This window comes from Paenibacillus physcomitrellae (genome assembly GCF_002240225.1).
In the GTDB taxonomy this organism is placed as follows: Bacteria; Bacillota; Bacilli; order Paenibacillales; family Paenibacillaceae; genus Fontibacillus; species Fontibacillus physcomitrellae.
In genome coordinates this window covers 1,845,486-1,903,156 of sequence record NZ_CP022584.1, presented here as the reverse complement: position 1 = coordinate 1,903,156, position 57,671 = coordinate 1,845,486, and the positions used below count along the sequence as shown (strand labels likewise).

Annotated in this window: 48 protein-coding genes and 2 pseudogenes (2 of these 50 cut by a window edge); 38 read left to right on the top strand and 12 right to left on the bottom strand. The window is 50.4% G+C overall.

The features are described from left to right. Positions 1 to 2, top strand: a 2-nt sliver of a protein-coding gene (locus CBE73_RS08590) for a HelD family protein (RefSeq protein ID WP_094093887.1). The gene continues 2,191 nt to the left of window position 1, outside the view; a 2-nt sliver of its 2,193-nt coding sequence is all that appears in the window; the start codon falls outside the window, past its left edge; its stop codon straddles the left edge of the window (only 2 of its three bases are visible, at positions 1 to 2). A gap of 254 nt (positions 3 to 256) precedes the next feature. Here the strand turns inward: CBE73_RS08590 and CBE73_RS08585 are convergent, their stop codons facing one another. Further along, entirely contained in the window at positions 257 to 568 is a 312-nt protein-coding gene (locus CBE73_RS08585) for a CD3324 family protein (protein WP_068697133.1), read from the bottom strand. A gap of 571 nt (positions 569 to 1,139) precedes the next feature. On the opposite strand from CBE73_RS08585, the gene CBE73_RS08580 reads away from it, so the two are divergent. From CBE73_RS08580 to CBE73_RS08560, 5 genes are all read left to right on the top strand, one after another. After that, positions 1,140 to 2,456: a replication-associated recombination protein A gene (locus CBE73_RS08580; RefSeq protein WP_094093886.1), complete on the top strand. Its 1,317-nt coding sequence runs from the start codon at positions 1,140 to 1,142 to the stop codon at positions 2,454 to 2,456. Positions 2,457 to 2,471: 15 nt separating this feature from the next. After that, the gene (locus CBE73_RS08575; protein ID WP_083180303.1) at positions 2,472 to 2,792 is read left to right on the top strand and encodes a GNAT family N-acetyltransferase; all 321 of its coding nucleotides are present in this window, start codon (positions 2,472 to 2,474) and stop codon (positions 2,790 to 2,792) included. Positions 2,793 to 3,401: 609 nt separating this feature from the next. Then, positions 3,402 to 4,325: an ABC transporter permease gene (locus CBE73_RS08570; protein WP_229752688.1), complete on the top strand. Its 924-nt coding sequence runs from the start codon at positions 3,402 to 3,404 to the stop codon at positions 4,323 to 4,325. Between the two features lie 15 nt (positions 4,326 to 4,340). Beyond that, positions 4,341 to 5,249, top strand: a complete 909-nt coding sequence (locus CBE73_RS08565) for a carbohydrate ABC transporter permease (protein WP_068700661.1) — start codon at positions 4,341 to 4,343, stop codon at positions 5,247 to 5,249. 56 nt (positions 5,250 to 5,305) lie between these two features. Beyond that, complete coding sequence (locus CBE73_RS08560; protein WP_094093884.1) at positions 5,306 to 7,030, top strand: extracellular solute-binding protein; 1,725 nt, start codon at positions 5,306 to 5,308, stop codon at positions 7,028 to 7,030. A gap of 149 nt (positions 7,031 to 7,179) precedes the next feature. On the opposite strand, the gene CBE73_RS08555 is transcribed toward CBE73_RS08560, so the two are convergent. Next, entirely contained in the window at positions 7,180 to 8,292 is a 1,113-nt protein-coding gene (locus tag CBE73_RS08555; RefSeq protein WP_094093883.1) for a GntR family transcriptional regulator, read from the bottom strand. Positions 8,293 to 8,570: 278 nt separating this feature from the next. On the opposite strand from CBE73_RS08555, the gene CBE73_RS08550 reads away from it, so the two are divergent. Then, the gene (locus tag CBE73_RS08550; protein WP_094093882.1) at positions 8,571 to 11,681 is read left to right on the top strand and encodes an alpha-mannosidase; all 3,111 of its coding nucleotides are present in this window, start codon (positions 8,571 to 8,573) and stop codon (positions 11,679 to 11,681) included. A gap of 112 nt (positions 11,682 to 11,793) precedes the next feature. Continuing rightward, the gene (locus tag CBE73_RS08545; protein WP_094093881.1) at positions 11,794 to 14,448 is read left to right on the top strand and encodes a glycoside hydrolase family 3 C-terminal domain-containing protein; all 2,655 of its coding nucleotides are present in this window, start codon (positions 11,794 to 11,796) and stop codon (positions 14,446 to 14,448) included. 310 nt (positions 14,449 to 14,758) lie between these two features. On the opposite strand, the gene mnmA is transcribed toward CBE73_RS08545, so the two are convergent. After that, the gene (mnmA, locus tag CBE73_RS08540) at positions 14,759 to 15,898 is read right to left on the bottom strand and encodes a tRNA 2-thiouridine(34) synthase MnmA (protein WP_157739462.1); all 1,140 of its coding nucleotides are present in this window, start codon (positions 15,896 to 15,898) and stop codon (positions 14,759 to 14,761) included. 261 nt (positions 15,899 to 16,159) lie between these two features. On the opposite strand from mnmA, the gene cymR reads away from it, so the two are divergent. The 5 genes and pseudogenes from cymR (at position 16,160) to CBE73_RS08515 (ending at position 19,008) form a co-directional block, all read left to right on the top strand. After that, the gene (cymR, locus tag CBE73_RS08535) at positions 16,160 to 16,579 is read left to right on the top strand and encodes a cysteine metabolism transcriptional regulator CymR (protein WP_094093880.1); all 420 of its coding nucleotides are present in this window, start codon (positions 16,160 to 16,162) and stop codon (positions 16,577 to 16,579) included. 233 nt (positions 16,580 to 16,812) lie between these two features. Then, a pseudogene (locus CBE73_RS08530) lies at positions 16,813 to 17,187 on the top strand (restriction endonuclease); the annotation flags it as partial. 55 nt (positions 17,188 to 17,242) lie between these two features. Continuing rightward, positions 17,243 to 17,455 carry a hypothetical protein gene (locus tag CBE73_RS08525; RefSeq protein ID WP_094093878.1) on the top strand — a complete coding sequence of 71 codons (213 nt, stop codon included), beginning with the start codon at positions 17,243 to 17,245 and terminating at the stop codon, positions 17,453 to 17,455. A gap of 321 nt (positions 17,456 to 17,776) precedes the next feature. Next, the gene (locus CBE73_RS08520; RefSeq protein ID WP_094093877.1) at positions 17,777 to 18,046 is read left to right on the top strand and encodes a hypothetical protein; all 270 of its coding nucleotides are present in this window, start codon (positions 17,777 to 17,779) and stop codon (positions 18,044 to 18,046) included. Positions 18,047 to 18,480: 434 nt separating this feature from the next. Then, complete coding sequence (locus tag CBE73_RS08515) at positions 18,481 to 19,008, top strand: hypothetical protein (protein WP_229752687.1); 528 nt, start codon at positions 18,481 to 18,483, stop codon at positions 19,006 to 19,008. 72 nt (positions 19,009 to 19,080) lie between these two features. Here the strand turns inward: CBE73_RS08515 and CBE73_RS08510 are convergent, their stop codons facing one another. The 4 genes from CBE73_RS08510 to CBE73_RS08500 form a co-directional block, all read right to left on the bottom strand. After that, positions 19,081 to 19,314, bottom strand: coding sequence for a hypothetical protein (locus CBE73_RS08510; RefSeq protein WP_094093875.1), 234 nt, complete (start codon positions 19,312 to 19,314; stop codon positions 19,081 to 19,083). A gap of 261 nt (positions 19,315 to 19,575) precedes the next feature. Continuing rightward, entirely contained in the window at positions 19,576 to 19,686 is a 111-nt protein-coding gene (locus CBE73_RS22260; RefSeq protein ID WP_217349727.1) for a YjcZ family sporulation protein, read from the bottom strand. 111 nt (positions 19,687 to 19,797) lie between these two features. Continuing rightward, positions 19,798 to 20,616 (bottom strand): cupin domain-containing protein, encoded by an 819-nt coding sequence (locus CBE73_RS08505; protein ID WP_094093874.1) that lies wholly within the window; start codon positions 20,614 to 20,616, stop codon positions 19,798 to 19,800. Positions 20,617 to 20,842: 226 nt separating this feature from the next. Then, on the bottom strand, positions 20,843 to 22,132 hold the full coding sequence (locus CBE73_RS08500) for a glycoside hydrolase family 125 protein (protein ID WP_094093873.1): 1,290 nt from the start codon (positions 22,130 to 22,132) through the stop codon (positions 20,843 to 20,845). A gap of 433 nt (positions 22,133 to 22,565) precedes the next feature. Between CBE73_RS08500 and CBE73_RS08495 the strand changes: the two genes are divergently transcribed. The 4 genes from CBE73_RS08495 to CBE73_RS08480 all read left to right on the top strand — a co-directional run bounded on the left by CBE73_RS08495 (position 22,566) and on the right by CBE73_RS08480 (position 27,208). Continuing rightward, positions 22,566 to 23,480 (top strand): ABC transporter permease, encoded by a 915-nt coding sequence (locus CBE73_RS08495; protein WP_373286378.1) that lies wholly within the window; start codon positions 22,566 to 22,568, stop codon positions 23,478 to 23,480. Between the two features lie 61 nt (positions 23,481 to 23,541). After that, the gene (locus CBE73_RS08490; RefSeq protein ID WP_094096207.1) at positions 23,542 to 24,459 is read left to right on the top strand and encodes a carbohydrate ABC transporter permease; all 918 of its coding nucleotides are present in this window, start codon (positions 23,542 to 23,544) and stop codon (positions 24,457 to 24,459) included. Between the two features lie 98 nt (positions 24,460 to 24,557). Beyond that, complete coding sequence (locus tag CBE73_RS08485; protein ID WP_094093871.1) at positions 24,558 to 26,168, top strand: extracellular solute-binding protein; 1,611 nt, start codon at positions 24,558 to 24,560, stop codon at positions 26,166 to 26,168. 20 nt (positions 26,169 to 26,188) lie between these two features. Next, a complete protein-coding gene (locus tag CBE73_RS08480; protein WP_094093870.1) occupies positions 26,189 to 27,208 on the top strand; it encodes a glycoside hydrolase family 130 protein in 1,020 nt (339 codons plus the stop codon). Between the two features lie 173 nt (positions 27,209 to 27,381). On the opposite strand, the gene CBE73_RS08475 is transcribed toward CBE73_RS08480, so the two are convergent. Further along, a complete protein-coding gene (locus CBE73_RS08475) occupies positions 27,382 to 29,691 on the bottom strand; it encodes a helix-turn-helix domain-containing protein (protein WP_308420946.1) in 2,310 nt (769 codons plus the stop codon). A gap of 380 nt (positions 29,692 to 30,071) precedes the next feature. Here CBE73_RS08475 and CBE73_RS08470 point away from each other — a divergent pair, with 380 nt between their 5' ends. The 15 genes from CBE73_RS08470 to CBE73_RS08400 all read left to right on the top strand — a co-directional run bounded on the left by CBE73_RS08470 (position 30,072) and on the right by CBE73_RS08400 (position 47,436). Continuing rightward, on the top strand, positions 30,072 to 31,229 hold the full coding sequence (locus CBE73_RS08470) for a cysteine desulfurase family protein (protein ID WP_094093869.1): 1,158 nt from the start codon (positions 30,072 to 30,074) through the stop codon (positions 31,227 to 31,229). Positions 31,230 to 31,291: 62 nt separating this feature from the next. Further along, positions 31,292 to 31,795, top strand: coding sequence for a PRC-barrel domain-containing protein (locus CBE73_RS08465; protein WP_094093868.1), 504 nt, complete (start codon positions 31,292 to 31,294; stop codon positions 31,793 to 31,795). A gap of 30 nt (positions 31,796 to 31,825) precedes the next feature. Continuing rightward, positions 31,826 to 32,035, top strand: coding sequence for a hypothetical protein (locus CBE73_RS08460; RefSeq protein WP_174704805.1), 210 nt, complete (start codon positions 31,826 to 31,828; stop codon positions 32,033 to 32,035). A gap of 226 nt (positions 32,036 to 32,261) precedes the next feature. Beyond that, positions 32,262 to 33,329 carry an AI-2E family transporter gene (locus CBE73_RS08455; protein WP_094093867.1) on the top strand — a complete coding sequence of 356 codons (1,068 nt, stop codon included), beginning with the start codon at positions 32,262 to 32,264 and terminating at the stop codon, positions 33,327 to 33,329. A gap of 412 nt (positions 33,330 to 33,741) precedes the next feature. Then, the gene (alaS, locus tag CBE73_RS08450; protein WP_094093866.1) at positions 33,742 to 36,369 is read left to right on the top strand and encodes an alanine--tRNA ligase; all 2,628 of its coding nucleotides are present in this window, start codon (positions 33,742 to 33,744) and stop codon (positions 36,367 to 36,369) included. A gap of 177 nt (positions 36,370 to 36,546) precedes the next feature. Further along, the gene (locus tag CBE73_RS08445) at positions 36,547 to 36,807 is read left to right on the top strand and encodes an IreB family regulatory phosphoprotein (protein ID WP_094093865.1); all 261 of its coding nucleotides are present in this window, start codon (positions 36,547 to 36,549) and stop codon (positions 36,805 to 36,807) included. A gap of 41 nt (positions 36,808 to 36,848) precedes the next feature. Further along, on the top strand, positions 36,849 to 37,265 hold the full coding sequence (gene ruvX, locus CBE73_RS08440) for a Holliday junction resolvase RuvX (protein WP_094093864.1): 417 nt from the start codon (positions 36,849 to 36,851) through the stop codon (positions 37,263 to 37,265). Between the two features lie 11 nt (positions 37,266 to 37,276). Continuing rightward, positions 37,277 to 37,582, top strand: coding sequence for a DUF1292 domain-containing protein (locus tag CBE73_RS08435; protein WP_068700653.1), 306 nt, complete (start codon positions 37,277 to 37,279; stop codon positions 37,580 to 37,582). Then, positions 37,582 to 37,884: a DUF1292 domain-containing protein gene (locus tag CBE73_RS08430; protein ID WP_094093863.1), complete on the top strand. Its 303-nt coding sequence runs from the start codon at positions 37,582 to 37,584 to the stop codon at positions 37,882 to 37,884. Before CBE73_RS08435 ends, CBE73_RS08430 begins: the two co-directional genes overlap by 1 nt. 140 nt (positions 37,885 to 38,024) lie before the next feature. After that, positions 38,025 to 39,071 carry an endolytic transglycosylase MltG gene (gene mltG / locus CBE73_RS08425; RefSeq protein ID WP_094096205.1) on the top strand — a complete coding sequence of 349 codons (1,047 nt, stop codon included), beginning with the start codon at positions 38,025 to 38,027 and terminating at the stop codon, positions 39,069 to 39,071. 19 nt (positions 39,072 to 39,090) lie between these two features. After that, the gene (locus tag CBE73_RS08420; protein ID WP_094093862.1) at positions 39,091 to 40,023 is read left to right on the top strand and encodes a peptidase U32 family protein; all 933 of its coding nucleotides are present in this window, start codon (positions 39,091 to 39,093) and stop codon (positions 40,021 to 40,023) included. 44 nt (positions 40,024 to 40,067) lie between these two features. After that, on the top strand, positions 40,068 to 41,426 hold the full coding sequence (locus tag CBE73_RS08415; RefSeq protein WP_229752695.1) for a peptidase U32 family protein: 1,359 nt from the start codon (positions 40,068 to 40,070) through the stop codon (positions 41,424 to 41,426). 190 nt (positions 41,427 to 41,616) lie between these two features. Then, the gene (locus CBE73_RS08410) at positions 41,617 to 43,758 is read left to right on the top strand and encodes a methyl-accepting chemotaxis protein (RefSeq protein ID WP_244905536.1); all 2,142 of its coding nucleotides are present in this window, start codon (positions 41,617 to 41,619) and stop codon (positions 43,756 to 43,758) included. A 154-nt stretch (positions 43,759 to 43,912) separates the two neighbouring features. Continuing rightward, positions 43,913 to 45,835 (top strand): peptidoglycan D,D-transpeptidase FtsI family protein, encoded by a 1,923-nt coding sequence (locus CBE73_RS08405; protein WP_094093860.1) that lies wholly within the window; start codon positions 43,913 to 43,915, stop codon positions 45,833 to 45,835. 125 nt (positions 45,836 to 45,960) lie between these two features. After that, positions 45,961 to 47,436: a polysaccharide deacetylase family protein gene (locus CBE73_RS08400; protein WP_094093859.1), complete on the top strand. Its 1,476-nt coding sequence runs from the start codon at positions 45,961 to 45,963 to the stop codon at positions 47,434 to 47,436. 154 nt (positions 47,437 to 47,590) lie between these two features. Here CBE73_RS08400 and ilvD read toward each other — a convergent pair whose 3' ends face one another. After that, a complete protein-coding gene (gene ilvD, locus CBE73_RS08395; RefSeq protein WP_174704685.1) occupies positions 47,591 to 49,276 on the bottom strand; it encodes a dihydroxy-acid dehydratase in 1,686 nt (561 codons plus the stop codon). A gap of 258 nt (positions 49,277 to 49,534) precedes the next feature. Here ilvD and CBE73_RS08390 point away from each other — a divergent pair, with 258 nt between their 5' ends. After that, positions 49,535 to 50,155 carry a hypothetical protein gene (locus CBE73_RS08390; protein WP_157739460.1) on the top strand — a complete coding sequence of 207 codons (621 nt, stop codon included), beginning with the start codon at positions 49,535 to 49,537 and terminating at the stop codon, positions 50,153 to 50,155. A 90-nt stretch (positions 50,156 to 50,245) separates the two neighbouring features. Here the strand turns inward: CBE73_RS08390 and CBE73_RS08385 are convergent. Together CBE73_RS08385 and CBE73_RS08380 are read right to left on the bottom strand one after the other, a co-directional pair. Continuing rightward, a pseudogene (locus CBE73_RS08385) lies at positions 50,246 to 50,500 on the bottom strand (KGG domain-containing protein); the annotation flags it as partial. 83 nt (positions 50,501 to 50,583) lie between these two features. Further along, complete coding sequence (locus CBE73_RS08380) at positions 50,584 to 51,636, bottom strand: acyltransferase family protein (RefSeq protein WP_094093856.1); 1,053 nt, start codon at positions 51,634 to 51,636, stop codon at positions 50,584 to 50,586. Between the two features lie 220 nt (positions 51,637 to 51,856). On the opposite strand from CBE73_RS08380, the gene CBE73_RS08375 reads away from it, so the two are divergent. The 3 genes from CBE73_RS08375 to mgrA are packed head-to-tail and all read left to right on the top strand — an operon-like array spanning position 51,857 to position 54,482. Continuing rightward, on the top strand, positions 51,857 to 52,663 hold the full coding sequence (locus tag CBE73_RS08375; RefSeq protein WP_094093855.1) for an HAD family hydrolase: 807 nt from the start codon (positions 51,857 to 51,859) through the stop codon (positions 52,661 to 52,663). Further along, on the top strand, positions 52,656 to 53,414 hold the full coding sequence (locus tag CBE73_RS08370; protein ID WP_094093854.1) for an NAD-dependent protein deacylase: 759 nt from the start codon (positions 52,656 to 52,658) through the stop codon (positions 53,412 to 53,414). The genes CBE73_RS08375 and CBE73_RS08370 overlap by 8 nt, the downstream gene beginning before the upstream one ends. A 60-nt stretch (positions 53,415 to 53,474) precedes the next feature. Beyond that, positions 53,475 to 54,482: an L-glyceraldehyde 3-phosphate reductase gene (gene mgrA, locus CBE73_RS08365; RefSeq protein ID WP_094093853.1), complete on the top strand. Its 1,008-nt coding sequence runs from the start codon at positions 53,475 to 53,477 to the stop codon at positions 54,480 to 54,482. 183 nt (positions 54,483 to 54,665) lie between these two features. Here the strand turns inward: mgrA and CBE73_RS08360 are convergent, their stop codons facing one another. Beyond that, positions 54,666 to 55,499, bottom strand: coding sequence for an AraC family transcriptional regulator (locus tag CBE73_RS08360; protein ID WP_094093852.1), 834 nt, complete (start codon positions 55,497 to 55,499; stop codon positions 54,666 to 54,668). 245 nt (positions 55,500 to 55,744) lie between these two features. Here CBE73_RS08360 and CBE73_RS08355 point away from each other — a divergent pair, with 245 nt between their 5' ends. Further along, complete coding sequence (locus tag CBE73_RS08355) at positions 55,745 to 56,923, top strand: galactokinase (protein ID WP_094093851.1); 1,179 nt, start codon at positions 55,745 to 55,747, stop codon at positions 56,921 to 56,923. Between the two features lies 1 nt (position 56,924). Further along, positions 56,925 to 57,671, top strand: the 5' portion of a protein-coding gene (galE, locus tag CBE73_RS08350; protein ID WP_094093850.1) for a UDP-glucose 4-epimerase GalE. 243 nt of this gene lie beyond the right edge of the window; the window shows 747 of its 990 coding nt (coding positions 1-747); it begins with the start codon at positions 56,925 to 56,927; its stop codon lies off the right edge, out of view.

Here is a 57,671-nt window from a genome sequence, read left to right as displayed (position 1 = left end):
AGAATAAAATCTCAAAATAAAAGTTTAAAATAAAAGCCTAAAATAAAAAGCTTAACCGGACGAGATTCGAGAGGTCCGCATACTTGCATAAAAAAACTTAAGCCCTTGCGCTTCCCGTCGTGGAAAGGCAAGGGCTTAAGTATATTCGTGCGCCGCACAGGGGCCTGCTTCTCTTCGGAACCCGATTACGAAAGAGGGGGGCAGAGCTTGCGGCGCTCTATTTTTGATGAATAAAAAATTTGTCATGTGCATTGGATTATTTATGCGCGCCTACTGCGGCTGTGGCCGCCGCCCGTTGGGCTGAGCGCATTTTGGTAAGGATCTTACGGATGCTGTCGATCGACAGATGGTAGGACTCGGCGAGCTCCTCCACGTCGTTCCCCGCACAATACGAACGGTAAATTTCCTCGTTCCGACGCGCAATCAGTTTGCGCGAGCCGCTGATTTCACCCCAGAGGGCGCGTTTCTTGTCACATTTCGGAATGTAGACAAGTTCGCCTTGTATGTAATCCTGAAGTTCTTTCAGCAGCCTAGGGGGAAGCACATCCTTCCCATTTTTGTAGTTCACGTTTCATTTCCTCCTTAAAACATTGTACGGCGGTTGCAACGATTGTCTTGTTAAAAGTGGTCATGTTTACGCTTCCTCCTTTCGGTAATTTTGGAATTGGTGAAACCTTTAATGATGGATTTATTATAAATGAAATTGTATGCGGATGGTAAAGAACTTTTTTGGAAGTAATAAGGGAGGCCTTTGGGGCCTCCCGGAATAGCGGCTTCCGCTGTTAGGCGGAAACCACCTCATATGCTGTATTCAAATCGATCAACTCCTTTCCCAGCGATTTGCCCGGCCGGACACTTATTATTAACTCATATCCCCGGAGGAAAGGAAAGTGAAAGAATGTTTATAAACATTTATTGCGAAAATGGCTGCCGGGTGACTTGGAGAAAGACCGAAGGTGCTACTAAAACCGGGCTTTAGGGGAAGCGGAAGCGGAATTTGCGGACATGTATATGTTATCTCCGGAGATTTCTTTCACCCTGCGGTATGATAGAATAAGAAGGAGTATTTAGCGCGCTTTTCCATTAAAAGTTAAGGAACTCTTATTTTATAAATGCAACTTAAGGAAGTGACGGATGACATGGATTTGTTTTCTTATAGCGAGCAGCCGGAAGCCGGGATGGGTCTGTTAGCCGACCGGATGCGGCCGACAACGCTTGATGAATATATAGGACAGGAACATATTATCGGCAAAGGCAAGCTGCTGCGCCGGGCGATCGAAGCGGATCAGGTGTCCTCGATCCTGCTCTACGGGCCGCCGGGCTGCGGCAAAACGACGCTGGCGCACATCATTTCCCGGCATACGCAGGGAGAATTCGTGCGCCTGAACGCGGTGGACGCTTCCGTCAAGGACGTCCGCGAGGTGATTGAACGGGCGCAGGACGCCAAAGCGCTGTACGGCACGAAAACGATTTTGTTCCTGGACGAGGTGCATCGTTTTAACAGCGCCCGACAGGATGCTTTGCTGCCCGCCGTGGAGCGGGGCACGATTATCTTTATCGGCGCGACGACGGAGAACCCGTTCCACTATGTGAACGGGGCCTTGCTGAGCCGCTCGACGCTGTTCCAGCTGGAGGCCTTGACCAAGGAGCACTCGCTCGCCGCGATGCGGCGGGCGCTGGTGGACGAGGAGAAAGGCCTCGGCTTTATGCAGCTGCGCGTGGACGAGGAAGCGCTGCTGCATATCGCGTCCATGGCGAACGGCGATATCCGCCGCGCCTTGAACGCGCTGGAGCTGGCGGCGCTTACGACGCCGCCGGAGCAAGACGGCACCGTCCACATTACGCTGGACGTGGCCGAGGAATCGATCCGCCGCCCTATCGTCAAGGCGGATGAGTCTACGCAGTACGACGTGCTGTCTGCGTTCCACAAGAGCATCCGCGGCTCCAGCGACGCCGCGTTGTTCTGGTTTCTCTACGCCGTAGAGAAACTAGGCATGGACCCGATGGTGTTCCTGCGGCGGCTGATTGCCGCCGCCAGCGAGGACATCGGGCTTGCGAACCCGCAGGCCATGGTACAGGCGGTCAGCGCGCTCGACGCTTACCGGACCAATGGATGGCCTGAAGCCCGGCTGAACATCGCACAGGCGATTTTGTTCGCGGTGGAAAGCCCGAAATCGAATGCCGTGGTGATGGCGATTTCGCGGGCGATGGATGCGATGGACGAGCTGAAGTCGGCGGAAGTTCCGCTGCACCTGCGGGATGCCCATTACAAAGGCGCGGTGAAGCTGGGCCATGTCGGCTACCAGTACCCGCACAATTTTCCGGGGCATTATGTGAAGCAGCAGTATCTGCCGGACAAGCTGGACGGGATGAATTTCTACCAGGCTACCGAGCAGGGCAGCGAAGCGAAGATCAAACATAATCAAGAGCTGCGCCGCAGACAGGATGGGCAGTAACCGGGAAAGTAATCAATCTGGGCTGATGGCAGCCTGGTCGGGTTTTTGGGCGCATTTGGTTCGGAACCGAGGAGGATCCGCCACACGCTTTATCTGGTGGTCGGAATTTTACAGTCTTACAGCGGTCAGGGGATTGGGACCCGTCTTTTTGCAGAGATGGAGAAGTGGGCGGCCGATCACGATATTCACAGGCTGGAGCTGACGGTGATGGCCCATAACGAGCGGGCGCTGGCCTTATACCGGAAGGCAGGTTTTGAGGTCGAGGGTACCAAAAAAGATTCTATTTATGTCGATGGGCAATATGTGGACGAATTCTATATGGCGAAGCTCATTTAAACAAGCATGAATCATGGGTGAAGTGTAGGGTTCCAGGATTATGTTATCACCGCATCCCAATTCTTTCGGCTTTTACATCAAAAAGAGGTGTCCCTGAAGTAGTCCTTGGAACACCCTCCATAACCAAATAGGATATTATTCGTAAGAACCAAGGAGCCAAGCGATCTATTTTCACTTAGCTCTTTGTTTTTTTTTGCGTTCAGGGCAGCCCTATTGCGTAAATTGTAGGCAAGGGAAAGTCAAGAGTATGATATATATAAACAAGCTGAAAATGGAGCGGGATATACGTGATTATTATATCATAATAATACAAAATCAGGCGGACAAAATAAAAAAAATATAAAATATTGATTATAGTTAAAATTTGAGTTCTTTGCTATTGACAAACAACTCAATAAATCTATACTTTAATATAACAAATGAGATCGCAAAAGTAACATGTTTGGAGTGGGGTTGGAACCCCCAATTTTTTTTAAAATAAATGAAAACGCTGTCAAACTTTGCGATTTGGTGAGGGTGATTTTTTTAAAACAAATATATACCTTTATCTGTTTGTCATGCAGCACACTGTCATTAGGTATTTTTGAATAAATAAATGGGGGTATGCAAATGGTTGGTTTTAAAAGGCTGCTGAATCAACAGGGTTTTAGACTGTTTCTTATGTCTTCGCCGCTGTTGATCCTGGTATTTGTATTTTCCTACATGCCGCTTTATGGATGGATCTACAGCTTTTATGATTACAAAGCGGGCAGGGATTTGTTTTCCACTGATTTTGTCGGTCTTAAAAATTTCAAAATGATGTTTACAGACCATTACGCGGTAACCAATATTTTACGTGTCATGAAAAACACGCTCGGAATGAGCTTTCTGGGCATTGTGACCTCTGTGTTTCCTATGATCTTCGCCATACTCCTATCAGAGATAAGAAATCTGCGATTCAGAAAAACCATTCAGACATTGGTAACCATCCCAAATTTCATCAGCTGGGTTCTGGTTTATTCCATTGCTTATGCCATGTTTTCTACCAATGACGGCCTTCTAAACCGAATACTGATCAATAACGGAATCCGGGATGAAGGCATCAATTTTCTGGCATCCGGCAATCATGTATGGCTTACCATGCTGGGTTACGGAATATGGAAGGGCCTGGGCTGGGGCGCAATTATATATATTGCCGCATTGACCAATATTGACGCTGAACAGTATGAAGCGGCCAGAATTGACGGGGCGGGCCGGTTAAAAATGACTTGGCATATCACGATTCCAGGCTTGCTGCCCACCTTTTTTGTTCTTTTATTGCTGTCGATCGGCAACCTGCTGAATAACGGGATGGAGCAATATTTTGTGTTCCAAAATGCCATGAATAAAGACTCCATCGAGGTTTTGGATCTTTATGTCTACAATCAGGGAATGGTGGGATACGATTATTCTTTCGCTACCGCAGTTGGCATGCTGAAATCGGTAGTCAGCGTCATGCTGCTGTTCTTTGCAAACTTCCTGTCGAAGATCACCAGAGGGGAATCCGTCATGTAATTCTAAATGAAAGGAATGAAGGATTTGAAGTACAAATTAACAACGGGTGATTATGTTTTCAATTCTATCAATTATGTAGTCTTAACGTTATTTACTCTTACTTGTGTGATCCCGTTTTATTATCTGTTCATCAATACAATCAGCGATAATACGCTGGTGACAAAAGGTCTTATTGTCTGGCTGCCCCAAGGGATTCATTTTGCAAACTACATTCAGATCCTCAAAATCGACGGGCTGTTCAATTCCGTCCTGGTTTCAGTCGGAAGAACGGTTTTGGGAACGGTGCTGACTTTGGTAGGCACGACGTTTCTGGGCTATGCCTTTAGCAGGCCCGAATTCTGGAAAAGAAAGATATGGTACCGTTTTGTCCTGATTACCATGTATTTTAATGCAGGAATTATACCGTGGTATATCAATATGAAGAACCTGGGGCTTTTAAATAACTTTTTAGCCTATATCATCCCGTCTATTGTAGCTCCGTTTTCCCTGATTTTGTTCAAAACCTATGTAGAGAGCATTCCCTCGTCCTTGGAGGAATCGGCGGATATGGACGGAGCGGGATATATGACCAAATATGCACGGCTGATCATGCCGTTATCCAAGCCGATTGTCGCCACCCTGGCTGTATTTTCTGCAGTGGGCCAGTGGAATTCATTTACGGATACGCTGTTTTTAATGACGGATCCGAAATATTACTCCTTGCAGTATATGCTGTATCAGTATTTGAATGAGTCCAATGCGCTGGCAGATTCGCTGAGACAAGCGGCGGCAGCGGGTTCACAGGTAAATCTGGCCACGGTTTTAACGCCGACAGGCGTCAAAATGACGATATCGATGGTGGTCGTGATCCCTATTTTATGTGTCTACCCATTTTTACAAAGGTATTTTGTAAACGGTATCATGCTCGGAGCTGTTAAAGGATAACAACATATGTAATTCCCTATTTGGGAAATACAAATAAAATTTCAGGGGGTACTTAGATGATGCGGAGAAAAGTTTTGGCCTTTTTGCTTGCGGGTGTGATGCTGACCACCTTGGCGGCTTGCAGCGGCAATGCACCTAACAATGCCAATAGCTCGGGTTCGCCTAATGCTGGCACTGCAAGTACAAACAGTTCCAAAGACAATGTTGAGCTTACCGTATTAAGCTTGCCGGGCAATGAATCGGGCGTAGCGACGGGCTGGTGGGCGGAGGAGGTTAAGAAGGCTACAGGCGTAACGCTGAACTTTTTGCCTACCGGTGATCAGGGCGAACAGAAGCTGCAGGCGATGATGGCGAGCGGAAGCCTTCCGGATATCGTTGTATTCAAGGATTATAAGCAGGTGCAGAATGCAGTGGATGCTAATATGCTCGCCGCATACGATGACTATAAGGAGCTTGTCCCGAATCTTTATGCCAATGCGGCAACTTCATTGAAATATTACGCGGATAACTTGAGCGGAGGAAAAGGAAAATCTTACGGCGTTGGCACAAAGATCAAGACCGATCCTGAAACCAAAGGAGATAGCGGCCCGTTTATCCGGTACGATTTGTATAAAAAAGTTGGCGCTCCGCCAGTCAATACGCTGGATGACCTGCTGGCCGTGTTGAAGAAGATGCAGGATGCGGAACCCACGAATGCCGACGGACAGAAAGTTTACGGCTTGTCCATCTGGAAGGACTGGGACCAGTCTTATATGACCATGGGGATGTTCGCAGCGCCTTATATGGGCAGTAAAATTCCCGATGAAAAATCCCTGGTAGAAATTCATAACGTGGGTGGAGAGTCTAAGGTTGAATCCATCCTGAGTGACGACAGCGCTTATATGAACTTCTTGCATTTCCTCTATCAAGCCAATCAAATGGGGCTGCTGGACCCTGATTCCATTACGCAGCGTTTTGACGATGCCGTTGCAAAAACAACTGCAGGCCGAGTATTGTTTGCTCTTGATGGTTGGGGCACCAGCGATTTCTCTACTGTGGAAAGACAAAATCAAGGCATCGGGTTTATGCCGCTTCCGCTTGGTTACACAAGAACGCGTACGGCTTTGCAGCCGGTAGGTGTTCCGTGGACGATGTCTGTGAGTGCGTCTTCCAAGAATATTGAAAAAGCCATGGAATTTGTCAACTGGAATTATTCATTCGATGCTGCACGCACGACGGAAAATGGTCCAAAGGGCGTTACTTGGGATACCGATGCCAACGGCAAACCTGCTTTGACACAAAAATATTTTGATATCCAGCAGCATCCTGACGATGTGTTTGCTGACGGCAAAACCTATGCGAAGGGGGCTTCACCGCTGAATGCGCTTGCCTTTTGGGGCTCCAGCATTAACCCGGAAGACGGCGCTGCGGTAGGGAATGTATTTTGGGATAAATCGCCTTATGCCCCTGCCGATACCAAGCTCAGACTCGAGTGGCAAGCCGACTATGGAGCTTATGATATGAACAGCTATCTTACTAAGAACGCAGACAAAACACAAACGGAGACAGTAGCAACCTATCCTACCCTGAGCGACGATATGGTGGTTCTTTCCTCCAGAATCGGGGATGTTGTCAAGACCAACTCCTGGAAGATGGTGCTTGCCAAAAACGATGCCGAATATAATGAGCTCAAGGATAAAATGATCTCCGATGCGGATAAAATAGGGATCAATGATTTTGTGAAATGGTATACGGATGAGTACAAGAAGGCGGAGGACTTAGCAGCGGAGTATTCAGAATAAGCACGTTATTCTTGTAAATGAAAAGGAGAGCCTGACCGCTAAAGCGATCGCCGGGGGCATGGAAGAACTTCCACACCTCGGCTTTCAAAAATAGCGGCCAGGCTTCTTTCTGTTCGCAACGATTGACAGTACTTCCCTCCCGGTCTCCCTTAGGCGTTCGTCGGCCCGGTGGATGCCCTTGGCACGAGGCGCACGGGCACCGTCTTGGATACGGGCTTCGGATCGCCACTCAAAATGAGATCGGCGATCTCCTCGCCGATGGCGGCAAAATTTTGGTCGACCGTCGTAATTTGTGCACTGCCGGTTACTGCCCATTCGATGTTATCAAACCCCGTGATGTTCATTTGCGCAGGAACCTGGATAGACAGACTCCGGCAGCACATGTAGACATTGAAGGCCACCTCGTCGTTTTCGCATTCGATTGCGGTAACCCCTGATTTGTAAAGACCGTTGACGACATGCTTGAGCATATGGTAGTCGGAACTCAGGCCGATTTTCAGAAACTCGGGATTCACTTCAAGACCCCGGTCTTTCATGCACTGCGAGAAGCCTTTGAAGCGGTCGGACAAACTGGGCACTTCACTGACCGGTATCCCTGACAGATAAGCGATGTTGCGATGACCGTAGTCGATCAGATGGCTGGTCAGCTGATAGCCTCCCCCGAAATTATCGCAGACTACGCTGCTCAAGTAGCTGATATCGTGCGGTTTATCCAGAATGATGACGCTTGTTCCGTCATCCGTAAATTTTTTTAAAATATCGAGATACATTTCTTTCCCCTTCGGATACCAAATGAGGGTTTCGACATGCTGCGAATACAAGTGAAGCAGCAAGCTTCTCATCTTTTGGTCATCCGGCTCGCAGATGTGGACGGCGAGATGATAGTCATGGTTCTCGAGCCGTTTGGTCGCCGCTTCGACGATGCGGAAGATGCCTCCCTGGAACTGGGCAAATGGAAGAATCAGAGGCACGGTTTTACCCCCTGTCCGAACTTCTGCGGAAGGGGTTCCGCTTGGGGAGGGGGATTCTCCAGGCTCCGGACGGCGTACAAAACTGCCTACTCCGCGTTTACGGTAAAGCACACCTTCATTCTCCAAATCGTCAATCGCCCGTTTGGAGGTAATGCGGCTGACACCGTATTGCTCTGACAGACTTTTCTCCGTGCAGATCGGCTCGTCATAGGAAAACTGTTGATTTTCGATCCGGGAGAGAATTTCATCTTTTATGATTTGATATAATAATTTGTTCGTTTGTTTTGGCATGTTTATCTCCGATATTGTATTTTTTATTGTATTTTTGCTGGTGTAGCTACTCTTTGAAATATCCTAAGTATAACATTTTGTCAAACATGTGCCTACTGTTGATCTTACGCGTATAAGTTTATGCCGGGAATTGGAGGGATAGATATCGAATATGAACCCGCAAAGCTTTTTAAATAAATTGAATTGTATTTTGGCTGGTAAAATGAAATAATATGATATATCAAATAGAAAATATTCTAGGCCTTATTACTATTCTTAAGCAGGAGGGTGAAAGGATTATGCTGAATGAAAAGCAGATCGACCGCATGCTGCGCAAATTAACGCGGTTTGAAACGACGCTGGAGCCATTGATCTTTGAAACGATTGACCAGGTGGCCATGCGCAAATTCCACACCGATCGGCAGTGGCACCATATTCCGGACGACAGCAGGTTCGAGGAATGCTTGCCCGGGGACCATTATCAAGGTGAAGGAACCTATTGCTGGTTTAAAGGAACCTACACCGTTCCTTCGCGATATGCAGGGAAGGCGCTCTACATCAAACCGGAAATCGGGGGTTATGAGGCGCTGCTGTGGGTGAACAACAAACCCTTCGGCACCTTTGCCAGCAAAATTGTCGTAACGGGACATGGCAACCACTATTGCGATCTGCTCAAGCAAAATGCGGCTGCGGGCGAGGTAATCGATATCGCTATCGAATATTACGCCGGGCATTATGTTAAGGGCTGTATGCCTTTCGAAGAACTCGGAATGCGCAGTTTTGACTATGAATACGGCGGCGTCCAAATCTGTCTGATGAACGAGGAGATCGCGGAGTTCTATTTTGATTTGAAAACGCTTAACCAGCTCGTCGCCGAATTGGACGCCAACAGTTTCCGGCGGGCCGAGGTCGTGAACGCGTTAACGGAAGTACATAAGGTGCTGTACTATTCGTATGAGGCGGTCGAACCGGAGGACTTTTTCGCCGCGCTGCGGAAAGCGGGTCCTTATCTCAAGAAGGCGCTCAAGGCTACGAACTCTGCGTCCGCACCGTTCGCCGGCTTGATCGGCCACTCGCATATGGATACGGCTTGGCTGTGGCATCGGGATGAAACGATTAAGAAATGTGCCCGCACTTATTCCAACCAGATCAGCCTCATGCAGCGTTATCCCGAATACAAGTTTATTCAAAGCTCCTCTTACCATACCGAAATGATCCGCAAGCATTACCCTGCCCTGTTCGAAGATATTTCCCAAATGGTGAAGGAAGGAAGATATGAGCCAAACGGCGCGGTGTGGGTGGAATGCGACTGCAATCTGACCTCGGGGGAATCGATGATCCGCCAGTTTCTGTGGGGACAGCGCTATACCCGGCAGCACTTCAATTACACCTCCAATGCATTCTGGCTTCCCGATACCTTTGGATACAGTGCGGCTATTCCGCAGATCATGAAAGGCTGCGGCGTCGATTATTTTCTGACGACCAAACTGGGCTGGAACGACACCACGGACTTTCCGTATGAAACTTTTTACTGGAAAGGCATCGACGGAACGAAGGTGCTCACCCATTTCAACAAAACGCATCTATGGCCTGATGCAGCCAGCCTGATCGACTACGTCGTGGACGGCAAACACAGCCGCGACCCGATCCGCGAGAAAACCGTGAACAACATGAGGCTAATTTCATACGGGTTTGGCGACGGCGGCGGCGGTCCGCAGTTTGAAATGATTGAAATGGCCCGCCGGGTTCAGGATTTGGAAGGCGTACCCCGCTCTGCCCACATCACGGCCGGAGAATTCATGAGACAGCTCGAGCAGTCGGTCGTGAATCCGTCCACCCATACCGGTGAGCTGTACTTGCAGCTGCATCGCGGAACGCTGACGAACCAGCACAACATCAAACGCAATAACCGCAAGGCCGAGTTCCTGCTGCGCGATCTCGAGTACGTTACGGTCCGCGAAGCGGTTCAGTCCGGCCGTATCGTCTCTGACGAAGGCATTCGCCCGCTGATGGAAACGCTGCTCGTGAACCAGTTTCATGACACACTGCCCGGTACTTCCATTCCGAAGGCGCATGACCAGGCCCTTACGGAAATGACCGAACTGCTGCAAACGGGAAGTAAGCTGCTGTACGAACGAATCACCGTGAGTCCGGAAGCCCAAACGATGTCCATCATCAATACGCTGTCTTTTGACCGCACGGACACGGTCTATCTGCCTGTCGACGGGGATTGGCGGGTCGAAGGCAGCTACGGGCAGCAGATAGTCGAAGACCTCGAGGGCAACCGTATGCTTGCGGTATCCGGCTTGACCGTACCAGCGCTGTCGGCGGTTTCTCTCAAGCTGGTTCCAGGCGAGCCGGCCGGTGTTTCTCCGTTCGCATATGCTGTTGATACGCTGCAAACGCCGTTCGCCCGCGTAACTTTTGATGAAGATGGTTATATCGCCTCGTTCGTGGATCAAAGAAACGGCCGGGAGCTGCGCGGCGACGGGCAACCGCTCAATACGTTCCTGATGGCTGAAGACGTCCCTCAGGCTTGGGATAACTGGGATATCGACGCCGACATCGAGCTGAAGCTGGCACCTTCCGCCAAGCTGCTGTCCCGCCAGATCGTCGCTAACGGAGCAGCCGAATTCCGGATTCGCAGCCAGTACCGGCTGTCGGCGCGCTCGACTTTGCGGCAGGATATGATTTTCTTTGCGTCGAGCCCGGAAGTACGGTTCGAGACCGTTATGGATTGGCAGGACGAACACCGTTTGCTCAAAACGGCGTTCAGCACGTCCATTCTGACTGATTTTGTCCGCCAGGAGGTGCAGTTCGGATATCTGCGCCGCCCTACAACGCGGAACACAAGTGAAGAGAAAGCCATGTTTGAGGTGGTCAATCACAAATACAGCGATCTGTCGGAGAATCGTTACGGAGTCGCCCTACTCAACGATTGCAAATACGGAATTTCCGTACAGGACGGCGAAATGCGGCTGACCCTGCATAAAGGCGGTATGCGTCCTGATTTCCGCGGAGACAAAGGCGTGCACGCCTGCACTTATTCGTTCTATCCGCATGACGAGGGTTTCGGCGCGGCTTCAGTCATCCACCCGGCTTATGAGCTGAACGTCCGGCCGATTGTCGTCAAGGGTAAAGTCGATGGAAACCAATTTGCGAGTGTCGACGCCGACAATGTGCTGATCGAAGCGATAAAACCATGCGAGGACGCTGAGCGTGCGTTCATCCTTCGTTTATACGAAGCGGAAGGAACCTACACGCGTACAAAGCTGACCCTTGGCGGTCAGGCCAAAGCAAAGGAAATAACCAACATGCTGGAAGAAACCGTAGAGCCGTTGAACGGAAAAAGTGAGTCCGAACTGGTCTTCCGGCCGTTCGAAATCAAAACGGTAAAAGTTACTTACTAAATAAAAAATGCAGCCCCAGCCGTCCGCTTTGTCCGATTACCGGGTCGCAGGCGGCATGGGGTACTTACTATTACTATTATAATATTCGATCATAGAGAGGACGGATCGTACCATGAAATCACAGGAATATGCGTACCGCAACGCGAATTTACCGGTTAAAGAACGCGTGGAGAATCTTTTATCCCTTATGACGCTGGAGGAAAAGGTTGCCCAGATGGATATGATCCGCGGGGTGGAGCTTGCCACCAAAGTACATGAGGCACACTTTTGCGCCGTGGCGGAGGATTCCGATTTCCACTGGGACCGGGTGGAGGCCGGGATTGGGCAAAACGGAATGGGCTTCGTTCACGACGTTTATTCCTCTCCCCGCGTGCTGAACAAGCTGCAAAAATATTTCGTCGATAAAACACGTCTGGGCATCCCTTGCTTGTTCACCGGAGAGGCGCTGCACGGTATCAACTATCCGGGGGCCACTGTGTTTCCAATGCCGATCAACATGGGAGCGACGTTTCATCCCGAGCTTGTCCGGGAGATCGGCCATGCGATCGCTGCCGAAACCCGCAGCCTCGGCATCGCCGAAATTTTGGCGCCCAACCTGGACTTGGCGCGGGAGCCCCGTTGGGGGCGGGTGGAGGAGACCTTTGGGGAGGATACCTTTTTGTCAGCATCGATGGCTTACGCCATCATAACGGGCGAGCAAGGCGATGATATTTCCGCTCCGGACGCGGTCGTCAGCGAGCCGAAGCATTACTGCGTACACGGCATTCCCGAAGGAGGCACAAACTGTTCATCTGCCCGCGTTGGTGTACGCGAGATTGAGACCAGCCATCTTCCGGTATTCGAGGCAGGCATCAAGAAGGCCGGCGCTTACAACGCCATGGCTTCCTACAACAACATCGACGGGGAGGCGGTAATCTCCTCCGGGCATTATTTGCGTGAGGTATTAAAGGAGCGTTACGGCCTGAAGGGTTATGTGCGCGCCGACTTCGGAGCGATCAACCGGCTCAAGACGCAGCATTTCATGACTGCAGACAGCAAGGACAGCATCGAGATGGCGGTGAATGCCGGACTGGACGTGCAGGGCTTCGATTTTCCGAATTCCTATTGGCAGGATACGCTGGTTCAGCTCGTCACTGAAGGCAGGGTTTCGCAAAGCACAATCGACGAAGCCGTAGGACGTATTCTCCGGGTGAAGTTTGAACTGGGCCTGTTTGAACATCCCTTTACGGACGAGAACCGCTACCGGGAGGTCATCCGCTGCGATGAGCATAAAGAGTTGTCTTATCGGGCCGCCCGAGAGTCGATTGTCCTGCTCAAAAATGAAGCAGACATTCTTCCCCTTCCGAGAAATGGCGGCAGCATCGCCTTGATCGGCCCAAGTTCGGGACACCAGCGGATCGGCAGCTATTCCTCGGTTCCTTACGGCTATGAGGTGCATTCCGTTTATCAAGAGATCGTTAAGGCCGTTCCGGGGGTGACGGTCCGGCAGAGCGACGGCTGCGGCATCACCGAATACGACATCGACCTTATTCCCGACTCTTGGTACACGGACGGAGTAACGCTGACTTATTACAACAACGGCCGTTTTGCCGGTGAGCCGGTGGGGCAGGACCGGGCGAATCGAATCAACTTTAACTGGATTTTGGCCAAACCGCATCGCGATCTCGATTTTGTAGGCTACTCGGTGCGCATGACCGCCAAATTGAAGGTGGACACCCATGATTTCGGAGACGCCGAGCGCTTTACCGGCCGGCTGGTGTTTACCTCGGGCGACAGCGTTCGGGTGAAAATAGATGGTGTGACGGTGATCGAGAGCTTCGGGGCCCATAAAATGAGAATTCCCGAATGCGAGTTTACTTTCGAGAACGGAGCCGAGCATGAGCTGGAAGTTGAATTCGTCTGCGATGTGAACGGCAATCAGCTGAGCCTTTGTCTGGACAGCAGAACCGGGCGCATGGAGGAAGCTGTCAGGCTGGCCGAGGAATGCGACACGATCGTGATTGTCTGCGGCGACGACAAGATGACCAGCGGCGAAGGGATGGACCGGACTGACCTGCGTCTCTACGGCAAGCAGCGCGAGCTGATCGAGCGGGTTTGCGCGCTCGGGAAACCGACGATCCTCGTGCTGGAGAACGGCAAGCCGGTGGATCTCAGCTACGAGAACGAGCATTGCGACGCCATCCTCGCGGCCTGGTTCGGCGGGGAGTTCGGAGCCAAAGCGATCGTGGATACGTTATTCGGGTTCGTCAGCCCATCCGGGAAGCTGCCGATTTCCTTCCCCCGCAGCGTGGGGCACACCCCCTGTTACTACACGCTGCTTCCGGGCGGCAGCGGGGAATACCTGGAGGGCACGCGCAGAGCGTTATTCCCGTTCGGGCATGGGCTCAGCTACGCCTCGTTCGCCTATTCGGAATTAAAGATTGCGGCGCTCGATTCGCCTTACGGCTTCCGCATATCGTTTAGCGTTACGAATACCGGCGCCGCTTTGGCCGATGAGGTGGCCCAACTGTACATCCGCGACGTAACCAGTTCCATCGTTACGCCGATGAAGCAGCTGCAAGGCTTTCAAAGATTATCCCTCACGGCGGGAGAAACGGCGATGGTAGAAATCGACCTAGGCTTCGACAGCTTCAAATTGCTTAATAAACAATGGGAATGGGTCGTCGAGGAAGGCGAATTCGAAATTATGGTTGGAAGCTCCAGCGAGGATATCCGCTTAAAGCAGAGTCTTGTTATCGACGGAAAAGGGAGAGAACGGCCTGAATAAATCAGTTGATCTGAATGGTTGCTCGGCGATCGAGCGGTTAGTGTGATGTGCCTTACGGCCCGGGTATAACCTTCTTCGCCGTGAAGCTTTTGCTTTTTTTGCTTTGCCTGTTGGTAACTAGGGTTGATCCATGCTACATGAATGTACAAAGAAACCGTCTCTTTTTGGCTAATGGTTGGATGGTACCTCCATTTTCCCAAGGAACGGTTTCTTTTTGTTTAATGAAACAGAAAGGAGGCTGTCCCTCAGTCATCTCGATGACTTTTGGGACAGCCTCCTTCTGTATAGGTCAGTTTTGTTTCAATGCAGATTATCGGGCAGCTTTTAGAGCAGCCGTTTCATAAGGAACCTTATCCGCGGTTTCAATAATGCCGCCGCCGAGGCAAACCTCGCCGCCGTAGAAGACGACCGCTTGTCCCGGCGTAATGGCTTTTTGCTGCTCATCAAAAGCGACATGAACGGTATCATCCTCGCGGAAGGTGATCGTGACGCCTTGATCCGGCTGGCGATAGCGGAATTTCGCCGTGCAGTGCAGGGAGCTTCCCGCTGCCGGGCGGTCACCGGCAATCCAATTCAGCCCGCTGGCAACCAGGCCTGTGGAATACATGCTTGGATGTTTGTCGCCTTGGACGACGTACAGGATGTTGCGTTCCAGGTCTTTTTCCGCTACGAACCACGGTTGTCCGTTACCGGAACCGCCGATGCCGAGCCCTTGACGTTGGCCAAGCGTGTAATACATCAGCCCGTCGTGGCGGCCTTTCACTTCGCCGGTTTCAATGTCCACCATATCGCCGGATTTGGCCGGCAGGTAGTGGCTCAGGAACTCGCGGAAGTTGCGTTCGCCGATAAAGCAGACGCCGGTGCTGTCCTTTTTCTTCGCGGTGTACAGTCCTGCTTCTTCGGCAATGCGGCGTACTTCCGGTTTCGGCAGGTGGCCGATCGGGAACATAGCTCTCGACAGCTGCTCCTGGCTCAGCGCATTCAGGAAATACGTTTGATCCTTATTGCTGTCCACGCCGCGCAGCAGCTTGAACTTGCCGTCTTCTTCCACAACGCGGGCGTAGTGGCCGGTAGCCACGTAATCCGCGCCCAAATCGAGCGCTTTGTTCAGGAATTCGCCGAATTTGATTTCGCGGTTGCACATCACGTCCGGATTCGGCGTGCGCCCCCGCTTATATTCATCGAGGAAATAGGAAAATACTTTATCGAAGTACTCCTTCTCGAAATTGACGGTGTAGTAAGGAATGCCGATTTGTTCGCAGACGCGCCGTACGTCTTCGGCGTCCTGCTCAGCCGTGCAGTAACCGAGTTCGTCGGTGTCATCCCAGTTTTTCATGAAGATGCCGATCGGCTCGTAGCCTTGCTGTTTGAGCAAAAGTGCGGTGACGGAAGAATCGACGCCTCCCGACATGCCTACGATTACTTTTGGTTTTCCAGATTGTTCTGGCATAGACTTATCAACTCCTCTGGACTTGAAGGGTCCGAATATTGATGATTGCTCTCAGTGGCAAGCTTGGAAGTTTCCTAAACCCCTGTTCGTATGTTACGATAGTTTAAGTTGGGAATTTAGGGTGCAAAAATGCAAATGCAAACTTGCTTGTTTTAGACTTCCCGCATGAGAGGCGTTATTTTGGAACTTGTTACACTTAGTATAACAAATCCAAAGTTTTATTATATAAAAAATGCGTACAAATTGAAAGAGGTGCCCGGTTTGAAAATTTCAACAAAAGGACGTTACGGTCTGACTATTATGATGGAGCTTGCGGCCAAATACGGGGAAGGCCCAACTTCTTTAAAGAGCATTGCCGAAAAAAATCAGCTTTCCGAACATTATCTGGAGCAGCTGATCGCTCCGCTGCGGAATGCCGGTTTGGTAAAAAGCGTACGCGGCGCTTACGGCGGTTATATTCTCGCTAAAGAAGCGACCGAAATCACGGCTGGAGATATTATCCGTGTCCTGGAGGGACCGATCTCTCCGGTGGATTTCACCGAAGAAGATGACCCCGCCAAACGCGACTTGTGGCTGCGCATCCGCGACAGTATCGCCGACGTGCTGGATTCCACCACGCTGGATAGTCTGGTGAATTATGAGGATCATGAGACGAATAGTAATTTCATGTTTTATATTTAATTGAATTTGAGCTATTGCTGCAAATCAACCTTGATACTAAAAAGGGAAAGAGGCTCCTTCGGGAGCCTTTATAGTTTCAGAAAATCACACAAAAATAACATTCTCTGCTAGAAGTGAAATTTTAATATATTAGCAAATTGCTGAGTAAATTTTTTATTAGCGTCCGGCTTCATCTTTTCTGTTACATGAATTCTGCGCTTGCAGCACCTTTTTTTGTTCAAGGGGGAGAATTAATGACAGCAATTTTGGCTGTTCTTATAGGTGTAATCATCTTTATAAGAGTAGTCATCATTAAGTTGCCGAGCAAGCAGCGTACATATTCTAGAAATGTAGAAATTGATCGACTTAAGATTACAATCAAGGACATTGATCGTATGGAAGACGGCAGCGGCTTTGAAGAATACCTGTACAGATTATTCCTTGCTCTTGGATACAAGGATGCTTATAAAACCTTAGGCAGCCGGGATTTTGGTTCCGACCTTGTCTTTACGGATCGTGAAGGATATAGAACCGTGGTTCAAGCAAAGAGGTATTCTTTAAGTAACCCTGTTGGACTAGGAGCCGTCCAAGAGGTTTATGGATCAATGAGGTATTATAGAGCCAAGAAGGACTAAAAATCTGAGAAGAAAGTCAAAGATGTCAAATAGTTCAGGAGGTGAACCAGTGGATCAGAATACCGATCAATATATTCAGTACATAAACGGGATATCTGGGAATATTGGAAGGATAGCAGATAGTATAACTATTAAAATAGGGGATACTATGAGGAGCATTCAAGAATTGAATGGGACATTACAAATTACTAATATTCTTCTTGGTATTTTAGCTGTAATCTCGATAGCTAATTTTGTTTTAAAGCTTAAAAGACGACAATAACAAAGCCCGCTTGACCTTAATCGGTCGGCGGGTCTTTTTATTTTCCCATTTAACAAAATATAAAGTTAAACTTCACATGAAAAAATAATATTAATGCCTAGATAAGATACAAGGAGTAGTTGATGCTTGTTTCTTTATACCTAAGTTTATAAAATGGTATATTTACTCTGACCGAGCCTGCTCAAGTTAAATAATAACAACTAATTTATATGGGAATTAGTGGATGATAAATCTGCGTGGTACAGTACTAACTATTGTGCAGAATTATACACCTCTTTAAAATCTTCATGATAGCTAGATGTACAGAAGGAGTGAGTTTAAATGATTGATGTGAAGAAAATTGTTGAACGCATACAATTAAGAAGAACAATATTGGAACAACTGTATGAAATCTTTTATTCCGGTGGTCCAGAAGCATTTTCTGGAAAAACTGAAGCTTTGGTCGGAACAAAAGAAGAACTATATACCGATAACGAAAGACATAAAGCATTTCACTATTTATTGGGTAAGAAATACATTAATATTTCTTCATCAGGAGGAACACTAGAACGATTAGCTGTTTTCATTACTTCTGATGGAATTGTTATGTAGAGTCCTTGCATTTAAATGATGATAAGTAGTTGTCGGGAGAAAGAAAGGGCACCTTGGTATAATTCCCAGGCGCTCTTTTTATTATCTGCTAGCCGAAACGATCTGATTAACAGCAACATGCCCTAATTCCTCCGATTTATAATGACTCATTTTTAGGCAAAAACCGTCACTCCCTACATGGAAAAATGATTTTATAATAAATAGAAAAATATTGGCAATGTTCGAGTGTTCAAAAGTGGTACTCCAGCATCATCAATAATCGAACCACCGGCATGATGAGCTTCAGCCGTCCTTTAAGTGGGGCGGTTTCCTTAATCCCAACAACCAATATTATTCACAGACCAAGTTAAATAGAGCAATAAAGTCATAACTGTCACTCTAGGCACCAGCCCCGCATACCATACTGTATCTGTTAGCGGGAGGGAATTGTTCACGTGTATAATAATGCTTATCATTCGGTTTTAGATCAAATTCTGGCGGCGTGGCCAGAGGAGCAAAAGAATACGGTTCATCTGTTCATCCGCAAATACGGCATGCCTCAAGATTTCAGCTGGACTAAAATTACTTGGTATAACAATGGCCCGTGGAAACGTACGGTTGTTCATCTTCAAACCGTGCCTCATAATACTCCGACACCGCATCTGGATTACTTGGAGCAGACCATTGATTACAAGGTTCCTGTCCAGTTTTACGATGATTTAGCGTGGTTTGACGGCAGCTTGTATCCCGATCGGACGGCTGGTGAAGCTACAGCTAAATGTGATCTGGAAGCGGCTAATTTTATGGCTTTAAACTTGATGCACGACATGGTGACAGGCAGAAGAACGGCCGAAGATGCACGCCAGGCGGCTGTGGAGATCGAAAAAGGGTTCCGGCTAAAAGGTCAATATTCTCCTTATGCCACAGGCTTTTTATTCCCAAGACAGTCTCAAACAGCCGATCCGGATGTCAGTGCTTTCTAAGCGTCCCATCTCAAACTTGCATATGTACTTGTATAAGTTTCGGAAAGAATAGCCTCTCTGATTGCCGGAGGACTATTCTTTTTTTTGGCCGGTGGCAGCTCTCTTTTGCTTCATGATCCACATGACCTCTCCGATACATCCCCCGAGAAACAAATAAACAGGCACTGTAGAAGTCAGCTCAACCAGGAGATCGGTCGGGGCTAGATGAATTTTGCCTTCTAGTACACGAATGGAAACAAACAGGGTGGAGGTCAACCCGCCCCAAAGGAGCATGCCATTCAGCAGTATGTATTTGGTTTTACTCAAAGGGATGAACCTCCCTCTTATTAATTGGATTGGAATTTATATCCATAATAACACAGAACTCAAAGCCCAGGGCGTAAGAAAGAGAATTGTTATCCCTGGGAGAGTCGAAGGGATAGCCAGATGAGAAGACTTGCCTGGTCTTGAGCATACAAAACTATAAAGCGGAGCCGGGAAGCAGTTGAAATGCCAAAAAGCCCCCCGCGTTAGCGGAGGCTTTTTGGCTTAATAGTCGACGATCGGCCGATTGAATCCTTTAGCAGGTTACACCAGGAAAGAACGGCTGATGATTACCAAAAGGATAAACAGAACAAGGATAGCGCCAGTTGATGTGAAAGCGCCGTAGCCGGCACCCACTCCACCTACTTCACTCATGGTTTCAACCTCCTTTGGTTTGACTATGCTGTATCTTATGCTGCGGGAGTTTGAGGTGGACTAGACAGCTTTCCTATTCCGCCATTGTCTTGGACAAACAGCCCGGCAGGATTAACGCTCCCAAATGCTGTAGTATCTCGGCTGCTGGGACTGCGTTTGTGTTTGCGTTTGCGTCTGTGTTTGCGTCTGGGCTGGCGCCGTATAGGCTTCATTATAAGGATACTGCTGGCCATTCCATTGTCCGGCGCCTGCGTCGTACTGCTGTCCATAAGTTTGACCATATGTCTGGTTGTTGTACGAAGCCTGCTGGTCTTGGCGGGCTGTAGGCTGATTGTAGTATCCGGGCACCATGCCGTGTCCGATACCGATACTGGCATTAATGCCCGATGGTTTGCCGTTTACGCAGTTGTTTGGAGGGCCGATCACCACGGAATCGGTAATAGGAGCTAAAGTTTCTTTAACCATCGCTTCGTTCAGGCAGTAAGTGTGGGCAAACACGTTAGCCGGCGTCAGGCGGAGCAAATCCGAGCCGAGGATAACTTCCGGGGTCGGCGCGTCGAAGATAGCAAGCAGATGCGTGTTATCCTCCGAGGCGATTTCATAGTGCCACCAGCCTTGAGGCACGTTGGCAACCTGACCGGGTGTAATGGGCAGATTAATGAGCTTTTTTGTAAAAGGATTGATCACCGAAACAACGGCAGCCCCCGAAATGCAATAGACCAGCTCTGAGGCGTTTTGATGCGTATGCGGTTCAACTACATTGGATTTGCTGAGGTAGATATCAAGCAGAGAGGTATTGCCAAGCGTATTAAGCTGTTGGACACCAAGGGCGTTGATCAGGTTATGGTTGTCCTTGGTGAAGAAATTGTTATTCTTCAAATCGTAAGTAAACTGCACGGAAGGTGAGGTGAAATCCATATAAGATACCATATTTCTCTACTCCAACCCTTCAATCTAAATTAGGCTGATGCCCGTTGATGAGATATGGTATGTTTGAGGCAGGGCATGTGTACCGTTTTTAGGCATAATTTCTGATATTCGGGGAAAAAGAGGACAGCCAACCTTGAACGCAGGCAGGCCTGCAGCTGGGTTGGCTGTTTCTTATGTGAAGCTTAGCTTTCTAAACCGGTCCCTAAACCGGCGCCTAAACCGGCGCCTAAACCAGTCCTTTATCCATCGCTTTGCAGATCAAAGCGGCGAACAGGCTGTTGGACCAGGCGAACCAAGGCCGTGAGAAATCGGCAGGATTGTCGGGGTGGAATCCTTCATGCATATAACCGGTGCCGGCGTCGGTGTCGATCAGTGTGTCGATCAGGGCCTTGATCTCTTCGTCGTCCGTCGAGGTCATGGCCTGCATGGCCAAGGCCATATGCCAGACATAGCCGCCCGGCGTATGCGGACTGCCGATGCCTTTGGCGAATTTGCCTTCGAAATAGAACGGATTGTCAAAGCTTAAAGCAAACCGGCGGGTATTTTGGTAAATCGGATCATCTGCCGTGACATAACCGATGTAAGGAATCGACATCAGCCCCGGCGTGCCGGCGTCGTCCATCAGGCAGTAATTCCCGAAGCCGTCCGTTTCATAGGCATAAATTTTGCCGTATACGGGATGGTTGTAAATGCCGTAGGCCCGAATGCCGTAATTGATCTCCTTACGCAGCTTGCTCGCCCGTGCGGCGAGTCTGCTATCCTTATAGATATCCTCCGCGATTTCCCGGATGTGACCGAGAATGACAACCGCAAACATATTGGACGGAATGTTGTAGCCGAACAGATTGGCATCATCGCTTGGACGGAAGCCGGACCAGCTCATGCCCGTATAGTTCACCGGCAGCCCGCGGCCATCGTTCTGGAGCGTCTCTGTTTCGAGCTCGGTTTGACGTACGAACCGGTAAGGGGATTTTCCCATATGGTGCTGCTCTGTCTGGATCACCTGGACAATACTGCTCAGCGCCTGGTAGCAGGCATCGTCAAACATGGACGTCCGTCCGGTTGTCTGCCAATATTCATAGAGGAGCTGCACGGGAAAACAAAGCGAGTCCAGCTCATATTTCCGCTCCCACATCCACGGATTCAAATCGCATTCGTCCGTCGCCCGGTAATGTCGGTCATTGGCCGTTTCGTTAAAGGCGTTGGTGTAGGGATCAATGTTGATATAGAACATCTGGCGGGCAATCAGGCCCTCCATAATGTCCTGCAGCTCCGGATCTTCTTTCGCAAAAGGGATATAGTGGCGAACCTGCTCGGTTGAATCTCTCAGCCACATCGCCGGAATGTCTCCGGTAAATACAAAGGTAGTTCCGTCTTCCAGCCGTTTGGTGGTCGTCTCCAGCGTATTGGGGAAGCAGTTGCGGAAGAGCTTCCGGAGCTCGGGATAAGCAGCCAGGCGTTGGTCGGCTTTGTCCAGAAACTGTTCGATCACTTGAGGCAGCTTAGTCGTAATCATGATCTTTAATCCTCCTAGATCCTCTGTTAGTTGGGCATATCATAGAAAGGCTCGCAGTGACAGACTTCGATAGACAGATTTACATAGAGAAGCGGAAAGCACAATATGTATCATTTGAACCGGGGAATCCGGGGTTAAAAACGACATATTCCAGCCGGGAGTCACCGGGGGGAATCAAAGACAGAAAGGAAGCAGAAATCCTTGTCTGACAAGGCTTTTCCCCAGGCCGGACCTGACAATTCAGATCTTACATATTTACGGTGTCAGCTACCATTCCATACAATTTGAATTGTAAGCGCTAGCAATAAAGAGAGGCGCCGGATGGTCCGGATAGGCTGACACTGCCGGGTCAACTTTTCTATTCAAAAGGAGGAAGGAGAGATCTGAACAAATGAGAAGAGAAGGAAAACGCACGGCGGCAAGCGGCGAACTCATGACCGGGGGCCGAACGCTGAGCAGCCGGATTTTCATGAACTGGGAGCTTTATTTGTTTTTGGCGCCTGCGCTGCTCTTTTTCCTGGTGTTCTGTTACTGGCCGATGTACGGTATACAGATTGCGTTCAAAAACTTTTCACCAGTGAAAGGCATCACAGGAAGTCCGTGGGTCGGCTTTGAGCATTTTGAGCGTTTCTTCCATTCTTATTATTTCGGCGATTTATTATGGAACACATTTAGTCTCAGCTTGTATGAGCTGGCCGTAGGGTTTCCGCTGCCCATCATCCTGGCGCTGGCCTTTAACGAGGTCCGCAACGGTTTCTTCAAGAAAACGGTGCAGACCGTTACCTACGCGCCGCATTTTATTTCCGTGGTCGTGATGGCCGGGATGATTATTACGTTTCTCTCCCCGTCATCGGGGATGATCGTGAAGTTCATCGAGTTTTTAGGTTTTCAATCTCCCGATTTTCTGACGGACCCGCGCTGGTTCAAAACGGTTTATGTTTTGTCAGGTGTCTGGCAGAGCACCGGGTGGGGCACGATCATCTATTTGGCCGCGTTGTCGGCCGTGGATCCGCAGCTTCATGAAGCCGCGATCATGGATGGAGCCAGCCGTTTCAAACGGATGCTTCATATCAATGTTCCGACGATCATTCCGACGATCACGATCCTGCTTATTTTGAATGTCGGCAACATTCTGGGCATTGGCTACGAGAAAGTCCTGCTGCTGCAAAACTCGCTGAATATGGACTCCTCGGATATTATTTCTACATTTGTTTACCGGTCCGGTTTGGTCAGCGCGCAGTACAGCTTCTCCACGGCGGTCGGTCTGTTTAACTCGGTAGTGAATGCGATCCTGCTGGTCGCTGTTAACAGGCTCGCCAAACGGACAAGCGAAACGAGCCTGTGGTAGAGAAAGGAGGAGTTTTATGGCGACCGCAACCGTACTTAAGGGACCCAAGTCTACAAGAGGAATGAAGGCGTCCGGCCCCATCAGGGAATCCGGTGTGGACCGTTTTTTCCTGGTCGTTACTTACTGTTTTCTGGCAATTGCCTTGATCATTGTCCTGTATCCCGTTGTCTACATTATCAGTGCATCCATCAGCAGTCCCAAATTCGTAAGCTCGGGAGAAATGTGGCTGTTTCCGAAAGGCCTGACCTTTGACGGATATAAATTAGTGTTCGAAAACCCTAAAATATGGCTGGGTTACCGAAATACGATCGTCTATACCGTTTTGGGCACCTTGCTCAATCTGCTGCTCACGATTCCGTCTGCTTATGCGCTCAGCCGTACGGATTTGGTGGGACGCAAGCTGTTTTTGGCCCTTATTCTGGTCACGATGTTTTTCAGCGGCGGGCTGATTCCCACCTATCTGGTTGTGAAAGATTTGGGACTGGTCAACACGTTATGGGCGCTGATTTTGCCGACCGGTGTGTCTGTTTGGAACCTGATTGTGGCCCGGACATTTTTCCAGTCTTCCATTCCGAAGGAGCTTCAGGAGGCGGCACAGGTGGATGGCTGCTCCAACACCCGTTTGTTTGTGCAGATCATCCTGCCGCTGTCGGCTCCGATTATCGCAGTTATGACCTTGTTCTACGGTGTGAACCAATGGAACAGTTATTTTCCGGCGCTGATTTACCTGAATGACACGGACAAATATCCGCTGCAGATGGTGCTGCGTCAAATCCTCGTCCTGCAGGAAATGTCGGCGGAGACAACGGGGGCGGCGATCAGCAGCGATATTGCCCAGGCGATGAACAACAAAGCGGAAATCGCTTCCCTCGTGAAGTACGCGGTCATTATTGTATCTACGCTGCCGATTATCGTCATTTATCCGTTTGTGCAGCGTTATTTCGTACAAGGCGTCATGATCGGTTCCGTGAAGGGCTAGAAACATGACGAACTAAAGAGAGTAATGCTAGCAAGGAAGAATAAGGATTCCGAAGAAACGGGTTCCATCACCAATCTTTGAAAAGGGAGGACTTTACTATGTTTCATAAAAAAGGTTTGACCCTGCTCCTGTCTGCCGGTTTATTGGCAGGTTTGCTGTCCGGCTGCGGGGGAGGCGGAAATGCCGGGAGCGCAAGCGGCTCGGGGAATGCGGCTGATGCTGTAAGCAAAGACGGCTTCCCGATTGTAAGCAAGCCGATTACCCTCACGATGATGGCGCCTGACGTTGGACTGCAGAATTGGGAGGATATGCCGGTGCTGCAGGAGATGGAGAAGAAGACCAACATCCATTTTGAATTCCAGAATGCCGCCAAGGACAGCTTTGATACGAAAAAGAATCTGGTTTTCGCCAGCGGCGAATATCCCGACATCTTTTATGCGGCTGGTCTGACGCCTGCTGAACAGATGAACTACGGCGGGCAGGGTATTTTGATTCCGCTTGAGGACCTTATCAACAATTATGCGCCCAATTTCAAGAAGGTCCTGGAGGAAAATCCGGATGTCCGCAAATCCATCACCGCTCCGGACGGGCATATCTATTCCCTGCCGGTGATCGACTTCAACCAGCCCTGGTACCGGAATCCGTTGTGGTACAACGGCGATTTCCTGAAGAAGCTGGGCGTAACGAAGCTGCCTGAAACAACGGAAGAGCTGTATCAATACCTGAAACGCGTCAAAGAAGAAGATCCGAACGGCAACGGCAAAGCCGACGAAATCCCGCTGTCCGTGGCTTCCAATCCGACTGGCCTTAGAGAAGTCCGTACCTGGCTGCTGGGTGCCTTCGGAATCTACGATGAAGAAGTTTACGTGGATGACGCGGATAAAGTGCATTACACCCCGCTTGAGGAAGGTTACAGAGGGTACCTGGAGTTTATGAACCGGCTGTGGAAGGAAGATTTGCTGGACCATGAAAGCTTCTCGCAAACTGCCGACCAGAAGAAAGCCAAAGCGCAGAACAACCAGGTGGCCTTGTTCTCCGACTGGAATGCTTATATGACCAAAGGCGGAGATCCTAGCACTGAGGATCCAATGTTTGCTCCGGTCCGCAGCGACATGGTCGACAAGCCGGCTATTGCCAAGAACAGAGGCATCACTACAGGTGCTTTCGCGATCTCGAATAAAAATCCGGCACCGGAAGCCAGCATGCGCTGGGTGGACTACCTGTATTCCTATGAAGGTTCGCTGATGTTTGATAAAGGGCCTGAAGGTATTCTGTGGGAGTATACAGACAAGGATACGCTGACCAAACAATATCTGCCTGTACCGGGCGGCGGAGACCGCGAGGAATACCGGGCAACTTTGACGCCGGATTACGGCATTCCGGCTCCAACGATTGCTACACCGGATATTTACAAAGGCCTGAAGACCGACTTCGACTTGTGGGTTGATAATGAATCCAAAACGAAGCTGCTTGACAAAGGGGCCCGCATTCCGTTCCCGACACTGTTCCTGACGCCAGACGAGCAGGCGGAAGTCAATGCGCTCAGCTCCGATCTGAACACTTACGTGCGGAGCATGGAAGCTAAGTTTATTACGGGTGCCGAACCGCTGACGAACTGGGATAAATATTTGGATACCGTGAAGAAAATGGGCGGCGAACGTATGGCCGAAATCTATCAGGCGGCTTATGACCGCTGGAAACAGAGCTGACGCAGGAGGCGGAGAGAGAGATGAAGATCACCAGACATCCGGACAATCCGATTGTAGTCCCGGGCGGCTATGAATGGCGTAAAGTGACGGTATTTAATCCGGCAGTGATTATGGAAGAGGGTAAATTTTATATGGTGGAGCGGACCGCTGGTTCGCTCACGCCCTGCAAAAATTACCTGGGCCTGCTGGAAAGCGAGGACGGCGTCCATTTCACCCATGTGAAGGATGAACCGATCGTGACGCCGGATATGCTCGGTTTCCCATACGGCAGCGTTCAGGATCCGCGCCTTGTCAAAATTGACGGGACGTATTATATGAATTACGCCCTTCGGCCCTGCGCCATGAACTACTATCCGACGGGAGCCGGGGTTCCAGACCGATCCTTTCCGGAATATCCGGATGGATGGGGAGAACAGGAGGGGCACTGGCTGACCCGTTCTTCCATCCTTGTCTCCCGTAATCTGCTCGACTGGGAGTTTGTGGCGGATACGACACCGCTGGACATTAACGACCGGGACAATATTTTGTTTCCGGAGAAAATTAACGGTAAATTCGTCATGCTGCGCCGGCCGGAGGAATATGTAGGCGAAGCGTACGGCACGGAGAAAGCCGCGATCTGGATTACGTATTCCGAGGATCTGGTCCACTGGGAAGAACCAAAGCTGCTCGCCAAAGGGGAGCATCCTGGCTGGGAATCCCGGAAAATCGGCGGCTCCACGCCGCCAATCCGGACGGATAAAGGCTGGCTGGTGCTCTACCACGGTGTGGATGACGAGGTTGTCTACCGCGTAGGGGCCATGCTGCTGGATTTGGACAATCCGGAAAAGATCATTGCCCGCACCCGCAACTTCATCATGGAGCCGGAAACGTATTACGAGAAATTTGGCTACCAGATTCCGAACGTCATTTTCCCGACGGGCAATGTGCTCAAAGATGGCCTTCTCTACATTTATTACGGCGTGACCGATACGGCGATTGCACTGGCGACGGTTCCGCTGGATGAACTGGTCGATTACGTGCTGAACGAACCGCAGGGATAACCGGGAACTAAGGAATTTAAATTTGCTGCTTAACAGTCGTTTGAAACTAAAACACTTCCGAAACCGCCAAGGCGGACGGAAGTGTTTTTTCGGTTAAATGATAATAGGTGCGGTGGATGGTGACAGCTACCGCCGCTCTCTTGCAGCAATTACCGCCACTCTCATGCATACAGCTACCGCTGCGCACCTGCATGCAGCTTGCGGTACTGTCCCGGCGTGTAGCCTGTCTCTTTCTTGAATTTGCGGATAAAATTCGGAGCGTCCAGGTAACCGACCTGCTCGATAATTTCCTTCAGCGGGGCGCTGGTCGTGACCAGCAGCCGTGAAACCTCATCCATCCGGCGCTGCCAGATATATTGGGAGAAGTTGCTGCCGGTTTTCTCTTTGAAGATCCGGCTTAAATACGAGCTGGAGATCGAGTAGCGGAGAGCCACATGCTCCAGGCTAAGAGTGTAATCCATATATTGTTGATCGACATAAGCCACGACATCATCAATCATGGAGTACTGCTCGGTTTCTGCCTTGTGTTCCACCTGCTGACAAATCCGCAGGGCCAGGAATCCAAGCTTGGCCTCCAGCTCCTCCAGTGTATCAAAGGACGTAAAGCTGGCGATATCCTGAAAGACATCATCCATACCAAGCTCGGAAGCGGTTCTCAGCAGCGTATTCAGCAGATCGAAGCACACGCAGCGCAGCAGGTGCATAGACAACGCCTGCTCTTTCACGTCGTTCATGATGCTGGAGATAACCTCCCGGGCTACACTTTCATTGCCCTGCTTCAAGCTTTGCACAAGCTTCAGGCTGTCTGATTTCGGCAGCCAGTAGGTATCCGCAGAAGCGGCGTTTAATTCGGCAAGCTGGCCGAAATACGTTACCCGCCCGTTGGAGCCGACCATCCGGTGCTCCAGCGCCGCGGCCGCTTCAATGAAAGACTGGTTCACGTCCGCCAAATCATCATATAAAGTTCCTACGCCGATATAAGGAACCGGCTGGGAGCTTTCGACCAGCGTCACCTTAACGGTATCCACGATGGACGGAACCCGAAGAAGAGCTTCGTCCGGAGAATCCACATCTATAGAAAGCATCAGCGCAAACTGGCCGGTCGGTGAGAATTCAAGCCCATATGCTTTTGCATCCAAATCAGGAATATCAAACTCGCTAAGCGTTTCTTCTGCATGGCGCCATGACAGGCCCGACTCCTGCCCCTCGTCCCAAGCGAGAATTAAGCAGAAGTAGTATCCTCGGTTCTCCGGCAGCTCCAGGCCGGAGGCGGCGACCATTTCCTTGATTTCCGGGTCGTCGGGTTTGCCATGCTTGAGCAGCAGAAGCAGGCATTGATTCCGCACATAAGGCTGCTGCATATGGATCCGCGCGCTGTAGTCATGCAGCATCTGACGGATCCATTCCCATTCGCTGCGCATTTTGAAATTAACACCGGGTTCATTCTTCAATCCGGCAAATTCAAGCAGGTCGCGAATCGGGTGATACTGGCGTCTCGCCAGCAGGATAGCTGCGAAAATACCGATCGGCACGGCAATACAGAAGACCAGCAGGATCAAGCTTTTAATCGGAGAAACATGGCTGAAGAATTGATAGCTTGGCATTACGGTCATATAGGTCCAGTCGTTTTCTTTGGACTTGACTGAAACTACGGAATACGGCTCCCCGCTCAGCGTCAAACTATGGATCCCCGGATCCAGCGACGAAAGTGAATTCAGCTCGCTCTCAGGGAGGTTAAACCCATGGTTGTTGGCCGTAAGCAGCTGTTTGTTCTCATCAAAAATATAACTGCTACCGGAATAGTCGTTGAGAATCGAATCCATGACCCCCATCAGCGTCGATTCCTTCATTAAATATAAAATGCTTCCGTAAGGATAGGGATCATTGGGTTTAATCGGTACGATTAAGGCGAGCATCGGTTCTTTCTTGGAGCTGACCGTGACTTTTTCGGCAGGCATCATCACGGGATGATTCAGCTCGTTGAGATCCTTGCGCACCTGTTCGGCACTCCAGTTCTCAAATTGGTACATCCGGTTAAACGTTACATCCAGGTCAGCCAGTCCGCGATACGAATAAATAAGAGAATCATTATGGAAGTACAAGAACAGGTCCTCCAGAATCCCGCTGTTGGCCTTATAGCTGGCCAGGGAACGGATCGCCTCGACACCGTAATAAGGATGGTGAACCATATAAGGGGTAAGATGCTCGTCGTAAGAGATTTTGCTCGCGATCTGTTGAAGCTCGGACATCCGGTCGTCCAGGGTGGCTTTGACTTGATTCAGCTGGTTGACGTTGGACTGTTCAATTTCGGAGCGCAGGCTGTTGACTGCGTTTTCATAAACGAATAGAGTAACCCCTGTTAAAGGAATTAAGAACATCAGGAGATAGGAAAGTATATACTTCAGCAGAAGCTTGGACTTAAAGTGGCTCCAGTTCATGGAGAATCGGGATACAACGGATGGCTTCATGGATGGTTTTGACACGATAAGGCGCCCTCCCCTTTGCTTGTTTCGTATATCTATGGTAAGCGGTTTCACATGGCGATGTTGGCAGTGGTCTTTTGATCTGATTCTAGATTGTTAACTATTATATTATCATAGGCGGGGACCTTGTCCCATAGCGTTTTTTTTGAATGGGGGCAAGCAATTTTAATGGACGGATGCTTGCTGCCGGGGGGATTTTTACCGCTTTGGGTTTTAAGTCCTGAATAGCTGGCGAAAATTTAAGAGTCACGGATTATTCCGTTGTAAGTGACTGTATAAAAGACTATACTAAGGGATGCAGCGCGGGTTTGACTTTTACTGATTAATGAAATAAGCGCCTGTACATCTATTCTTGATTTGAATTTAAGGAGTCTTCCATTATGAATCATATATATTTGGATCACGCGGCTTCCACGCCGGTTCATCCGCTTGTGGCGGAAACGATGCTTGAAATTATGAAAGGAAAGGTCGGGAATGCTTCCAGTGTGCATGCCTTTGGTCGGGACGCGAAACGGATCGTCAACGGGGCGAGGGATCAGGTATCCGCTGCGCTCGGCTGCGGGCCGGACGAGCTGATCTTTACCTCGGGCGGAACCGAAAGTGATAATCTGGCTTTATTCGGAGCCGCAACCGCCTGCCGTAACGCCGGTAAGGGTAAACATATGATTACGGCGGCTACTGAACATCATGCAGTACTGCATGCTTGCGAACGCTTGGAGCAGCTGGGCTTTGAAGTGACCTACCTTCCGGTCGACCGGTACGGCCAGGTTCATCTGGAGCAGGTTAAGGAAGCAATTCGGCCGGATACGATTCTGATCAGCCTTATGTACGGCAATAATGAAGTAGGCACCCTTCATCCGGTTGAGGCGGTCGGAGCGGTGGCTAAAGAACACGGAATCTTGTTCCATGTGGATGCGGTACAAGCCTTCGGAAGCATTCGTTTATCCATGAAGGACCTGCCGGTGGATCTTCTCAGCGTATCCTCCCATAAAATCAACGGACCTCAGGGGGTAGGAGCGCTTTATCTCCGACGTGGTACCATGCTTGACCCGATCCTCTACGGCGGCAACCAGGAGCGCAAACGCCGGGCCGGCACGGAAAATATGGCTGGGTTGGCCGGTTTTGCGAAGGCTGCTGAAATCGCAGCCGCAGATCTGGAAGGCAGACGGGCGAATTATGAAACGCTGCGCCAAACGCTTTTACACGGCCTGAACACCGAAGTCGGCCCCGAGCATTACCATGTAAACGGGCATCCGACAGAGCATCTGCCGAATATTCTGAACATTAGCTTTCCGGAGGTCGGAACGGAGACGATGCTGATGAATCTCGATATGGAAGGGATTGCGGTTGCGAGCGGCTCAGCATGCACCTCCGGCTCACTGGAACCTTCCCATGTGCTGGAGGCGATGAAGCTGCCGGAACAATTTTTGCGCTCGGCGATTCGTTTTAGTTTTGGTTTGGGTAATACTACACAGGAAATGGAGCAAACGGCGCAAAAAGTTGGAACCATCCTTGCCCGGATTCGTAATAGACGATAAGGGTTCTATTACGTTATACCGGGAAAGGGGGTCGCTGAATTTCTAGAGGAGGTGCCCATGCCATGAAGCTGCAGGAAATGATCGGTTTGCCGGTGTTTGATGTGGATAATGGCAAGGAGATCGGCAAGGTTTTGGATGTGCTCCTTAGCGAAGACTGGAAGGTTGCAGGCATTATGCTTGAAGGGAAAACCTTATTTTCTCCTCAAATTAAAGCCGTGCTTTGGGAAGACATTATCGCTTACGGCGAAGACGCCGTCATGATCCGCAATAAACAAGCCGTCCGCAAAATGGATGCTGAACATATAAAACTTACTTTTGCGCTTGGCAGCGGCAAGGTAAAGGAACTCCCAGTGCTGACCAGTGAGGGAGTTATGATTGGTCACGTCAGTGATGTTTATTTTGACCAACATTTGGGAAATACAATAACAGGGTTTGAAATTAGTGACGGTTTTATCTCCGACTTGGTGGAAGGACGGAAGCTGCTGCCTTTTACCGGGGATATTGTTAAGGGCGAAAATGCCGTGATGGTCCCTGCCTTTAGCGAGCAGCGGCTGGAGAACCGTTAATTTATCGGAGAGATGGTGTTGAATATGATGATGAAATGTCCAAACTGCAATTCTAAAGATATCGGAAAAATTGGTTCCCATCAGTTTTACTGCTGGGGCTGCTTTATTGAACTGACCGTAAACGGCGATAAAATGTCGGTCTATCAGGTGGAAGAAGACGGCACGCTGAGCTCGCTGGACGATTTGTTCTTCGGGGACGAAATGGTGCAGGAATATCCGGAGCTCCATGCCCCTTCCTGATGCTCAACTACATAGCCGCTTAACTGTATAGGGGTTTCTTATCAGGCAGACCGATCAGTGTTGGCTAAACACGGCGGTCTGCTTTTTGATTTCTTGTAAATGGCGGGCGCCGGCGTTGTTTTCCCTTCTGTTTGTCCGTTTGTTCTGTCTGCTTCCGGGTTATTTTGGGCGGCAGCGGCATATACTGACATATAGCCAGTCCGCTGGCGGGGAGGGATTAGCTACAATGGAGCCATTTTACAAAAGCAGATTGTTCCGCTACGGCTGCTGGGTGCTGCTGTCGCTGATTATTTTATATTTTATTTGGCTGCTCAGGCCATTATTCGGACTTGTTTACAGTTTTCTAAAAGCGGTGCTTGCCCCGTTTCTCATCGCGATCATCATCTCTTATGTGCTTAATCCGATCGTCAAAATGCTGAATTCGCGTAAAGTGCCGAGAACAATGGCGGTACTGCTGATCTATGCCGTTTTCCTGACCAGCTTGACCGTCATTCTAATGAATATGATTCCGATGTTCATCGAGCAGCTGGGTGAGCTGGGCGAACACCTGCCGGAGTTTACGATGCATACGCAGCAGATTATGAACAAATGGGATAATCCGATGCTGCCGCAGGGCATCCGCATGGGGATGAATAACTGGTTTTACCAGGCCGAACAGCGGCTCGCGGCCGGGATTTCCGGTTTCCTGGACAACATCGGCACGACAATCGGCGTGATGTTCAACGCTTTTATCATCCCGTTCCTGATCTTCTACATGCTAAAGGACTTTGAAGTGTTCGAGCGGATGCTGATCCGCTGCCTGCCCAAATCGCACCGCAAATCCATCGTAGGCCTGCTTAAGGAAATTGATGAAGCGCTCGGCAATTATGTGAGGGGACAATTCCTGGTCTGCGTCATCATCGGTGTGTTGGCTTATGCAGGCTACATGATTATCGGTATGCCTTATGCGCTGCTGTTCGCCGGCGTGGTGGCGGTGTGCAATATCATTCCTTATCTGGGGCCCTTCCTCGGGGCCGCCCCGGCTGCACTGGTCGCAACCACAATTTCCTGGAAAATGGTGTTGTTCGTCGTTATCGTCAATATGGCCTGCCAGATTATTGAAAGCAATATTATTTCGCCTCAGGTTGTCGGACGGACGCTGCATCTGCATCCGATGTTCATCATCTTTGCGCTGCTGGTCGGCGGGGAAATCGGGGGCATTCCGGGCCTGATTCTGGCCGTTCCTTTTTTCGCCGTCATTAAAGTCGTGATCCAGCACTTCTACGCCTACTACATCCGCCGGAAAACGGTATAGGCTCACGATTGACAGGCTGCGCCGCGGGCTTATATACTAATATTGATTTTGTGCGCTTATTGGAGCGCTTCTATTAAACAACCAACACGAAGATGAAAACAAGTAAGTCCTGATCCATTCACCAGCGAGCGGTTCCTTTGCTGTCTCCGTTTCCAAGGCTGTGCAAGCCGGAAGCGCTGCGGCATCGGGTGAGAGAACCGGAATAAAGGCCAGGGCCGAAAGCTGCTTTCAGAGTGCGGACAAACTCCGCCGGGGATTCCCGTTACAGAATCGGCAAAGGCGATCAGCAGAGGATAGTTCCCTTAAGCAGGGACGAACTCCGGACAGCTGATAACCAGGGTGGTACCGCGAGACAATCGTCCCTGATCTTCAGGGGCGTTTTTTCTATTTTCAAATACAGGAGGAAACGTAAATGAAAGCAAGTGAAATCCGTTCCAAATGGCTGCAATTCTTTGCGTCCAAAGGACATTCGATCGAGCCGAGCGCTTCGCTGGTTCCCCATAACGATCCATCCCTGCTGTGGATCAACGCCGGCATGGCGCCGCTGAAACCGTATTTCGACGGCCGCGTGAAGCCGGAGAATCCGCGGATCGCGAATTCGCAGAAATGTATCCGTACCAACGATATTGAGAACGTCGGCAAGACGCGCCGCCACCATACATTCTTTGAAATGCTGGGCAACTTCTCTATCGGCGATTATTTCAAAGAAGAAGTCATCACCTGGGCGTGGGAATTCCTGACCGGCAAAGATTGGATCGGTTTTGATCCAGAGCGCCTGTCTGTTACGGTTTACCCGGAAGACGAAGAAGCGTACAAGCTGTGGAACGAGAAGATCGGCCTGCCTGCAAGCCGTATTATCAAGCTGGAGGACAACTTCTGGGATATTGGCGAAGGCCCTTGCGGACCTTGTACGGAAATTTTCTATGACCGCGGCGAGGCCTATGGCAATGATCCTGAGGATCCGGAGCTGTATCCGGGCGGGGAAAATGAACGTTACCTCGAGGTTTGGAACCTCGTATTCTCGCAGTTCAACCATAACAAAGACGGCAGCTATACGCCGCTTCCAAACAAAAATATCGATACAGGCGCGGGTCTGGAGCGTTTCGCTTCGATTTTGCAGAACGTTAACTCCAACTTCGATACCGATCTGTTCGTGCCGATTATTCAGCAGACAGCTCAAATCGCCAAGAAGGAATACGGCAAAGACGCCGAGCTTGACGTTGCATTCAAAGTTATCGCCGACCACATCCGTACTGTTGCGTTTGCGGTAGCTGACGGCGTGCTGCCTTCCAATGAAGGCCGTGGCTATGTCATCCGCCGCTTGCTGCGCCGCGCTGTCCGTTACGGCAAAATGCTCGGACTGGACCGTCCGTTCATGTTCTCTCTTGTAGAGACGGTTGGACAAATCATGGGCGAATTCTATCCGGACGTAGTCACCAAACGCGAATTCATCGAAAAGGTGATCCGCGGCGAAGAAGAACGTTTCCACGAAACGTTGACCGACGGGCTTGCCATTCTGGAGCAGGTCTCCAAGGAGGCCAAAGAGGCGGGCCAAACGGTGATCGGCGGCGCTGATGCGTTTAAGCTGTACGACACGTACGGATTCCCGCTGGATCTGACCGAAGACTACGCTTTGGAGCACGGCCTGACGGTCGACCGCGAAGGATTTGAAGCGGCGATGCAGAAGCAGCGCGACATGGCGCGTGCGGCGTCTCATACAGGCGGCAGCATGAAGGTCCAAGGCGGTGTACTGGCCGACTTCACGACTAAAACAGATTTCATTGGATATAATGAGCTGGAGGCATCCTCCAAAATTTTGGCGATTATTTCCGGCGATTCCTTTGTGGACACGCTCTCCGAAGGCCAAACCGGTCAAGTAATCCTGCAGGCTACGCCTTTCTATGCGGAAAGCGGCGGCCAGGTCAGCGACCAGGGCTGGATTCGCGGCGAAAGCGGAACCGCAGTAGTGTCGGGTCTATTTAAGGCGCCGCACGGCCAGCATGTACACGAAATCACGGTGGAAACAGGTGAACTTCGGACGGGTACAACCGTCAATGCCGAAGTTGACCATTCGAAACGCTCCGATATTGTGAAGAACCATACGGCGACCCACCTGCTGCACAAAGCGCTGAAAGAAGTGCTTGGCACCCATGTCAACCAGGCGGGTTCCCTGGTGGAGCCGGCGCGTCTGCGCTTTGACTTCTCTCACCTCGGCAGCATCTCGCCTGAGGAGCTGGCGGACATCGAACGCCGCGTCAATGAGCAGATTTGGAACAGCCTGAAAGTCACAATCGAGCTGAAACCGATCGACGAAGCGAAAGCGATGGGCGCCATGGCGTTGTTCGGCGAAAAATACGGCGACATTGTCCGCGTCGTCCAAGTCGGCGGCTACAGCCTTGAGCTGTGCGGCGGCTGCCATGTGCAGAACACGTCCGAAATCGGACTGTTCAAGCTGGTCAGCGAAAGCGGCATCGGCTCCGGCGTACGCCGGATCGAAGCGGTTACCGGCCGTTATGCTTACCTGTACATGGACGAGCAGCTTGATGTGCTGAAGAATGCTGCAGCTTTGCTGAAGTCCAATGTAACCGAAGTGCCTAAACGGATCGAAGCGCTGCATCAGCAGGTCAAAGAGTTGTCCCGCGAGAACGAATCGCTGCAGGGCAAGCTGAGCGCAATCGAAGCCGGCGAGCTGACGAGCCGCGTCGTTGAAGTCGGCGGAACCAAGCTGCTGGCCGAACGCGTACAGGCATCCAGCATGGATGCGCTCCGCACGCTGGCGGACGAGCTGAAGGTGAAAGTGCCGGACGCGGTTCTGGTGCTTGGCGCAGCTGCCGAAGACAAAGTTAACTTTGTCGTAGCGGTACCGCCGCAGGATGTGAAACGCGGTCTGCATGCAGGCAAGCTGGTGAAAGAAATTGCCGTATTGTGCGGCGGCGGCGGTGGCGGCCGTCCGGACATGGCGCAGGCAGGCGGCAAAGACGCCTCCAAGCTGGATGAGGCGCTTAAACTGGCCGGCGAGCTGGTAGCGGCTCAAGCTTAATTTTAAAAGGCTGCGGGGCTCCGATTGTCGGGAAATTTTCTAGTTTCCTATTTCCTTCTCGGAGCCCCGATATGGTATAGTAAATGATATAAGCTTGGCCCGAAACCGGCGGGAACGGCTTAGTCTTTATAGGCATAACGGCTTTAGGCCGTTGTGGCCGAGAATTGAGGTGGCATGATGGACTCCATGGATAAAACTGTAAAGTTTAACGTCACCGGCGATGAGCAGGAGGCGTCCGCACAGGAAATCCTTCTTACCGTTTACCAAGCGCTGAAGGAGAAGGAATACAATCCAATCAACCAGATTGTCGGATATTTGCTGTCGGGAGACCCGGCTTATATCCCGCGGCATAACAATGCCAGAAGTCTTGTACGCAAGAAAGAAAGAGATGAGCTCATTGAGGAACTGGTGCGCTTCTATATGAGGCATAACCGTTAATCCTCAAGCAGAGGCTTCAGCTTTTCGACAGGAGTTGTAGAATGAGGATATTGGGGCTCGACTATGGTGATCGCCGGATCGGCGTAGCCGTAAGCGATGAACTGGGCTGGACGGCTCAGGGAATCGATACGCTGGAGAAACGCCGCGATGAGGGAGAGCTTGTCAAGATTGCCGAGCTGGTTAAACAGTACGAGATTAACGAGATCGTGGTAGGACTGCCTAAGAACATGAATGGCACGATCGGACCCCGGGGCGAGATTTGCATGGCGTTCGCCGATAAACTGCGTGGTCAATTGGAATTGCCTGTTCACCTTTGGGATGAGCGGCTCACGACGGTTTCAGCGCATCGAACACTGCTGGAAGCGGATGTAAGCCGGGGCAAACGCAAACAGGTCGTGGATAAAATGGCTGCGACGCTTATTTTGCAGAATTATTTGGACTCAAAGACTATAAGGTGAGGGTGATAATGATGGCAAACCAAATCATCGGCAACGAAGAAGAACCGGAAATCATTTATATTCCTGATGACGAGGGCAATGAAGAAGAGTTTGAAGTCATCATGAAATTTGAGGTTGACGGCTCCGACGCTAAATATATGATGGTTGTTCCTTTGGAATCGGATGACGAAGAAAGCGAAGAAGAAGTTTATGCTTTCCGTTATGAGGAAGACGGGGATGATCTGAAATTGTATACGATCGACAGTGATGAGGAATGGGAGATCGTTGAAGAGACCTTCAACACGCTGATGGATGAATTCGGCGGTGACGAAGATTAATGACGGCTTTTAACCGTGAAAGTGTAGTATGGACGAACCGAATTCAAGAGACCTTTGGATCTGTCGTTGAGCTTCAGGATGATGAAGGGAAATCGACTTATTATCAGGTGGAGAAAGAGTTTGACGTAGCTGGACATTCGTATGTAGTCCTGCAGCCTGATGGCCCCTCAAAGTCGGATGAGCCGGAAATTCTGAAGGTGGTCGCCGGGGCAGACGGGGAGTTATCCTTGGAAACCATCGACGATGACGATGAATGGGAAGAGGTTTCCGAACTGTACGATGAACTGACTTTTCCTGAGTAAGCACAGTGGGAGAAGAGAGCTAATCAAGCCCGCCGGCCTCCGGCTTTATTGGATGTCTGAAGGCATATAGCATGTATCCCAAGAAGGGCGGAGCTTCCGCTCTTTTTGGCTGTAAAGGAGCTGACTTGGTGAAGAAGGGAATGCGTCTTGTTTTAGCCGTGGTTTTGGTTTTAATTATAGCTGCGGGTGGAGCGGGAGCCTACGTGTACTGGGGGCTTCAGCCTCCTGCCAAATCGGATCAGCCTGTCCGCTTCACAATAGAACCGGGCACAGGAACAGAAGCCATTGCGGATTTACTGCAGGACAAGGGACTTATTCGTAACAGCCTTCTGTTTAAGCTTTCCTTGAAATACAAGTCCGAGGGCAGCCGCTTTCAGGCCGGAACCTATGAAATGAATCCTGGAGCAACGGCGGATCAAATCATTGCCAAGCTGAACAGTGGGGACGTAGTTCCGGAAGAGATGATCCGCTTTACGATCCCGGAAGGGTTTACGGTCAAGCAGATGGCTGACAAACTTCAGGAAGAAGGAGTCGCGAACGCCGAAACGTTCCTGAAGCTGGTCAAAGACCCTGCGTCCGGCGGCATCGAAAGTTCGCTGCTTGAACAAATTCCTGCGGACGCCAAACTGATGTACCGATTGGAAGGCTATCTATTCCCGGAAACTTATGAACTGAAGAAGGGAAGCACGGAAGCGGATATGATTCAGCGGATGCTGGAGGAAACTTCGGTCAAGCTGGAGCAAATTCCGGATTTCGATGCCAAACTCAAGGCAAACGGTTATTCGCTGAACCAGATCATGACGATCGCTTCCCTCGTGGAGCGTGAGGTGGTTGTCGATAAGGAGCGCCCTATCGTTGCCGGAGTTATTTATAACAGGCTGAAGCAGAACATGAAGCTGGAGATCGATGCGACCGTTCAGTATTTGCTCGGCAAACCGAAAGAACGGTTGCTCAATTCGGATCTGCGCAAGGTGGATAGTCCTTATAATTCTTATCTTTATGAAGGTCTTCCTCCGGGACCGATCGCAGCGCCGAGCCTGAAGTCGATTGAAGCGGCTTTGGAGCCGGAGAAATCGGATTACTTATTTTACGTAACGAAAAAGGACGGCAGCCAGGAGCATTTGTTTGCTGCTACTTATCAGGAACATTTGGCGAACATCAAAAAAAGCCAGGCTGCGGCCAAATAAGACAGAGGTGTGTGAAGCAATGAAAGCAGGAAAACCGGAACTTCTTGTACCGGCGGGTTCGGTGGAGGAAGCGGTCTCTTTTATAAATGCCGGGGCCAGCGCGGTCCTGGTAGGGGAAGATAAATACGGCATGCGCCTGCCGGGCGAATGCTCTCTGGAGGATATCCGGAAGATCGCGGAGTTTGCGCACAGCCGGGAGGCAAAGGTTTATGTGAGCGTCAGCAACCTGATCAGCAACGATCTGCTGGAGGGCCTCGACGTTTATCTGCAGGAGGTTCAGCAGGCGGGGGCGGACGCCGTCCAATTCGGGGATCCGGCCGTGCTGCGGACAGCGCGGAAGGTGGCTCCGGGCCTCGCGCTGCATTGGAACGCTGAGATGACCTCGACCAACTATGCGACGGCCAACTATTGGGGCAGCAAAGGCGCATCCCGCGTGGTGCTAGCCCGTGAATTGAACATGGATGAAATTACGGGCATGATGCCGCATCTGCAGGTAGAAGCCGAAGTGCAGGTCCATGGGATGACCAACATCTATCATTCCAAACGGGCGCTTGTAGCCAGCTATATGACGCACCAGGGGCGTCCGGTTGAAGGTGATCTCGGTAAGGAACGCGGGTTGTTCCTGATCGAAGCCGAACGCCAGGAGGAGAAATATCCGATTTACGAAGATGTTAATGGAACACATATTATGAGCTCGGACGATATCTGCATTTTGGAGGATCTTCATCTGCTGCTGGAAGCCGGTGTGGACAGCTTCAAAATCGAATCGCTGCTGAAGCCGGCGGCGTATACGATCGCCGTGATCAAAGCATACCGCCAAGCGATCAACTTGTTTGCTGCAGATCCGGAGAATTATGCCTTCCAGGACAGCTGGATGGACGGAATCCGCCGTTTGCAGGACCCTGAGCGTGAATTGTCATTTGGTTTTTATTATAAAGAGCAGGTTTATTAATCTGTTTAATCCCGCATCAAGAGAGGTGAATCTTTGTGTCAACCATTGAACGTCATAAGTCTATTGAACAGCATTCCGCAAATGAACAGCACAAGCCTAAATATAGAGGAAAAAGATACCGGCTCGACAAACCGGAGCTGCTGGCTCCGGCCGGTAACCTGGAGAAGCTGAAATTTGCGGTCCATTACGGCGCAGATGCCGTGTATATCGGCGGACAACATTACGGCCTCCGTTCCAATGCGGATAACTTCAGCTTTGAGGAAATGCGTGAAGGCGTTGAATTCGCCAAGAAATACGGCGCTAAAGTTTTTGTAGCGACTAATATCTACGCGCATAACGAGGATCTTGCCGGCATTGAGGAGTATTTGCGTAACCTTTACGAAGTCGGCATCTCCGCGATCATTGTGGCAGATCCGATTATCGTCGATACGGCTTTGCGTGTAGTTCCCGGCCTGGAGGTGCATTTGAGCACCCAGCAGTCCACCGTGAACTGGCAGGCGGTCCAGTATTGGAAAGAGGAAGGGCTGCCGCGCGTAGTATTGGGACGCGAAACCAGCCTGGAGGAAATCGCCGAAATCAAAAACCACGTGGACATTGAAATCGAAGCATTTATCCATGGCGCCATGTGTTCTTCCTACTCGGGGCGCTGCGTGTTGTCCAACCACTTTACGGACCGCGACTCCAACCGCGGGGGCTGCTGCCAGTCCTGCCGCTGGAAATACGATCTGTTTGAGGATGCCCGCGAGCAGACGTGGATCTCAGAGGAAGAAGCCGCGGATGACCGCGTGCTGCAGCAGTTTAAGCTTGGCACGACACAAATTCCGCTGTTTGCAGAAGAAGACAATGCTTTTACGATGGGCTCCAAGGACTTGTGCATGATTGCTAACGTTCCGGATCTGATCGATGTCGGTGTGGACAGCTTTAAAATCGAAGGCCGCATGAAGTCGATCCATTATGTGGCCACGGTGGTTAATGCCTACCGCCGCGCCATTGATTCTTATATGGAAGATCCAGAGAATTACGTGCTGAAACCCGAATGGGTGGAAGAAATCAACAAAGCGGCGAACCGCCCGCTGAATACCGGATTCTTTTACGATACGCCCGACCATGAAGATCATATTTATGAACCTGAGGAAAAAGCGGCTCCCTATGACTTCGCAGGTCTGGTCATGGATTACGACGCCGAAACCGGCATGGCGACCGTTCAGCAGCGCAACCATTTTAAACCCGGGCAGGAAGTGGAATTCTTCGGACCGGGGGACACGTTCTTCAAACAAACCGTGGGTACGCTTTGGGATGAGAACGGCAACGAAATTGATGCAGCCCGTCATCCGCTGCAGCTTGTCAAATTTAAAGTGGATCAGCCAGTTCAATATTTCGACATGATGAGAAAAAAGAAATAGATCTATAGTCCTGAAATGTAACCCTTTGTCGGTCAGACAAAGGGTTTTTTTGTCCATTTTTACAAAAAGATTTGAAGAAAATGCATGATATTTTACAAAGGTCTTAAGAAATTGGTTGTACTGCCGAAATACTAATTAGGACTAAAATATTCAGAAGGAACGGGTGAGCAGGATGGCCAAATTTCCAAAGTTGCAGCGAAAGGCAAAGGACAAAGGAGGAGAAGGAAAGCAGCAAGATAACCCTGAGCAATCCAAAGAGCTTTTTCAGAACGTATTTAAGAAATCGGTTACATACACGAAAGGCTTAAAAGCTAGCAAGCTGGATCCTTCCAGATCCGTTGGTGTACGTCTGTTTCTCATCTTTTTTGTTGCCATAATGGTCTTTGTGCTGTCGCTTGGTATCTTATCTTATCAGACAGCCAAATCTATCGTTCAGAAAAATGCCAAGTCGGCCAACCAGCAGACGGTTATTCAAACGGCCGAGAAGCTCGACATCATCTTTAAGCAGTATCAGGAAGGGATTCAGCAGGTGTTCTTTGACAATCAGCTGCAGGCTGATTTGACCAGTATGGGGGCAAAAGATCTTTCGAACTACGACCAGTTCACTTTGGTTAAGGAAATCGGTTCGAGAATGAGCACTTTTACATACTCGCTTAGTGGTGCCCGGGCTTTGTATTTATTCCCGGTAGACGAAAGCTTTACGCCAATCACGACAGGGAATGCAGATGCCGCTCTTACTTCTGACCCTAAAAATCAACCCTGGTATGAGGAGCTCTCAAAAGGCACTTCTTCTACCTGGCAGGCGCTTCCTGGCAGTTCGAACGGCGTTTTCCGTTACGCACAATCTCTTAAAACGTTATCAGGTTCCTCGCGTTACATCATTGCTTTGGATATCGACGTGGCGACCTTGAATGACGAGCTTGCGAAGGTTTCTCTTGGGGACGGGTCCGAATTGGAGCTCGTTGACGATCAAGGACAGATCGTTGCGAATAATCTGGGAGAAACAACTGAGGAATTGAAGGCTATTGACGCGATCACGAAGAGCACCAAAGAAACAGACAGTATGACCACCAAAGACCAGAACGGTAATGCGGTTTTGGCGGTGTTCAATACGGTGAGTGCCTCCGGCTGGAAGTTAGCGGGTATTGTGCCGATCAAGAATCTGGTCGCAGATGCCAAGAGCATCTTGGTTACGACATTTATTGCAGCCGTTGTGGTAGCTCTGATTGCGATTCTGATCGGGGTTTGGATGGTCCGCATGATTGGACGCCCGCTTTCGATAATGAACCGCCTGATGCAGCAAGGGGCTAACGGTGAACTGAACGTGCGGATGAAGCATACAGGTCGCGATGAAATCGGTCAGCTCTCCGCCAGCTTTAACCAGATGATGGAGCAGATTACTACGCTTGTTACCCATGCCAACTCCTCTGCGGTCGAGGTTTTAGGGACAGCATCTGAACTTGCGGAGGCCTCCAGAAAAACGGCGATTTCTGCACGCGAGATTGCAGTCGCTACCGAAGAGATCGCCAAAGGAGCCAGCAGCCTGGCTGTGGAAGCCGAACGCGGCAGCGACTTGACGGAGAACATCGGTACGCAGGTATCGGAGGTTATTGCTTCTAACCGGGAAATGCAGGAATCGGCACGCGAGGTGGAGAACGCCAGCGAGCTGGGAACGCAGTATCTGCAGGGATTGACGGAAAGAACCAATGCGACCGGCGAGATGACAAGAGCTTTGGGCGAACGGGTTAATGCCTTGCATACGAGCACGGCTTCCGTACGCAAAGTGCTCGAAGTGATGCAGAACATTACACAGCAAACCAATATTCTGTCTTTGAACGCAACGATCGAAGCGGCACGGGCCGGAGCTGCCGGCAGAGGTTTTATGGTGGTAGCGGATGAAATTCGTCAACTCGCCGAGCAATCGAGACAGTCGATTACGATGGTCGGTCAAATTACGGATGAAATCCAGCAGGAAATGAACGAAACCGTTAAAGCGCTGGAAGAAGTAAATCCGATGTTTAAACAGCAAATTGAATCGGTGAATGAAACAAGAGAAATCTTTGTTTCCGTTCAGGAGCAAATGGAGAACTTCGTGACTAAGCTGGATGGGGTTACGAAATCCATTGAAGGACTGAGTCAGTCCCAGCATATCCTGTCTGAAGCAATGACCAATGTCAGCGCGGTAGCCGAAGAATCGTCGGCAACCTCCGAAGAGGTAGCTTCCTTGTCCAGTGAACAGCAGATGGTCGGTGACCAGCTCGTTCAGCTTTCCGGCCAGCTGGAACAGGTGTCGGATAAATTAAAAGAATCACTTTCCCGTTTTAAAGTTTAAGGATTTGAAATTGCAAGTGTACCCGAAAGAAGCAGCTTCCTAACCCGCCACGGCGGATTTAGGAACTGCTTTTTTTGTTGTTTTAGGGTAGGGAAAGAAGGGTGTGAAAACGGCCAATTAAGGAAATACTTTGCCCAAAGGAGGTGCTTCGTGAATGAGTCTGGCTCTAAAGAAACGAATATTTGCGATTCTCCTGATTGTAACTGCCTTGATCCTCATAATGGTGGTTCGTTTGGCTTGGCTTCAGCTGTTTGACGGAGTGCCTAAAGCGGCTACCGCCCACGGCCGGGATACATCCGAAATGGCGGTGCGGCAGCGGGGAACAAGGATTGAGCTTGATCCTGGCCGCGGACGTTTCGTTGATGCATCCGGAACACCTTTGACAAGCGAAGTGCTGATTGCTCCGGTCATCTTTCCGGTTCGTGCCGGTGGTAACGAAGTCCCTAATCAGGATGAAAGGAAGCAGGAGGGGGGCGGGAATGGAAATGGAAGCAAAAGCGGAAGCGGAAGAACTCAGGATTCCTGTCTCCTTGCGCTGGCCAAGCTGCTGAATACGACCCCGGAGAAGCTGGAGGCCGTGCAGAGCCGTCTGCAGCAGCCGTCTTATTGGACAGAGAACTCAAGCAGCGGCCATGGGAGCTCCGATGCACCCTTTAGACTCAATACTGAGCAAGCCGCAGAGCTGGAGAAGCTGAATATAGCTTGGGTAAAAGCACTGCCGGTTCTCCAGCGTTATCCGGATCAGGCTTCCGGCAAACAGTGGCTTGGTTTTGTAGCGGAACAGCCGGAGGCGGTTATGGCTTTGAACCAACAGGAAGAAGAGGAAGCAAGCAACACTAAAAGACGAGCAGAGCTTCCGATTACGACCAAATTAGGCGCGGCAGGGCTTGAGAAGACGTTTGACAGGCTGATGCGGGGAGAAGGTCCCACAGACGTAACTTATTTGATGGACGGGGGACGTCATCCGCTGTCGGAAGAAGCGCTGCGGGTGCACAGCACGGGCAATCCTTATTACCCTCTTACCGTTCGAACAACGATCGATCTGGATATTCAGAATAAATTGGAGCGTCTTGCCGTGCAAAAAGGGGTAAAAGAAGGAGCGGTTGTTGTACTCGATGCAGCGAGTGGTGATATTAAAGCGATGGTTTCACTACCTTTCTACAACCCTAACCAGGTTGATCCGCAGAAGACGACGAGCTGGAGCAACCGGGCGGTGAAAGAGGCGGTCCCAGGCTCGATTTTCAAAACGGTAACGGCGGCTGCGGCACTTGAAGCCGGCCTTTCGCGGGCGGATGAGCATTTTTTATGTAAGGGCAGTTACGGAAAATACGGACTTTCCTGCTCGAAGCAATCAGGTCACGGCGATATTACGCTCGCCAGAGGTTTTGCGGAATCCTGCAACGTTGTGTTCGGGACCCTGGGAGAGCGATTAAGTCCCATCCAGCTGCAGCGTACTGCTGATGCTTTAGGAATTGGCAGAACGATAGGCTGGGAAGAAGAAGCATCTATAGACGGCCGGCAACTTCGGCAGTTGGACCAGGAGGAAGCAGGGACGGTATTTGGAGCCGAACCTCATCCGGAAGACGGAGGGGTAAGAGCTCAGACGGCTATCGGTCAAAGAAGCGTCCGCCTAAGTCCGCTCCAAGCAGCGAATCTGATCGTCACGCTGCTGCATGGGGGCGTCGTTCAGGCACCACGGCTGGTCAGTGCTGTCAGCTACGCTAATGGAACGGATATGGTTCGCTTTGAACCGCATCAATCCCCGGGAGCATCCGGCCGAATCTCTCCGCGGACGGCTCAGACGATTCTTGGATGGATGCGAACCGTCGTTACGGAGGGCACTGGACGCAAACTTAGCCATTCGGATTGGAAGCTTGCCGGGAAGTCGGGAACTGCTCAGGTCGTCAGGGACGGGAAAGCGATGAATGATCAATGGTTCATTGGATTTGGTCCTTACGAGTCGCCAAAGTATGCTGCCGCTGTGCTGGTGCAGAGCCGGGAACCGGGATCGGTTCATCTGGCAACAGAGTTGTTTGGGGAGGTTATGAACACCCTTGCAGAGCTTGACAAAAGATGAACAGATGCGGCTTAAAAAAGAGGCCTAAAATTGAAGCTTTTATGATAAAATAGAGGAGATGTTCAAACAAATTCATGATTTGAGCAAGCAAAAGTCAATGAAATAGAGAGAAATGGGGAATTCACATGGAGACTTTGCTGCTGGGTTTATTTTACATTTTCTCGCTATACGCCTTTATTCCAGGACTAATCAGCCGTTTGTTCGGATTTCGGGTGTTCAAGAAGGGCATCGCGGAGAACGAAATCGCCTTAACGTTTGATGACGGACCGGATCCGGTGTACACGCCTCAGCTGCTTGAACTGCTAAAACGTTATGACGCCAAAGCCACCTTTTTTGTAGTGGGTTCGAGCGCCGAGAAACACCCTGAGCTGATTCAAAGAATTCACCGGGAAGGCCATCTGCTGGGTATCCATAATTACAAACATAAGACCAATTGGCTTATGCGGCCCAAGACAGTGACCAAACATATTGCCATGACCGCGAAGGTCATTAAAGAGGCAACCGGACAGGAAGCGCATTATTATAGACCGCCATGGGGAATCGTCAACTTGTTTGACTATACGAAACAGCGCCATGATTATCAGCTGGTGCTGTGGTCGGCCATTTTTCGCGATTGGCGTGTCAACGTGGGAGCAGATCGGCTGACTGACAAGATGCTGAAGAAGCTTCGCGGCGGCGAAGTTTTTTTGCTTCACGATTGCGGAACAACATTTGGCGCGAACCCCACTGCGCCTCAGGAAATGCTGACAGCGCTGGAACGGGTGCTGGATGAAGCAGAGCGCCGTGGTATTCGTAGCATTACCATTCAGGATATGATTCAGCATACCGCTCAAGGCAAAAACGATTCTTTGAGCGAAGCAAGCAAAAAGCCTGGCATGGGAAAAGGAGGAGTTCCGGTGCTGCCATGGTATAAACGGTTAATCGTAAGCCTGTGGCTTCTTTGGGAGAAGCTGTTCCATGTGATGTTTCACTTACAAACTACGGATAACGAAGACCCAATGTTTCATTTCCGCAAAATTAAATATTCGGGTGCCCCGATTGAACTGGAAAGCGGAGGTAAGCTGGTGAAGGGTGATCCGGTGCTGGAGCTTCATTTTGACAACAAAAAGCTGTTCCAGCTGGGTTCTAAAGCCAAGTCCTCAGTTCATTTGGCCATTCAGCTGGTGCGAACAACCGAGAAGGCTCTTCCTGACCTGGCAAGATACATTCAAAGCCACCCGGAGCTTAACGATGTTAAAGCTTTATATGGCATTACGATGATAAATCGCGGACCGGAGCAGTTTGGATTCACCATTACCGATCTGCCGAAAGGGTTGTTCGCCACCTCGACGACTTTCTATTTGAAATTGTTGATGAGCGTAATTCATCCAAATGGCCGCGAACGGATCAAAGCCCATCAGGAGCAGATGGTTCCGAAAATTCTGGTTATTCCTACAGAAACTTTGATCAAGCGTTTTGCCGGGACTGAACCTTCTTCGCCTTCAGCTGAATCTAAATCTTCTGCTGCTTCTATTGCTGCCGTGAAAGGCAGCAAAGATAAACAAGTGGAAGTCAAAGACAACGAAGAGACTGCAGAGCTGAACGCCGGCGTCCCAGTGTGACGCCAGAACTGAACGATTTTACTTTGCTGCCAAGAAGGCAGGGCATGAACTTATTTATAGACATAAGAATAGAATCGTTAGAATTTGTTCCGTATAACAAAGAGAGGACCCCGGCGGGTCCTCTCTTCTTTATTGCTCAGATTAGAATTTCTTGTTAGATTTTCATTACGCCGCCCGAGCTGGCATTGGTAACGAGCTTGGAGTAACGCGCCAGATAGCCGGTTTTGACTTTAGGCTCAAAACCTTTCCAGTTGGCACGGCGTTTCGCAAATTCTTCGTCACTGATATGCAGTTCGATTTTGCGGTTGTTGAGATCCAGTTCAATGATATCCCCATCCTCTACAAAAGCGATCGGCCCGCCTTCAGCAGCTTCTGGGGAGATATGACCGATGCTGATGCCGCGGGAAGCGCCGGAGAAACGTCCGTCGGTGATCAGGCCGACTTTAGCTCCAAGGCCCATACCAACGATTTGCGACGTAGGGGCCAGCATTTCGGGCATACCTGGTCCACCTTTAGGACCTTCATAGCGGATTACGACGACGTTGCCTTCTTTGACTTTACCGTTCGCGATGCCTTCCAGCGCTTCCTCCTGGGAGTCGAAGCAGATGGCAGGGCCTTTATGGTAGCCGCCAACCGACGGATCCACAGCACCGACCTTAATAACGGAACCTTCAGGAGCCAGGTTACCATAAAGGATAGCCAGACCGCCTTTTTCCGAATAAGGGTTATCAATGGAATGAATGACTTCATGGTCGCGGATTTCGACGCCTTCTACATTCTCGCGAAGCGTTTTGCCCGTAACGGTCATGCAATCGCCGTAAATCGCATCCGGTTTCTTCAGCAGCTCGTTAATTACGGCACTTACGCCGCCGGCGCGGTCCACGTCTTCAATGAAGAAGTTAGAGGCCGGAGCCAATTTGCTGATATGAGGAACGCGGTTGGCAACTTCATTAATCCGCTCAAGCGGATAGTCGATACCGGCTTCCTGTGCCAGTGCCAGGGTGTGCAGGACGGTATTGGTGGAACCGCCCATCGCCATATCCAAAGCAAAAGCGTTGTCGATGGATTCTTTGGTCACGATGTCGCGAGGTTTCAGGTCCATTTTAACCAGTTCCATCAATTGTTTAGCGGATTTTCTAACGAAATCGCGGCGTTCTTCAGCGACAGCGAGAATGGTGCCGTTGCCAGGGAGAGCCAGACCCAAAGCTTCAGCCAGACAGTTCATGGAGTTTGCCGTGAACATGCCCGAACAGGAGCCGCAAGTAGGACAGCCGTATTGCTCAAGCTCAAGCAGATCCTTGTCGTCGATCTTGCCGGCCTGATAGGCGCCGACGCCTTCAAATACAGAAGTCAGGGACAAACGGTTACCTTTGCTGTCTACGCCGGCTTTCATTGGGCCGCCGCTGACAAAGATCGTTGGAATGTTTACGCGCAGAGCGCCCATCAGCATGCCCGGCGTGATTTTATCACAGTTTGGAATGCAGACCATACCGTCAAACCAGTGTGCCGATACAACCGTCTCAAGAGAGTCGGCAATGATCTCGCGGCTTGGCAGGGAATAACGCATGCCGATGTGGCCCATGGCGATGCCGTCGTCGACGCCGATAGTATTAAATTCAAAAGGTACGCCGCCGGCTTCGCGGATGGCTTCCTTCACGATTTTACCGAATTCCTGCAGATGCACATGACCTGGAACGATGTCGATATAGGAGTTGCAGACCGCGATGAACGGTTTGCCGAAATCCTCTTCTTTAACGCCTGCGGCACGCAGCAAGCTGCGGTGCGGAGCGCGGTCGAAACCTTTTTTGATCATGTCTGAACGCATTTTGTTAGCTCCCATGATGGCTTTCTCCCCCCGGATATAGATATGAGATAATGAATAGAAATTTAGAAATGTAAACCGCTAAAGCTTTTTATACAGTCTATCACAACCTTATTGGCTTTTCTACCATCTAAAGTGAGCTGTGGGCATGTAAAAACAGATATATAAAAAGAAAAATAAACGAAGATCGACCTTGAAGAAGGGATTATCCAGTTTCTGGTGAATGTCATTGAGAGAATGACATCACTACAAGAGCAAATTTGGAGGTGTTCTCTTTTGTCAGGTTGGAATCTATTGATGGGTTCATCGGAGCCTTATAATGAAGAAATCAGAGAAATCGACGAGCAGATTTTTGCGCTCATCCACCAGCGGAGAAGTATGCCGCCGAAAGGCAGTTTTATGCCATCTAATGAGCAGGTTCGGATTTGGGCGGAGAAATGGGATTTAAGTGAGCTCAAAATTTACGAGCTGGTGCGTGCGATGAATCGTCCTTCCAAGCGGCGGACTTATTCGGATTTCAGCGGGGAACTGCGCACAGTAATCCCTCTCATGAAACAAATGGACCATGGAAATTTCCGTTTTCAACTGACCCATGTGATGCAGTATATCAATTGGAGCGAACTTCATCTGAAAGTTAAATATGATGGGAAGCTGGACGACAATGTCAGTCTTAATCTGAATTTGAACCTGGATATTGTAGGCGGAGAAGTAGGTTATACTGTGCGGAGAGGAAGCGGGGGTCAAAGCCCCTCAGGCGAAGCAGAGATGACTTTCCTGATCGAGCCGCCGCTGCCTGATGAACTTGAAGGGTTGGATGTCCTGCTTGTTCCGTTTGAATCGGTCTTCCAAAGACCGGTGGAGCTGCAGGTGCTTGAGGAACCCTTAAAGCTCATTTAAAAATAGCAGCAAAGAAGCCGCCGAGCAGGATGCCGGGGCTTCTTTGTCAATTCTTCTTCGTCAGCAGTGTCGGGGAAGGCGGCATCATCAATTGCTGCTGCCGCGGGCTTGTCCGCCTTTGCGGCCGATTTCCCGATAAAACTCCTTGTCGTGGGATTCGGCTGTGGCGGAGCCGCCTTTTTGCCCAATCTCTTGGTAAAACTCGCGGTCATGGGATTTGGAGGTGGCGATCCCGCCTTTGGAGCCAATCTCCTGGTAGAACTCTTTACCATGGTTTTTAGCAGTTGCCTGCCCGCCGAGACGCCCTGCTTCTTCACGGCTCATTTTTCCTTTAGTACGTGCCATAAAAATCACTCCTTTACAAGTAATGGTTTTTAATGCGCGTACTGTTATATACCACGGGTCGCTAGGTTGAATCACTATTCTCTTTATTTGAAAATCCGCATTTCCGGCGCCGTCCGGGCCTTATGGACCCTGCTGAACATCCATTCCACCTGTGGTTCTATAATGGGACAGGTTAGGGTTCTAACCCAGGGCTGACAGAGTAGTACAGTCAATAGGACAGCCGCTGCAATAACAACAAACGTTCCACCCGGGCTGTGAATGTAAGCATAAACCGGGGAAGCGGCGGCCAATCGGACGATTAGCCCATGCAGCAGAAAGACGTACAGCGTTCTCCGTCCGAGCTCCGTTATCCTGCAGGCATAGAGCGGAACAAAGGAGAGAAAAGCCGCAGAAGCACACAGCTGAAGGACATAAATACCTATGCGGCCCAAACCGGCATACCAGGTATAAGCGCCTAATTGGCTGTAAGTCATGCTGCCGTAGAGCCAGCCTATGGGCAGCTGATCTCCCCAAAGGACCGCTGCGGCGAACAGAAGCAGGGAGGCGATGCAGGCGGCCGCACGAACTTTTGGAGTGAAGAATTTCACAATCCATTCCGGGCGAAAATGATACCCCGCCATAAAGAACGGCAGATAGACGAAGGTTCGCGAAAGGCTGAACCAGGTGCCGTCCATAACAATATAGCCGACAGCTATCCCAAGGGTGAGCGAGACTCCAAGCTGAGCCGACCGGGTCAAGCTGCGCATGATGAGTGCGGCTGACCGCCATAACAAATGGCTGGCAAGGAACCAAAGCAGCAGATAGGGAGCGAAGAAGGAATGGTGGATATGATCCACCTTAAAGACCGTTACATCCAGAGCGGAATATAGGCTTTGAAAAATCAAATATTGCAGAACAATTTGAGCCATTATTTTTCTACCGGCAAGGCCCCTCAAATTAGTCCGCGCAAAATAACCAGTCACGAACACGAACAAAGGCATATGAAAAGAGAAAATCCATACATAAACTGCGTGCATTCCCGGCATCCGCATTATAAGCGGTTCAATGGCGTTGCCCACAAATACGCACACAATCAGCAGAAATCGCAGGTTTAGAAAATAAGTTTCTCCACGCCAGGTTTTCGTTCCATAGTTCATGATCAGGCGTCTCCTTTTTTTGCGGCTCGAATATCGGTCTTCGGTAATGCTTTAAATTTTAGCTTTCTTCATACAGCTACAGCATAAGGGAATAGGGGACCAGGACCTGTGACGGAAATCACTGTTGAAAGCGTTATCCATTCGGGAAAATATGACGAACTGTTGAATTGTGAAAAATAGGAAAGGTACAATATAGAAAAGCCGGCAAGGGGGAATCCGGATGTTCACCTGTATTATTAATGGCAGGGAAATTCCATTTAAAGGAATCTTATTCGATAAGGACGGGACACTGCTGGATTTCTTAAGTCTGTGGGGTGCCTGGGCGCTGGAAGTGACGGAGCTGATGGTCAAACGGGTGGAGAAAGCCGGATCTAACCTGACAGTCGATCCCCGAAAGCTGCTGGGCTTGATCCTTGATCCCGACGGGCTGGTGGCGGGTTATGACCCCACAGGGCCAGTGGCGATGGCGACCGAGGAGCAGACTGTAGGCGTATTGACCTGGCAATTGTATACCGCCGGTGTTCCTTGGAATGAAGCGCTTCGTCAGGTGAAGGAGCTGTTGTCCGAAGCGATGCAGAAGGTGAAAAGCGAACGGAACGCCAGGCCGATGCCAGGCTTAAACGAGCTGCTGGAACAATGCCGCCAGCTGGGGATTCCGCTTGGGGTCGTCACCGCAGACCGTACTTCCGAAGCTCGGGAGCATTTACGGTGGATGAATCTGGAGGGGTATTTCGGAACGATTGTCGGAACAGACCGGGTTGTTCAAGGTAAACCGGCACCTGACATGGTCTTCCTTGCCTGTACGGAGCTGGGGCTTCTTCCTGAAGAGGTACTGGTTATTGGCGACAGCAACGGAGATATGCAAATGGCCAAGGCCTCTGGAGCAGCAGGCGCGATTGGATTCTGCCCTGGCGGAGAAGCGGACTATTTGCTGGATGCGGAAGAAGTAATCCAAAGTTATGACGTTATAGATTTGAAAGGCGCTGAGGCAACTTATCGATCTAAGGAGATGAAGAGCTTTGAGTGAGACAAGCGACTTGATTAAACGTTTTGCCGACTGGATCGACGCGAGCAGCCGGATCGTCTTTTTTGGCGGGGCGGGGATTTCAACAGAGAGCGGCATCCCGGATTTTCGTTCGGCCGCAGGATTATATCAAACCGAAACCCATTCCCCTTATTCGCCTGAAGAAATTTTGAGCCGGCCTTTTTTTGACCGTCATCCGGAGGTTTTTTATGATTTCTACCGGTCGAAAATGCTGCATCCGGAAGCCCAGCCTAATGCGGCTCACCGCTTCCTGGCCCGGCTTGAGGAGCAGGGAAAGCTGACGGCGGTCATTACGCAGAACATTGACGGCCTTCATCAGTCGGCAGGCAGCCGGGAAGTGCTGGAGCTTCATGGCTCTGTCCACCGAAACTACTGTATGAGCTGCGGCGCTTTCCATACGTTGCAGGAGGTTATCTCCGCGCCCGACCCGGTTCCAGCATGCAAAAGCTGCGGCGGTATCGTGAAACCGGATGTCGTTTTATATGGTGAGAATCTGAATGAGGGGACGATTACAGGAACGATTGAGGCGATACGGAACGCTGATATGCTGATTATCGGGGGGACCTCGCTGACTGTGTATCCTGCTGCACAATTCGTCGATTATTTCCGGGGAAATCGAACTGTGCTGATCAATATGGCGCAAACAGGCTTTGACAGCCGTGCAGGATTGCTCATTACAGAACCGATCGGCCAAGTTTGTGAAGCTGTTTCACGTCAATGGCATGAAGGGTAATATATTGTTTTAGCAAATGCTTATTAATGCTTATTTAAGATCGAAAGGTAGGGTGACGAGATGGTATATTCACCGAACGAAGAAAGATACGAAACCATGATCTACGATCGGGTCGGATGTTCAGGTCTCAAGCTTCCAGCGATTTCTCTCGGCTTATGGCACAATTTCGGCGGCGTCGACACGTTCGAGAACGGCCGTGAAATGATCCGCAAGTCCTTTGACCTCGGGATTACCCATTTTGATCTGGCCAATAACTATGGTCCCCCTCCTGGATCGGCCGAAGAAATGTTTGGTCAGGTACTGGCCAAGGATCTGAAGCCGTTCCGTGATGAACTCGTCATCTCTTCCAAAGCGGGGTACAAAATGTGGCCCGGCCCGTACGGGGACTGGGGTTCACGCAAGTATTTGATCGCCAGCCTGGATCAGAGCCTGAAGCGGATGGGACTGGATTATGTGGATATTTTTTATTCTCATCGCCCGGACCCTGACACACCGCTTGAAGAAACGATGATGGCTCTGGACCAGATTGTACGATCGGGGAAAGCTCTCTATATCGGAGTGTCCAATTATCCTGCAGACAAGACAGCAGAAGCTGTAAAAATACTGAAGGAGCTCGGCACGCCGCTGCTCATTCATCAGCCCAGATATTCGCTGCTCGACCGCTGGATCGAGAATGGACTTCAGGATGTGCTGGAGGAGAACGGTGTAGGCAGTATTGCCTTTACCCCGCTCGCCCAAGGCATGCTGACCAGTAAATATCTGAACGGCATTCCCGAAGATTCACGGGCAGCAAGTCCGACCGGCTTTCTGAAGGAATCTGCGATCACGCCGGAGGTGCTGCGTAAAATACGGGCGCTTAACCAGATGGCGGCGGCCCGCGGACAAAGTCTGGCTCAGTTCGCCTTGGCTTGGGTGCTCAGAGGCGGGCGTGTAACCTCGGCTCTTATCGGAGCCAGCCGTGCCAGCCAAATCGAAGAGAATGTAGCAGCGCTTCATAATCTGGAATTCTCCGAGGAAGAGTTAAACCGGATCGAACGGATTCTGAAAACGGACGATCCTGAATTATAAGCCGTTAACAATAGCAAAAGGGCTGCCCTGGCCGGATGATGACCGTGGGTCAGCCCTTTTTTCGGTAGCTGTATCGAAGTCAGTGTAATTCTTTGACGGGAAAGTCTAATCATGCCTGGTAGTAGGGTCACCTTAAAGAGCTACCCTATAGCCACCTTCTGGTCACCCTCTGGTCACCTCTGGTCATCCTCGGGTGACCGAACGCCGGTAGGTGCTGGGCGCTTCCCCGTAGAATCGCTTAAACTGGCGTGAGAAATAAAGCGGGTCCGTCAAGCCAACGGATGCAGCGATCTGCTCGATGGACAAGTCCGGGCGGTCCCGCAGCAGATACCGGGCTTTGTCGATACGCAGCTTCAGCAGATAGGTGACAGGCGACATCCCGGTTCCTTTCTTGAATACCCGGGACAAATAAGCACGGTTGTAGCCGAGGCCCGAGCACATTTCCTCTATGGAGATCGGATAAGCGTATTGGCTGGTCATATAATGGATCATTTGTTTGACTACCCGCTGGATATGCGCTTCGCCTTCCGTATTTGGTGTACCGGACAACAGAGAACGTTTCGCCTCTGCCATAATCAGATACAAGTAACCCAGCGCGGCCATGCCTGCCCCTTCCTGCTGCTCGCGGAACGCAGTCAAGACTGAGCTTAAAGCTTCTGGTATCGGTCCATAGCTTGAACTATGCACGACTGGCGTATCCTGAGAGAAGCCGGCATCTCTGGCCAGCTCTTTCGCTCCGGCGCCGTTGAAGGCGAGCCAGCGGTAGCGCCAGGGGGTCTCTGGGTCGGATTCGTAGCTGACGAGGTGATCCGGCTCGATCATAAAGCCGCTGCCGGCTCTGAGGCGGTAGGTTCCTTTTTCCGTGCGGAAGATGCCGTTTCCTTCTTCGATATAGTGAAACAAATAAAAGTCGTAAATTTTAGGTCCGAGACGGTGGGAAGGAGGGGTTTGGCTTTCGCCGGCAAACAAGACGCGGAGGACGTCATAACCCGGGAAATCGGGATTGGCAGCAGACATATAAGTCGCCTGCCTCGTTGTTTGTTCTAATGTCTGTTGTAAGGACTGTTTTAATGTCGGCTTTAATGTCTGTTTCATGCTAACCCCTACCTCTCCAAACCTGGATTTCTATGTTCTATCATAGCTCTAAAAGTCACATTAATCCATATTTAAAACGCATTCATACATTATCATAGAGTGCAAGGCTCCCTTATAATGGAGTCATAGTTAAGCCTAAATTGATGTTAAGGACAGGTGAACGCATGATGAACATGCAAGAGCTGAAGCAGAAGTTTAATTCCGAATTTAGCGTTAATGACAAGGAAATTCTGGCTTATCAAGCCCCTGGACGGGTGAACCTGATCGGCGAACACATTGATTATAACGGTGGATACGTGCTTCCGGCGGCGCTGGAATTCGGCACTACCCTGTTCATGCGCGAACGCGGCGACGGCAAGCTTGTTTTTAAATCTGCGAATTTTCCTTATACGGCTGAGATTGCTCTCGGGGAGATCGGCGCAGCCAAAACGGGAGAATGGGTGGATTATCCGATTGGTGTTTTGGTTGAATTAGCGAAGATGGACTGCCGGGTAAGCAAAGGCTATGATTTATATTTTATCGGTGAAATCCCGAACGGGGCAGGCCTTTCTTCTTCAGCCTCTATTGAAGTCGTAACCGCTTATGCTTTTATTTCAGTAGAAGGCAAAGACATTAATACAGTAGAAATAGCGAAGCTGTCACAGCGTGCCGAGAATCAATATGTCGGTGTCAACAGCGGCATTATGGACCAGTTCGCCGTAGCTAATGGAGCGAAAGACCATGCGATCCTGCTGATGTGCGACACGCTTGAATATAAGAAAGTGCCTTTTGCGATCGGCTCCTGCAAGCTGGTTATCGGCAATACGAACAAACGCAGGGGTCTTGTTGATTCCAAATACAACGAACGCCGCAGCGAGTGTGACGAAGCACTCCACCAGCTGCAGCCTCATGTACCGGGTCTCGAATATCTGGCCCAGCTTACTCCCGAGCAATTTGCCGGCCTTGAAGATAAGCTGAACAGTGATGTACTGCGCCGACGTGCGAAACATGTGGTCGAGGAGAACGCGCGTGTGCTGGCTTCCGTCGAAGCTCTGCAAACTAACGATCTGGCCGAGTTTGGCAAGCTGATGAACAAGTCCCATGACTCCTTGCGTGATTTGTATGAGGTCACGGGTACCGAGCTGGACACGATGGTCGAGGAAGCGCGGAAAATCGAAGGCACGCTGGGCTCCCGCATGACAGGAGCTGGTTTTGGCGGCTGCACAGTTTCGCTTGTGCATGAAGATGCCGTAGCATCGTTTGTCCACAACGTGGGAGAAGCCTACAAACAGCGTACCGGTCTGGAAGCGGAATTCTACGTTTGTGAAGTAGGAGATGGTGTACACCAATTGAAGGAGGAAGCGTAATATGGCAATTTTAGTGACCGGCGGTGCCGGGTATATCGGATCTCATACGGTAGCAGAGCTGCTGGACAAAGGCGAAGAGGTGGTCGTACTCGACAACCTGCAGACAGGTCATAGAGAAGCACTGCTTGGCGGCAAGCTGTACGAAGGGGATCTGCGGGACAAAGAACTGCTGAAGAGGCTGTTCACGGAGAACAGCATTGATGCGGTCATCCATTTCGCGGCCAACTCCCTGGTTGGGGAAAGCATGCAGAATCCCGTAAAATATTACGACAACAACGTGTACGGTACGTTGTGTCTGCTGGAAGCGATGCAGCAGGCCGGCGTGTCCAAAATCGTCTTTTCATCTACGGCGGCAACCTACGGTGAACCGGAGAAGGTGCCGATTGAAGAAACGGACCGTACGGCTCCAACTAACGTGTACGGTGAAACCAAACTGAGCATGGAGACGATGATGGGCTGGTTCGACCGTGTGCTGGGCATCAAATATGTGGCGCTTCGTTATTTTAATGCGGCCGGTGCTCATGCCAGCGGCAAAATCGGCGAAGACCATCAGCCTGAAACCCATCTGATCCCGCTGATTCTGCAAACCGCGCTCGGCCAGCGGGAATCCATTGCCGTATTTGGCGACGATTATCCGACCGAAGATGGAACCTGTATCCGCGACTATATTCATGTGAGCGACCTGGCCGACGCGCATCTGCGTGCGGTGGATTATTTGCGCAGCGGTGGTGAAAGTAATGTGTTCAAC

Excerpts from the sequence above, each read along its gene's own strand:
- CBE73_RS08490 (WP_094096207.1), top strand. The coding sequence starts at position 23,542 with ATGAAGGCGTCCGGCCCCATCAGGGAATCCGGTGTGGACCGTTTTTTC.
- alaS (WP_094093866.1), top strand. The coding sequence starts at position 33,742 with ATGAAAGCAAGTGAAATCCGTTCCAAATGGCTGCAATTCTTTGCGTCC.
- CBE73_RS08570 (WP_229752688.1), top strand. The coding sequence starts at position 3,402 with ATGGTTGGTTTTAAAAGGCTGCTGAATCAACAGGGTTTTAGACTGTTT.
- CBE73_RS08495 (WP_373286378.1), top strand. The coding sequence starts at position 22,566 with ATGACCGGGGGCCGAACGCTGAGCAGCCGGATTTTCATGAACTGGGAG.
- CBE73_RS08485 (WP_094093871.1), top strand. The coding sequence starts at position 24,558 with ATGTTTCATAAAAAAGGTTTGACCCTGCTCCTGTCTGCCGGTTTATTG.
- CBE73_RS08565 (WP_068700661.1), top strand. The coding sequence starts at position 4,341 with ATGAAGGATTTGAAGTACAAATTAACAACGGGTGATTATGTTTTCAAT.
- CBE73_RS08465 (WP_094093868.1), top strand. The coding sequence starts at position 31,292 with ATGAAGCTGCAGGAAATGATCGGTTTGCCGGTGTTTGATGTGGATAAT.
- CBE73_RS08520 (WP_094093877.1), top strand. The coding sequence starts at position 17,777 with ATGATTGATGTGAAGAAAATTGTTGAACGCATACAATTAAGAAGAACA.
- CBE73_RS08460 (WP_174704805.1), top strand. The coding sequence starts at position 31,826 with ATGAAATGTCCAAACTGCAATTCTAAAGATATCGGAAAAATTGGTTCC.
- CBE73_RS08435 (WP_068700653.1), top strand. The coding sequence starts at position 37,277 with ATGGCAAACCAAATCATCGGCAACGAAGAAGAACCGGAAATCATTTAT.
- CBE73_RS08400 (WP_094093859.1), top strand. The coding sequence starts at position 45,961 with ATGGAGACTTTGCTGCTGGGTTTATTTTACATTTTCTCGCTATACGCC.
- CBE73_RS08355 (WP_094093851.1), top strand. The coding sequence starts at position 55,745 with ATGAACATGCAAGAGCTGAAGCAGAAGTTTAATTCCGAATTTAGCGTT.
- CBE73_RS08505 (WP_094093874.1), bottom strand. The coding sequence starts at position 20,616 with ATGGTATCTTATATGGATTTCACCTCACCTTCCGTGCAGTTTACTTAC.
- CBE73_RS08580 (WP_094093886.1), top strand. The coding sequence starts at position 1,140 with ATGGATTTGTTTTCTTATAGCGAGCAGCCGGAAGCCGGGATGGGTCTG.
- CBE73_RS08545 (WP_094093881.1), top strand. The coding sequence starts at position 11,794 with ATGAAATCACAGGAATATGCGTACCGCAACGCGAATTTACCGGTTAAA.
- CBE73_RS08455 (WP_094093867.1), top strand. The coding sequence starts at position 32,262 with ATGGAGCCATTTTACAAAAGCAGATTGTTCCGCTACGGCTGCTGGGTG.
- CBE73_RS08360 (WP_094093852.1), bottom strand. The coding sequence starts at position 55,499 with ATGTCTGCTGCCAATCCCGATTTCCCGGGTTATGACGTCCTCCGCGTC.
- CBE73_RS08550 (WP_094093882.1), top strand. The coding sequence starts at position 8,571 with ATGCTGAATGAAAAGCAGATCGACCGCATGCTGCGCAAATTAACGCGG.
- CBE73_RS08375 (WP_094093855.1), top strand. The coding sequence starts at position 51,857 with ATGTTCACCTGTATTATTAATGGCAGGGAAATTCCATTTAAAGGAATC.
- mgrA (WP_094093853.1), top strand. The coding sequence starts at position 53,475 with ATGGTATATTCACCGAACGAAGAAAGATACGAAACCATGATCTACGAT.
- CBE73_RS08445 (WP_094093865.1), top strand. The coding sequence starts at position 36,547 with ATGGACTCCATGGATAAAACTGTAAAGTTTAACGTCACCGGCGATGAG.
- ilvD (WP_174704685.1), bottom strand. The coding sequence starts at position 49,276 with ATGGGAGCTAACAAAATGCGTTCAGACATGATCAAAAAAGGTTTCGAC.
- mltG (WP_094096205.1), top strand. The coding sequence starts at position 38,025 with ATGCGTCTTGTTTTAGCCGTGGTTTTGGTTTTAATTATAGCTGCGGGT.
- CBE73_RS08380 (WP_094093856.1), bottom strand. The coding sequence starts at position 51,636 with ATGAACTATGGAACGAAAACCTGGCGTGGAGAAACTTATTTTCTAAAC.
- CBE73_RS08480 (WP_094093870.1), top strand. The coding sequence starts at position 26,189 with ATGAAGATCACCAGACATCCGGACAATCCGATTGTAGTCCCGGGCGGC.
- CBE73_RS22260 (WP_217349727.1), bottom strand. The coding sequence starts at position 19,686 with ATGAGTGAAGTAGGTGGAGTGGGTGCCGGCTACGGCGCTTTCACATCA.
- mnmA (WP_157739462.1), bottom strand. The coding sequence starts at position 15,898 with ATGCCAGAACAATCTGGAAAACCAAAAGTAATCGTAGGCATGTCGGGA.
- CBE73_RS08560 (WP_094093884.1), top strand. The coding sequence starts at position 5,306 with ATGATGCGGAGAAAAGTTTTGGCCTTTTTGCTTGCGGGTGTGATGCTG.
- CBE73_RS08500 (WP_094093873.1), bottom strand. The coding sequence starts at position 22,132 with ATGATTACGACTAAGCTGCCTCAAGTGATCGAACAGTTTCTGGACAAA.
- CBE73_RS08430 (WP_094093863.1), top strand. The coding sequence starts at position 37,582 with ATGACGGCTTTTAACCGTGAAAGTGTAGTATGGACGAACCGAATTCAA.
- CBE73_RS08470 (WP_094093869.1), top strand. The coding sequence starts at position 30,072 with ATGAATCATATATATTTGGATCACGCGGCTTCCACGCCGGTTCATCCG.
- ruvX (WP_094093864.1), top strand. The coding sequence starts at position 36,849 with ATGAGGATATTGGGGCTCGACTATGGTGATCGCCGGATCGGCGTAGCC.
- CBE73_RS08405 (WP_094093860.1), top strand. The coding sequence starts at position 43,913 with ATGAGTCTGGCTCTAAAGAAACGAATATTTGCGATTCTCCTGATTGTA.
- CBE73_RS08555 (WP_094093883.1), bottom strand. The coding sequence starts at position 8,292 with ATGCCAAAACAAACGAACAAATTATTATATCAAATCATAAAAGATGAA.
- CBE73_RS08420 (WP_094093862.1), top strand. The coding sequence starts at position 39,091 with ATGAAAGCAGGAAAACCGGAACTTCTTGTACCGGCGGGTTCGGTGGAG.